The sequence below is a fragment of the Phenylobacterium sp. genome (assembly GCF_030693405.1).
Classification (GTDB): Bacteria; Pseudomonadota; Alphaproteobacteria; order Caulobacterales; family Caulobacteraceae; genus Phenylobacterium.
Map to the genome: position 1 here is coordinate 1 of NZ_JAUYAW010000066.1, position 56,795 is coordinate 56,795.

50 protein-coding genes (1 of these 50 running past the window's edge) are annotated in these 56,795 nt (G+C 67.5%); 25 read left to right on the plus strand and 25 right to left on the minus strand.

From position 1 onward, the window contains the following. On the minus strand, positions 1-531 hold a 531-nt coding region (locus Q8N19_RS14125), incomplete at its 3' end, for a von Willebrand factor type A domain-containing protein (RefSeq protein ID WP_305591718.1). Between the two features lie 280 nt (positions 532-811). On the opposite strand from Q8N19_RS14125, the gene Q8N19_RS14130 reads away from it, so the two are divergent. Next, positions 812-2,206 (plus strand): tetratricopeptide repeat protein, encoded by a 1,395-nt coding sequence (locus Q8N19_RS14130; protein WP_305591720.1) that lies wholly within the window; start codon positions 812-814, stop codon positions 2,204-2,206. A gap of 16 nt (positions 2,207-2,222) precedes the next feature. Continuing rightward, positions 2,223-3,653: a hypothetical protein gene (locus Q8N19_RS14135; protein WP_305591722.1), complete on the plus strand. Its 1,431-nt coding sequence runs from the start codon at positions 2,223-2,225 to the stop codon at positions 3,651-3,653. A gap of 13 nt (positions 3,654-3,666) precedes the next feature. Here the strand turns inward: Q8N19_RS14135 and Q8N19_RS14140 are convergent, their stop codons facing one another. Continuing rightward, positions 3,667-5,220, minus strand: coding sequence for an ABC-F family ATP-binding cassette domain-containing protein (locus Q8N19_RS14140; protein ID WP_305591724.1), 1,554 nt, complete (start codon positions 5,218-5,220; stop codon positions 3,667-3,669). Positions 5,221-5,336: 116 nt separating this feature from the next. Next, on the minus strand, positions 5,337-5,699 hold the full coding sequence (locus tag Q8N19_RS17000; protein WP_371133862.1) for a CsbD family protein: 363 nt from the start codon (positions 5,697-5,699) through the stop codon (positions 5,337-5,339). Between Q8N19_RS17000 and ettA the strand changes: the two genes are divergently transcribed. The 11 genes from ettA to Q8N19_RS14200 all read left to right on the plus strand — a co-directional run bounded on the left by ettA (position 5,698) and on the right by Q8N19_RS14200 (position 16,393). Next, the gene (ettA, locus tag Q8N19_RS14150) at positions 5,698-7,359 is read left to right on the plus strand and encodes an energy-dependent translational throttle protein EttA (RefSeq protein WP_305591726.1); all 1,662 of its coding nucleotides are present in this window, start codon (positions 5,698-5,700) and stop codon (positions 7,357-7,359) included. The genes Q8N19_RS17000 and ettA overlap by 2 nt on opposite strands. Positions 7,360-7,449: 90 nt before the next feature. Beyond that, a complete protein-coding gene (locus Q8N19_RS14155; protein ID WP_305591727.1) occupies positions 7,450-8,013 on the plus strand; it encodes a type 1 glutamine amidotransferase domain-containing protein in 564 nt (187 codons plus the stop codon). Positions 8,014-8,087: 74 nt separating this feature from the next. Continuing rightward, entirely contained in the window at positions 8,088-9,023 is a 936-nt protein-coding gene (locus tag Q8N19_RS14160) for a 2-hydroxyacid dehydrogenase (protein ID WP_305591729.1), read from the plus strand. 83 nt (positions 9,024-9,106) lie between these two features. Further along, positions 9,107-9,385: a hypothetical protein gene (locus Q8N19_RS14165; RefSeq protein WP_305591731.1), complete on the plus strand. Its 279-nt coding sequence runs from the start codon at positions 9,107-9,109 to the stop codon at positions 9,383-9,385. A 51-nt stretch (positions 9,386-9,436) separates the two neighbouring features. Continuing rightward, complete coding sequence (locus tag Q8N19_RS14170) at positions 9,437-10,408, plus strand: metalloregulator ArsR/SmtB family transcription factor (protein ID WP_305591848.1); 972 nt, start codon at positions 9,437-9,439, stop codon at positions 10,406-10,408. Then, on the plus strand, positions 10,405-11,340 hold the full coding sequence (metF, locus tag Q8N19_RS14175; protein ID WP_305591733.1) for a methylenetetrahydrofolate reductase [NAD(P)H]: 936 nt from the start codon (positions 10,405-10,407) through the stop codon (positions 11,338-11,340). The genes Q8N19_RS14170 and metF overlap by 4 nt, the downstream gene beginning before the upstream one ends. Then, positions 11,337-12,413, plus strand: a complete 1,077-nt coding sequence (locus Q8N19_RS14180; RefSeq protein WP_305591735.1) for a homocysteine S-methyltransferase family protein — start codon at positions 11,337-11,339, stop codon at positions 12,411-12,413. The genes metF and Q8N19_RS14180 overlap by 4 nt, the downstream gene beginning before the upstream one ends. Beyond that, positions 12,413-12,877: a DUF6882 domain-containing protein gene (locus Q8N19_RS14185; RefSeq protein ID WP_305591737.1), complete on the plus strand. Its 465-nt coding sequence runs from the start codon at positions 12,413-12,415 to the stop codon at positions 12,875-12,877. Before Q8N19_RS14180 ends, Q8N19_RS14185 begins: the two co-directional genes overlap by 1 nt. Continuing rightward, positions 12,877-15,522, plus strand: coding sequence for a methionine synthase (gene metH / locus Q8N19_RS14190; protein WP_371133863.1), 2,646 nt, complete (start codon positions 12,877-12,879; stop codon positions 15,520-15,522). The genes Q8N19_RS14185 and metH overlap by 1 nt, the downstream gene beginning before the upstream one ends. A 17-nt stretch (positions 15,523-15,539) precedes the next feature. After that, positions 15,540-15,845 (plus strand): DUF1244 domain-containing protein, encoded by a 306-nt coding sequence (locus Q8N19_RS14195; protein ID WP_305591739.1) that lies wholly within the window; start codon positions 15,540-15,542, stop codon positions 15,843-15,845. 104 nt (positions 15,846-15,949) lie between these two features. Further along, entirely contained in the window at positions 15,950-16,393 is a 444-nt protein-coding gene (locus tag Q8N19_RS14200; protein ID WP_305591741.1) for a hypothetical protein, read from the plus strand. Between the two features lie 60 nt (positions 16,394-16,453). Here the strand turns inward: Q8N19_RS14200 and Q8N19_RS14205 are convergent, their stop codons facing one another. The 4 genes from Q8N19_RS14205 to Q8N19_RS14220 form a co-directional block, all read right to left on the minus strand. Beyond that, positions 16,454-19,345, minus strand: a complete 2,892-nt coding sequence (locus tag Q8N19_RS14205) for a TonB-dependent receptor (protein ID WP_305591743.1) — start codon at positions 19,343-19,345, stop codon at positions 16,454-16,456. A 535-nt stretch (positions 19,346-19,880) separates the two neighbouring features. Then, on the minus strand, positions 19,881-22,883 hold the full coding sequence (locus Q8N19_RS14210; protein ID WP_305591745.1) for a TonB-dependent receptor domain-containing protein: 3,003 nt from the start codon (positions 22,881-22,883) through the stop codon (positions 19,881-19,883). A 464-nt stretch (positions 22,884-23,347) separates the two neighbouring features. Next, entirely contained in the window at positions 23,348-23,986 is a 639-nt protein-coding gene (locus tag Q8N19_RS14215; protein ID WP_305591747.1) for a hypothetical protein, read from the minus strand. 26 nt (positions 23,987-24,012) lie between these two features. Next, a complete protein-coding gene (locus tag Q8N19_RS14220) occupies positions 24,013-27,591 on the minus strand; it encodes a hydantoinase B/oxoprolinase family protein (protein WP_305591749.1) in 3,579 nt (1,192 codons plus the stop codon). A 74-nt stretch (positions 27,592-27,665) separates the two neighbouring features. Here Q8N19_RS14220 and Q8N19_RS14225 point away from each other — a divergent pair, with 74 nt between their 5' ends. The 5 genes from Q8N19_RS14225 (at position 27,666) to Q8N19_RS14245 (ending at position 32,273) form a co-directional block, all read left to right on the plus strand. Beyond that, positions 27,666-28,361, plus strand: a complete 696-nt coding sequence (locus Q8N19_RS14225; protein WP_305591751.1) for a DnaJ family molecular chaperone — start codon at positions 27,666-27,668, stop codon at positions 28,359-28,361. 100 nt (positions 28,362-28,461) lie between these two features. Continuing rightward, the gene (locus Q8N19_RS14230; RefSeq protein ID WP_305591753.1) at positions 28,462-28,761 is read left to right on the plus strand and encodes a hypothetical protein; all 300 of its coding nucleotides are present in this window, start codon (positions 28,462-28,464) and stop codon (positions 28,759-28,761) included. An 86-nt stretch (positions 28,762-28,847) separates the two neighbouring features. Next, positions 28,848-29,138 carry a putative quinol monooxygenase gene (locus Q8N19_RS14235; RefSeq protein ID WP_305591755.1) on the plus strand — a complete coding sequence of 97 codons (291 nt, stop codon included), beginning with the start codon at positions 28,848-28,850 and terminating at the stop codon, positions 29,136-29,138. Positions 29,139-29,306: 168 nt separating this feature from the next. Beyond that, a complete protein-coding gene (locus tag Q8N19_RS14240) occupies positions 29,307-30,410 on the plus strand; it encodes an NADH:flavin oxidoreductase (protein WP_305591757.1) in 1,104 nt (367 codons plus the stop codon). A gap of 162 nt (positions 30,411-30,572) precedes the next feature. Next, complete coding sequence (locus Q8N19_RS14245) at positions 30,573-32,273, plus strand: hypothetical protein (protein WP_305591759.1); 1,701 nt, start codon at positions 30,573-30,575, stop codon at positions 32,271-32,273. A gap of 3 nt (positions 32,274-32,276) precedes the next feature. Here the strand turns inward: Q8N19_RS14245 and Q8N19_RS14250 are convergent, their stop codons facing one another. From Q8N19_RS14250 to Q8N19_RS14260, 3 genes are all read right to left on the minus strand, one after another. Further along, positions 32,277-33,188, minus strand: a complete 912-nt coding sequence (locus tag Q8N19_RS14250; RefSeq protein ID WP_305591761.1) for an SMP-30/gluconolactonase/LRE family protein — start codon at positions 33,186-33,188, stop codon at positions 32,277-32,279. A 78-nt stretch (positions 33,189-33,266) separates the two neighbouring features. Beyond that, positions 33,267-33,791 carry a dihydrofolate reductase gene (locus tag Q8N19_RS14255; RefSeq protein WP_305591763.1) on the minus strand — a complete coding sequence of 175 codons (525 nt, stop codon included), beginning with the start codon at positions 33,789-33,791 and terminating at the stop codon, positions 33,267-33,269. Between the two features lie 50 nt (positions 33,792-33,841). Beyond that, positions 33,842-35,017 carry an acyl-CoA dehydrogenase family protein gene (locus tag Q8N19_RS14260; RefSeq protein ID WP_305591765.1) on the minus strand — a complete coding sequence of 392 codons (1,176 nt, stop codon included), beginning with the start codon at positions 35,015-35,017 and terminating at the stop codon, positions 33,842-33,844. 69 nt (positions 35,018-35,086) lie between these two features. Between Q8N19_RS14260 and Q8N19_RS14265 the strand changes: the two genes are divergently transcribed. Further along, complete coding sequence (locus tag Q8N19_RS14265) at positions 35,087-35,974, plus strand: hypothetical protein (protein ID WP_305591767.1); 888 nt, start codon at positions 35,087-35,089, stop codon at positions 35,972-35,974. A gap of 32 nt (positions 35,975-36,006) precedes the next feature. Then, positions 36,007-36,621 carry a TetR/AcrR family transcriptional regulator gene (locus Q8N19_RS14270; protein ID WP_305591769.1) on the plus strand — a complete coding sequence of 205 codons (615 nt, stop codon included), beginning with the start codon at positions 36,007-36,009 and terminating at the stop codon, positions 36,619-36,621. A 9-nt stretch (positions 36,622-36,630) separates the two neighbouring features. On the opposite strand, the gene Q8N19_RS14275 is transcribed toward Q8N19_RS14270, so the two are convergent. Both Q8N19_RS14275 and Q8N19_RS14280 read right to left on the minus strand, forming a co-directional pair. Next, a complete protein-coding gene (locus Q8N19_RS14275; protein ID WP_305591771.1) occupies positions 36,631-37,467 on the minus strand; it encodes a thymidylate synthase in 837 nt (278 codons plus the stop codon). Positions 37,468-37,578: 111 nt separating this feature from the next. Further along, the gene (locus Q8N19_RS14280) at positions 37,579-38,133 is read right to left on the minus strand and encodes a DUF924 family protein (protein ID WP_305591773.1); all 555 of its coding nucleotides are present in this window, start codon (positions 38,131-38,133) and stop codon (positions 37,579-37,581) included. Between the two features lie 173 nt (positions 38,134-38,306). Between Q8N19_RS14280 and ilvC the strand changes: the two genes are divergently transcribed. Next, positions 38,307-39,326 carry a ketol-acid reductoisomerase gene (gene ilvC / locus Q8N19_RS14285; protein ID WP_293318646.1) on the plus strand — a complete coding sequence of 340 codons (1,020 nt, stop codon included), beginning with the start codon at positions 38,307-38,309 and terminating at the stop codon, positions 39,324-39,326. A gap of 83 nt (positions 39,327-39,409) precedes the next feature. On the opposite strand, the gene Q8N19_RS14290 is transcribed toward ilvC, so the two are convergent. From Q8N19_RS14290 to Q8N19_RS14300, 3 genes are all read right to left on the minus strand, one after another. Beyond that, complete coding sequence (locus tag Q8N19_RS14290; protein WP_305591775.1) at positions 39,410-40,702, minus strand: cytochrome P450; 1,293 nt, start codon at positions 40,700-40,702, stop codon at positions 39,410-39,412. A gap of 144 nt (positions 40,703-40,846) precedes the next feature. After that, positions 40,847-41,545, minus strand: coding sequence for a M23 family metallopeptidase (locus Q8N19_RS14295; protein ID WP_305591777.1), 699 nt, complete (start codon positions 41,543-41,545; stop codon positions 40,847-40,849). A 187-nt stretch (positions 41,546-41,732) separates the two neighbouring features. Continuing rightward, a complete protein-coding gene (locus tag Q8N19_RS14300) occupies positions 41,733-42,500 on the minus strand; it encodes a methyltransferase (RefSeq protein WP_305591779.1) in 768 nt (255 codons plus the stop codon). Positions 42,501-42,608: 108 nt separating this feature from the next. Between Q8N19_RS14300 and Q8N19_RS14305 the strand changes: the two genes are divergently transcribed. Then, on the plus strand, positions 42,609-43,619 hold the full coding sequence (locus Q8N19_RS14305) for a polyprenyl synthetase family protein (protein WP_305591852.1): 1,011 nt from the start codon (positions 42,609-42,611) through the stop codon (positions 43,617-43,619). Between the two features lie 27 nt (positions 43,620-43,646). On the opposite strand, the gene Q8N19_RS14310 is transcribed toward Q8N19_RS14305, so the two are convergent. After that, a complete protein-coding gene (locus tag Q8N19_RS14310; RefSeq protein ID WP_305591782.1) occupies positions 43,647-44,246 on the minus strand; it encodes a DUF3617 family protein in 600 nt (199 codons plus the stop codon). A gap of 108 nt (positions 44,247-44,354) precedes the next feature. Here Q8N19_RS14310 and Q8N19_RS14315 point away from each other — a divergent pair, with 108 nt between their 5' ends. Then, positions 44,355-44,627: a GNAT family N-acetyltransferase gene (locus Q8N19_RS14315; protein ID WP_305591784.1), complete on the plus strand. Its 273-nt coding sequence runs from the start codon at positions 44,355-44,357 to the stop codon at positions 44,625-44,627. Between the two features lie 184 nt (positions 44,628-44,811). Here the strand turns inward: Q8N19_RS14315 and Q8N19_RS14320 are convergent, their stop codons facing one another. The 5 genes from Q8N19_RS14320 to Q8N19_RS14340 form a co-directional block, all read right to left on the minus strand. Further along, entirely contained in the window at positions 44,812-45,108 is a 297-nt protein-coding gene (locus Q8N19_RS14320; protein ID WP_305591786.1) for a hypothetical protein, read from the minus strand. A 203-nt stretch (positions 45,109-45,311) separates the two neighbouring features. Continuing rightward, the gene (locus tag Q8N19_RS14325) at positions 45,312-46,862 is read right to left on the minus strand and encodes a hypothetical protein (RefSeq protein ID WP_305591788.1); all 1,551 of its coding nucleotides are present in this window, start codon (positions 46,860-46,862) and stop codon (positions 45,312-45,314) included. Then, positions 46,852-47,895, minus strand: coding sequence for a protein kinase (locus tag Q8N19_RS14330; protein WP_305591790.1), 1,044 nt, complete (start codon positions 47,893-47,895; stop codon positions 46,852-46,854). The genes Q8N19_RS14325 and Q8N19_RS14330 overlap by 11 nt, the downstream gene beginning before the upstream one ends. Before the next feature lie 157 nt (positions 47,896-48,052). Beyond that, entirely contained in the window at positions 48,053-50,302 is a 2,250-nt protein-coding gene (gene uvrB, locus Q8N19_RS14335) for an excinuclease ABC subunit UvrB (RefSeq protein ID WP_371133864.1), read from the minus strand. Positions 50,303-50,546: 244 nt separating this feature from the next. Further along, complete coding sequence (locus Q8N19_RS14340) at positions 50,547-50,726, minus strand: hypothetical protein (RefSeq protein WP_305591794.1); 180 nt, start codon at positions 50,724-50,726, stop codon at positions 50,547-50,549. Positions 50,727-51,023: 297 nt separating this feature from the next. Here Q8N19_RS14340 and Q8N19_RS14345 point away from each other — a divergent pair, with 297 nt between their 5' ends. Beyond that, positions 51,024-52,178, plus strand: a complete 1,155-nt coding sequence (locus tag Q8N19_RS14345; protein ID WP_305591796.1) for a cell wall hydrolase — start codon at positions 51,024-51,026, stop codon at positions 52,176-52,178. A gap of 10 nt (positions 52,179-52,188) precedes the next feature. Here the strand turns inward: Q8N19_RS14345 and Q8N19_RS14350 are convergent, their stop codons facing one another. Further along, the gene (locus tag Q8N19_RS14350) at positions 52,189-53,136 is read right to left on the minus strand and encodes a GlxA family transcriptional regulator (RefSeq protein ID WP_305591798.1); all 948 of its coding nucleotides are present in this window, start codon (positions 53,134-53,136) and stop codon (positions 52,189-52,191) included. A gap of 80 nt (positions 53,137-53,216) precedes the next feature. On the opposite strand from Q8N19_RS14350, the gene Q8N19_RS14355 reads away from it, so the two are divergent. Beyond that, on the plus strand, positions 53,217-53,912 hold the full coding sequence (locus tag Q8N19_RS14355) for a DJ-1/PfpI family protein (protein ID WP_305591800.1): 696 nt from the start codon (positions 53,217-53,219) through the stop codon (positions 53,910-53,912). Positions 53,913-53,916: 4 nt separating this feature from the next. On the opposite strand, the gene Q8N19_RS14360 is transcribed toward Q8N19_RS14355, so the two are convergent. The 3 genes in view from Q8N19_RS14360 to Q8N19_RS14370 are tightly spaced (at most 37 nt apart) and all read right to left on the minus strand, a layout consistent with a single transcriptional unit that may run on beyond the window. Continuing rightward, positions 53,917-55,581, minus strand: a complete 1,665-nt coding sequence (locus tag Q8N19_RS14360; RefSeq protein ID WP_305591802.1) for a glycosyltransferase family 4 protein — start codon at positions 55,579-55,581, stop codon at positions 53,917-53,919. A gap of 37 nt (positions 55,582-55,618) precedes the next feature. Next, positions 55,619-56,464 (minus strand): carboxylating nicotinate-nucleotide diphosphorylase, encoded by an 846-nt coding sequence (nadC, locus tag Q8N19_RS14365; protein WP_305591804.1) that lies wholly within the window; start codon positions 56,462-56,464, stop codon positions 55,619-55,621. Continuing rightward, on the minus strand, positions 56,461-56,795 hold the end of the coding sequence (locus Q8N19_RS14370; RefSeq protein ID WP_371133867.1) for an L-aspartate oxidase. The gene runs 1,195 nt beyond the window's last position; 335 of the gene's 1,530 nt are visible here — the last part of the coding sequence; its start codon lies beyond the right edge, outside the window; the stop codon is at positions 56,461-56,463. Before Q8N19_RS14370 ends, nadC begins: the two co-directional genes overlap by 4 nt.

Here is a 56,795-nt window from a genome sequence, read left to right on the forward strand (position 1 = left end):
CTGATCGGACCAGGGGGAGGGGACGACGGAGATGCTGGTGTCGAAAGGGGTGTCGCGGCTGGTGGGCGCTCGGTAGCCGTAGTCGAAATAGTTGACCAGCTCCTCCACGCGAACCGCATCGGTGGGCGGTCGCTCGCCGTCGTTCAGAAACCGCCGGACATTGGCGTAGCTGGCGGTGTCCACATCGATGGAGAAGGTGGAGACGGGCTCCTCCGCCGTCCGCTTCACCGGATTGGCGGTCGCCTCTGGATAGCGCTCTGTGTCGATGGCGGGAGGCGGCGAAAGGGCGGGCGAGGCGGCCAGGCGCTCCTGCAACATCATGGCTGGCCGTGGAGGAAGAGGCGACGGCGGAGGCGGAGGCGGAGGCGGCGCAGCCATGGCCATCGGCGCGGCCATGCCAGGCGGCGGCGGACGACTCCAGGCCCGCTGTGGCTCAGGCTGCTGGAAGCCCAGGCGCGCGCAGGCTGCGGCGGTCGGCGTCCCGTCCTGAACCCTGGCCGGGGCGGCGCTGGCCAGGGGTGGAGCGGCCATCAGGGCCGCCAGGCTGAGGGTGAGAAGATTGCGAATCGCCATCGGCGCCATGCGCGCGGTCCCTGTTTTTCTGAGCGTCCCTCGCCGGCAGCTTGGCTTTGCGACTAAGGCGAAAGGTGGACAAACCCCGTTCTGTGAACAGAAAAGTCGGTGGGGCGAGCGGCGGATGGGAATCTCTCCCTCAGCCGTGGGGCAAGCTTGACAGAGGCGCTCCGCCCAAGGCTACTGCCCAGGTCCAAATTATGGTTAACGCGCTCTGAATGTGGGGGAGCAACGGGCCATGGTCCCACCATCGGACCGACTGCTGCACGGACGCCTGCGCCAGGGCATGACCGTGGCTGTGCTGCTGGCCCTGGTCCCCATGCTCGGTTGCGAGCCGGGCCCCAAGGGACCCGGCGCAGCGGCGGGACTGGCCTGTCCGCGTCCCCAGACCTTCCTCACCACCCAGGCCTTCAACGTCCAGGAACAGGAGATCCGCGCCCTGCGGCGCCAGGCCTTCGCCGGGGATTTCTTCGCCCAGATCGATCTGGCCCGACGCTATGGCGGCGCCGAGGCCGAGCAGCGCAAGATTCACGATCCGGTCGAGGCGGCCACCTGGTACCAGCTGGCGCTCTCGAACCCGGACGGCTTCGCCCCCATCGTCACCGGCGCCCAGGGCCAGCGCCGCAACGGCCGCCTGCAGGACTGCCGCGAGGCCGAGCGCCTGGGCGCCTATTCGGCCCTGGAGCGCCTGCTCGAACGGATGAGCTCCGAAGAGCGTCAGGATGTCCGCGACCGGGTGATCTATGTCCTCTCCACCCAGGGCGCACCCGGGTTCCGGACCCTGGCGCGTCTGCATGATGTGGGCTTTGGTCCCTTCGGCGATCCGGTCGAGAGCTCGCCCATCGACCCGCGGGAGCTGAAGGGCCGCCGGCCGCCGGCGGCGGCGACGCTGTTCACGCGCAATGACGTGGACGTCTATCTGTTCAACTATCTCGCCGCTCAGAGCGGCGATGTGGCCGGCTTTGTGATGCTCAAGGATTTTGAGCGCTCCTCCACCGGCCGGGCGTCCCTGGGGGCTGACGCCCAGGCCAAGGCCAAGCGCTGGACGCCGCCCTTCGAATTCTATCCGCCCCAGGCGCCGGAATCTGGCGTGCCCCTCTCTGATGAAAGCCTCCGGGCCGGCGAGGCCGAGGCCGCGGCCCTGGCGCGGGTGGACGAGCTGCCCTTTGTCCATGTGGGCCACGCCCTGGCCTTCCTGCGGGTGACCGATAAACCGGCCGTCACCAAGGCCAGCCTCTCGGCGACCGAGATCCAGGCCTTCCAGGCCATGCTGGGCCGCCCCGCCACGGGGCGCCTGTCCAGCCTGGAAGAGGTCCGCGCCATCCAGTACGCAGCCGTCAACGGCCAGGCCCGCTCTCAGCTCACCCTGGCGGTGATGTACGCCGAAGGCGTGGGGGTGCCGCGGGACTACGCCCGGGCCTTCCACTGGTTCTCCCAGGCCGACCGGCAGGGCAACGCCGAGGCCAAGTACGCCATGTCGACCTTCTTCTCCCTCGGGATGGAGGGGGTGGCCGACCAGGATAAGGCGAGCGCCGTGGTCTATCAGATCGATGCGGCGCTGGCCGGCTTCAAACCCTCCGCTCAAAGGCTGCGCGAGCTCCTGGCTCAGGTCTCCCGCGCGCCGCGAACCTGACAAAGGCGCAAAGACGGTGACTGCTCAACCTCTGCGGCCCGGCCGCCTGCTCCCCCTGATTGGCGCCGCCTGCGCGGTCCTGGTCTTGTCCCTGGGCGGGCCGGCCCAGGCCTATCCCGACGCCCGGGTGGACGCGCAGATCCGGCCGAACTTCGGCGGGCTGATCACCCCGCCCCTGCGCTCCCCCTACCGGCCCAACCAGTGGCGCAAGCCCGACCACAAGCCCAAGCGGCCTTATCCGCACCCCAGCCGGCCGCATCCGCCGCTGCAGGGGGGCTATCTCAACAGCCTCAGCATCGACTGCGCCGACCCCAATCTCGGCCCCTATCCAGTGTCCGACGCCCTCTGGGCCCTGGCCGATGGCGGCGTGCTGTTCATCCGCGCCCGGGGCGGCGTGTGCCGCGAGACCCTCTATATCGACCGCCCGGTGACCATCATCGGCGAGGGGAGCCCGGCCTTCGCCACGGGGCCTGAGTCCCAGCCGGCCCGCCTAACGCCGCCGGCCGGCGCGCCCTGCATCCGCGTGGCGCCGGGGACCCGCGGCGTCGAGATCCGCGACATGGTCATCGAAGCCGACCAGGGCGGGCGCAGCGCCTGCATCGAGGCCGTCGACGCCGAGATCGCCCTGGTGAACACCTATGTCCGCTATGCCGGCGAGGCCGCAGCCATCTTCGTCTCAGGCGGTCGCCTGGTGGGCCGCCAGAGCACCATCGAGGCGCGCACCAATGACGCGGCTGTCCTGGTGGACACCGCGACCCTGGACTTCACCCAGGTGCGCATCGCCGCCGACGTACGCGGCCTCGACATCACCCCGGCGGCCGGCGAGAGCCGCCTGCTGCAGGTGGGCGTGGTCGCCGAGGGCGGGACCCTTCCGGGCTCCACCGGCGTCACGGTCCGCGGCCTGCGCAGCGGCGGCGGCAAGCTGGTGGTGCGCAACTCCTATGTCGGCGGCTGGATCACCGGGCTCTATGTGGATCGCGGCGCCAAGCTCGAGCTGATCCGCAGCCGGGTGCGCGCCCGGCGCGGTGTCATCTCCGACTGGGGGGAGGTCGTGGTGCGAGAGTCGGCCATCTGGGGCGACGAATACGGCGGCTATTTCGCCGGCGGGGCGCCGGTGATCGAACACAACCGATTTGGCGGCCCAAGGGGCGGTCTGATGTTCGACAGCCAGACGCGCCCGGCCTTCGCGCCTAACTACCTCTACGCCAGCGACCAGTGCGACCCCTACGCCCAGCCGCAAGGACTGTACTGCCAGTCCTTCGGCGCGGGGCCGTTGCAGGCCTTTGCGGCGCCTGACGCTTTCGGGCCGCCGGCCTATGGACCCCCGTCCTACGGCTGGACCCAGGATGGCTATGATCGGGGCTACCAGCTCGACGGGGCGCCGGTCGCCTTGCCGCCGCCGCCCCCGCCGGGCCGCCGGGGGGTGTTCGGACGCCCGGCCTACTGAGCGCTGCGATCGCCTACTGGGAGTCGAAGAAGGCCTCCGGCCCCTCGACCTCCACCAGCCGGCCCTCGCGGATCTCCAGGAACCGGGTGGCGGCCGTGCGAGTGAAGTGGCGATCGTGGGAGACGAACAGACAGGTGGTCTCGGCCTCTTCCAGCTGGCTCTCCAGGGCCTCCTGGCCCTCGATGTCCAGGTGGTTGGTGGGTTCGTCCAGCAGATAGAGATTGGGTCGGGCGAGTTTGAGCCGCAGGAAGATCAGCCGCGCCCGCTCTCCATGGCTGAGGTCGCCGATCGGGCCGCTGACCCGGGCGTGTGAGAAGCCGGCCTTGGCCAGCAGGGCGTTGGTCTGGGTCGTGGTCGCCGCCTCGGCGCTGGCCACATAGTCGAACAGGCTCACCTTCAAGGGCAGATCGCGCATGGCCTGATCGAAATAGACCATGCGAATGGCCGGGTTGAAGCGGATAGGGGCGGCCCCATCATAGTGGACCTGGGCCGGGTCCCAGGCGCGGGCGAGCGCGTTGAGCAACATGGACTTGCCGGCCCCGTTGACCCCCAGGACCGCGATCCTGTCGCCCACCGCCACGTTCAGTCGATCAATGCGGTAGAGTTCGCGCCCGTCCGGTGCGGCGACGGTGACGCCGGATAGGCGCAGGGCGACCTTGGCGTCCATCTCGCCCTCGCCCAGTTCCAGCCGCCGTTCCCGACTGACGTGGGTTTCGGTCTGGCTGGCCTCGATCCGCGCGATCCGCTTTTCCGTTGCCTTGGCGCGCTTGTGGAACTTGTCGTTCAACACTCCCCACTGGCGGTAGCGGGCGGCCACAGCCTCCAGCCTTGCGATCTCCTTGGCTTCCAGCTTGCGGCGCGAGGCCTCGGCGGCGTCGCGGGCCATCAGCTCGGTGCGGGCGGCGACGAAGGGCAGGGCGAAGCTGTGCGCGCCGTCCGAGCGCAGGAATACGGTCCGGCTGGTGGTCCGCTCGAGAAAGGCCCGGTCGTGGCTGACGATCAGCATGGGCAGGCGTCGCTCGGCCGCCAGCCACCGCTCCAGCCGGTTGATGTTGGTCAGGTCCAGGTGGTTGGTGGGCTCATCCAGGATCAGCAGATCCGGCTCGGCCAGCCGAACCGCTGAGGCGATCAGGAACAGCCGGCGCCAGCCGCCACTGAGCGCCGAGAACCGGGTCTGCGCCAATTCGGCCGGAATTTCGAACTCGTCCAGCAGGACATCGATGCGCCAGTCCTCGGACCCGTCTTCGGGCAGGGCGGTGGCCAGCACCTCCCGGGCGGTGAGCTCCAGAAGGTGGTCGGGCGCCTCCTGCGGCACATAGCCGACCTTCAATCCCCGCGAGCGGATGATCTTGCCGCTGTTGAGCTCCAGCTCGCCGGTCAGGCACTTGAGCAGGGTCGACTTGCCCGCCCCGTTTTCGCCCACCAGGGCGGTCCGCGCGGCGTCCAGGGCGAAGGTGACGCCCTGGAAGATTTTCGTCGCGCCATAATAGAAGCTGGCCGCTTCGACGCCCAGTACGGCTGCGGCCCCCGCCATTTCGCGCTCCGGCTGGTTTTGTTTCAGGCGCATCTAACGTTCTGCGGCCAGCCCTGCCCAGAGGTAAGCGGAGCCTGCAGGGGCGGCGCAAACGAAAGACGCCGCCCGGGGAGGGGCGGCGTCTCGCAAGTTCAGCAGGTTTGGAGACCCTACTTCTTCAGCGCATCACGGGCGCCTTCCTTCAGGTCGCCCACGCCCTTCTGAACCTTGCCCTTGGCCTGGTCCATGTGGCCTTCGGCCTCGAGGCGATCGTTGCCGGTCAGCTTGCCTGCCGCTTCCTTCACCTTGCCGCCCATATCCTTGGCGGCGCCTTCGGCTTGATCCTTATGCATCGGAAACTCCTTCGGTTTCGGGAGGTGCGGGGGCGCCTCGTCTGTTGCAGAAGGAATGCGGAAGAGCGCCCGGGAGTTCCGCATGATCGTGCGCCTGCGGTTGCGCCGCAGGCGGGGGGCGTCTATTTCCTGCACCAATTCCGAAATCGCAGTTTCAAAGGCGGGCGCGGCACCATCCATGGCGCAGCAACATATCTTTCAGATGCAGGGCCTGACCAAGGCCTATCCCGGCAGCAAGAAGGTGTTCGAGAACATCTGGCTGTCCTTCTATCCGGACGCCAAGATCGGGGTGGTGGGGGTCAACGGCTCGGGTAAGTCCACCCTGCTGAAGATCATGGCCGGCATCGACAAGGAGTACACCGGCGAGGCCCGCGCCGCCGACGGCGTGAAGATGGGCTATCTCGAACAGGAGCCCCACCTGGACGAGAAGCTCGACGTCTGGGGCAATGTCATCTCCTGGTGCGAAGAGAAGAAGACCTTCGACGCCTACAACGCCGTCGCCGCCAAGATGGGCGAGGAATACACCGATGAGCTGATGGAGGAGATGACCGCCCTCCAGGAGAAGCTGGACGCCGGCGACCTCTGGGACATCGACTCCCGCATCGAAATGGCCATGGACGCCCTGCGCTGCCCGCCTAATGACTGGCCGGTGGACAAGCTCTCGGGGGGTGAAAAGCGCCGGGTGGCGCTCGCCCGCCTGCTGCTCTCCAAGCCCGACATGCTGCTGCTGGACGAACCCACCAACCACCTGGACGCCGAAAGCGTCGCCTGGCTGCAGCACCACCTGGAGGCCTTCCCGGGCTGCGTCATCCTGGTGACCCACGACCGCTACTTCCTGGACCAGGTGACCAAGTGGACCCTGGAGCTCGACCGCGGCAAGGGCGTGCCCTACGAAGGCAACTATTCCTCCTGGCTGGAACAGAAGGCCAAGCGCTCGGCCATCGAAGATCGCGAGAGCGAGAGCCGAAAGCGCACCCTGGAACGCGAGCTGGAATGGGTCCGCTCCTCCCCCAGCGCCCGCCGCACCAAGTCCAAGGCCCGTCTGGCGGCCTTTGACGAACTGGTCAACGCCTCGGAGCGTGAGAAGCAGTCCTTCGCCCAGATCCAGATCCCGCCTGGGCCCCGCCTGGGCCAGGTGGTCATTGAGGCTGACAACCTTGAGAAGGCCTATGGGGACAAGCTGCTCTTCAAGGACCTGACCTTCCGCCTGCCGCCCGGCGGCATCGTGGGCGTCATCGGCCCCAACGGCGCGGGCAAGTCGACCCTCTTCAAGCTGCTCACCAAGCAGGAAGTCCCGGACGCCGGCGAGATCCGCCTCGGCGAGACCGTCCAGCTCTCCTATGTGGACCAGAGCCGCGACGCGCTCGATCCCAACAAGAACGTCTGGGAGGAAATCTCCGGCGGTCTCGACGTGATGAAGGTCGGGGCCCGCGAGATCATCAGCCGCGCCTATGTGGGCTCGTTCAACTTCAAGGGCGGCGACCAGCAGAAGAAGGTCGGCCTGCTGTCCGGCGGTGAGCGCAACCGCGTCCACCTGGCCAAGACGCTGGCCTCCGGCGGCAATGTCATCCTGCTCGACGAGCCGACCAACGACCTGGACGTGGAAACCCTGCAGGCCCTGGAAAGCGCCCTTGAGGACTTCCCCGGCTGCGCCGTGGTCATCAGCCACGATCGCTGGTTCCTCGACCGCCTGTGCACCCACATTCTCGCCTTCGAAGGCGACAGCCATGTGGAATGGTTCGAAGGCAATTTCGACGCCTACGAGGAAGACAAGAAGCGCCGCCTCGGCACCGACAGCATCATCCCCCACCGGCTCAAGTTCCAGAAGTTCAGCCGCTAAAAAGAAAGGCCGGGGGCGAAGCGCGACAGCGGAACCTCCGGCCATCCAACCTGTTCTCCGCGGGACATCAAAACCCGAAAGGAGACCGCCATGGCGAGCCCTCGTATCGAAGGCGCCAAGGTGGCCGTGCTGGCCACCCACGGCTTTGAACAGTCCGAACTGGAACAGCCCGTCGCGGCCCTGACCGCGGCCGGCGCCACAGTCCACGTCATCGCCCCCAAGGGTCCTGAGATCCAGGGCTGGGAGCACCACGACAAGGGGCGGTCCACCGCCGTCGACCTGGAACTGGCCAAGGCCAAGGCCGGCGACTACGACGCGCTGGTCCTGCCGGGCGGGGTGATCAATCCCGACGCCCTGCGCCTGGAGAAGAAGGCCATCGCCTTCATCGGCGAGTTCGTGAAGGCCGGTAAGCCCATCGGCGCCATCTGCCACGGCCCCTGGACCCTGATCGACGCCGGCGGTGTCGAGGGCAAGACCATGACCTCCTGGCCCTCCCTAGAGACCGACCTCAAGAACGCCGGCGCCAAGTGGGTCGACAAGGAGGTCGTCGTCGATCACGGCCTCGTCACCTCGCGCAAGCCCGACGACATCCCGGCCTTCTGCAAGAAGCTGATCGAGGAGATCGCCGAGGGCCGCCAAGCCGCGGCGGCCTAGGCCTGCGGCGGTCGCCCTGGTCACAGGGTCGCCGCACCGGCTATAGGGCGGGGAGCAAGCTGGAGCAGCGCCCCATGTCCGACTCCCCGCCCGTCGTCCTTCTGTCCCACGTCATGCTGGCGCCCATGCAGGCCGGCCTCGAGGCCAAGGGCTATCGCGTGGTGCGGCGGTGGGACCTGGCCGAGGCCGACCGCCCCGAGGTGGTCGCCATCGCGCACGCCGGTGAGGTGGTTCTGGAGCCGGAGTTCCTCACCACCCTGCCGAAGCTCGCCCTGATCGCCAATATCAGCGTCGGCTATGACGGGGTGGACGTGCCCTGGTGCCGCGCCCGGGGGATCGATGTCACCCATGCCGACGGCCTCAACGCCGAGGATGTGGCCGACCATGCGGTGGGCCTGCTGATCGCGTCGTGGCGCAACATTGTCGAAGGCGACCGCCATGTGCGCGAGGGCCGCTGGGCCCCCGACGACCGCATGGGCCCTCGCCCGGCCTTGAAGGGCCGCAAGGTCGGTGTGGTGGGCATGGGCCATATTGGTCAGGCCTGCGCCGTGCGCGTCCAGGCCTTTGGCATGGACGTGGCGTGGTGGGGTCCCAACCCTAAGCCGGATCTGGCCTGGCCCGGCAGCGAGAGCCTGCTCGCCCTGGCTGAGGCGAGCGACATCCTCATCGTGGCCTGCCGCGCCGATGAGTCCAATCGCAACCTGATCTCGCGCGAGGTCATCGAGGCCCTCGGGCCGCGAGGCCTGCTGGTCAATGTGGCCCGCGGCTCGGTGGTCGACGAGGACGCCCTGATCGCCGCGCTGAAGGACAAGCGCCTGGGCCGCGCGGCTCTGGACGTCTTCTGGCAGGAGCCGACGCCCGCCGCCCGCTGGGCGGGCGTGCCCAACGTCGTGCTCTCGCCCCATTCGGCCGGCGGCACCCTGGAGTCGATCCCCAAGATGATCGGCCAGGCCCTGGAAAATCTGCGCCGCCACTTCGCCGGTGAGACCCTGCTCAGCCCCGTCCCCTGACATCTCCGTGACATGGCTCTGTGGGATGAACCCCTGGTCGCCTTGAGCATTTGCACTGGCCACCCCGTCACCAGGTCAGTTCCATGTCAGTCCATGCGTCCCCGGTCAGCGACTCCTCCAACCGGGCTTTTCTTGATCTCTGCGCCGTCTATGACGGGCTTCTGGCGGGGGAGGGGCTTGTGCTGAGCGCTGCGGCCCAGACCGACCTGCGCGCCTTCGCCCGCCTGTATGATCTGCCCCTCGAAGAGGCCGGCGAGGCCGAGGTCTGGCGTGAGGTGCGCGTTCGCCTGCGGGAGGACCTTGCGTCGCCCCTACAGGCGCGGCCCGAATGGGGTTATGAGGATCAACAAGTGGCGGCCTGAGCAGGCCTCCAAGGCTTGACATAACCACATAAAGATATCTTTATGTGGACCATGCCGATCTCCACGGTCCAGGTTGTTGATGTGCTGCGCGCGGCCGGCGAGCCGACGCGACTGCGCATCCTCGCCCTGCTGGCCCATGAGGAGCTGGCGGTGCTCGAAATCTGCCGCGTGCTGGATCAGAGCCAGCCGCGAGTGTCCCGCCACCTGAAGCTGCTGGCCGAGGCGGGGCTGGTGGAGCGGTTTCCAGACGGCGCCTGGGTCTTCTATCGACTGGTCACCGGCGGCGAAGTCCGTCGACTGGTGGACGAGGTCCTCGACCTGATCGAACCTGGCGACAGTGTGCTCGCCCGCGACGCCGAGCGTCTGCGCAGCGTCCAGGCCGAGCGCGAGACCGAGGCCGGGGCCTATTTCGCCCGCAACGCCGCCCGCTGGGACGAGATCCGCGCCCTCTATGTGGCCGACGAGGCCGTCGAGGCGGCGATCCGCGAAGCCGCCGGGCCTGGCCCCTTCCGCCGCTTGGTGGACCTGGGCTCGGGCACCGGCCGCATGCTGACCCTTCTGGGGCCGCAGGCCGAGCAGGCGCTTGGCCTCGATCTGTCGCAACAGATGCTCAACATCGCCCGCAGTCATGTGGGCAAGGCTGGCCTCGAGCATTGCGAACTTCGCCATGGGGACATCTTCGGCACCCGCCTGCCCGGCGAGAGCGCAGACCTCGTCGTGGTTCACCAGGTCCTCCACTATCTCAGCGAGCCCGCCGCCGCCGTCCGCGAGGCTGCGCGCCTGGTCGAGCCCGGCGGCCGCCTGCTGATCATCGACTTCGCCCCCCATGGCCTGGAGCATCTTCGGGACGAACACCAGCATCGCCGTCTGGGCTTCTCCGACACCGAGATGGAGCGCTGGCTGGACGACGCCGGCCTTGGCCAGGTGAAGGCCAGCGCCCTGCCGCCGACCCAGGCCGCCGGCCTGACCATCAAGATCTGGAGCGCCGAGCGCGCGCCGCTCCGCAAGAGGACCGCCGCATGACCTTCATTCCCCCCAACGCCCTGGGACCCGTCGCCCGGGCCGGCGCCGGCGTCGGCCCGCGTCCCTCGGTCTCCTTCGAGTTCTCGCCGCCCAAGGGCCCCAAGAGCGAGGCCGCCCTTTGGGAGGCGATCCGCCGGCTTGAGCCGCTGAACCCCACCTTCGTGTCGGTGACCTATGGCGCCGGCGGCTCCACCCGTGACCGCACCCACCGCACGGTGGTGCGGATGCTCAAGGAGACGACGCTCAAGCCCGCCGCCCACCTGACCTGTGTCGAGGCCAGCCGCGAGGAGGTGGACGAGGTCATCCGCGACTATTGGGAGGCCGGCATCCGCCACATCGTCGCCCTGCGCGGCGATCCGCCCGGTTCCCTGGGCGGCGCCTATACGCCGCGCGTGGACGGTTATCAGAACGCCACGGAGCTGACGGCCGGCATCCGCGCCATCGCGCCCTTCGATGTCAGCGTCGGCCTCTATCCGCAGATCCACCCGGAAAGCCCGTCGGTGGACCACGATATCGACGTGCTGAAGGCCAAGATCGACGCCGGCGCCACCCGAGCGATCACCAACTTCTTCTTCGATATCGACGGCTATCTGCGCTTCATCGACAAGATCCGGAAGGCCGGCGTCACCATCCCGATCCTGCCCGGCATCATGCCCGTTTCGAGCTTCGAGGGCCTGTCGACCATGTCCCAGCGGATCGGGGTGACCATCCCCGACTGGCTGTCCAATCTGTTCGAGGGCCTCGATCAGGACCCGGAGACCCGCAAGCTGGTCGCAGCCTCGGTGGCCACCGAAATGTGCGCAAGGCTGTCGGAGGAGGGGTTCTCCGACTTCCATTTCTACACTCTCAACCGCGCCGACCTCGTCTACGCCATCTGCCGGGTGCTCGGCGTGCGCGAGGCCAGTCCTCAACCCACTACGGAGGCCGCATGACAAAGGTCCATCCCGGCCGCGCCGCGCGCATCGCTGCGCTCAAGGCCGCCGCCAAAGAGCGCATCCTGATCCTGGACGGCGCCTGGGGCGTCATGATCCAGAAGCGCAAGCTGGAAGAGGCTGACTATCGCGGCGACCGGTTCAAGAACCACCCCGTCGACATGAAGGGCAATAACGACATCCTCTGCCTGACCCGGCCCGACATCATCGCCGACCTGCACGACCAGTATTTTGCGGCCGGCGCCGACATCTCTGAAACCAACACCTTTTCCGCCACGACGATCGCCCAGGCCGACTACGAGGCGGGCGAGGCGGTCTATGACATCAACTTCCAGGGCGCGCAGATCGCCCGCGAGGTGGCCGACCGCTGGACGGCGAAGGAGCCGGACAAGCCGCGCTTCGTGGCCGGCTCAGTGGGACCGCTCAACCGCATGCTGTCCATGTCCTCGGACGTGAACGATCCCGGCGCGCGCACCGTTACCTTCGACCAGGTCTATGACGCCTATCGCCAGCAGATGATCGCCCTGCACGACGGGGGCGTGGACCTGTTCCTGATCGAGACCATCACCGATACGCTGAACTGCAAGGCGGCCATCAAGGCGATCCTCGATCTTGAGGACGAGGGCTATGAGCCCCTGCCGATCTGGATTTCGGGCACCATCACCGACCGCTCGGGCCGCACCCTGTCGGGCCAGACGGTGGAGGCCTTCTGGAACTCTGTGCGCCACGCCAAGCCCTTCGCCATCGGCCTGAACTGCGCGCTGGGCGCCGACCTCATGCGGCCGCATATCGCCGAGCTGGCGCGGATCGCCGACACGCTCGTCTCGGCCTATCCCAATGCCGGCCTGCCCAACGCCATGGGCGAGTATGACGAGAGCCCCGACCAGACCGGCCACCAGCTGCATGAATGGGCCAAGAGCGGTCTGGTCAACATCCTCGGCGGCTGTTGCGGGACGACGCCGGACCACATCCGCCACGTGGCCGACGAGGTCCGCGGCATGACCCCGCGCCAGCCCCCGGAGCGCGCCACGGCCCTGCGCCTGGCCGGGCTGGAGCCGTTCGAGCTGGCCTGATGAAGGCGCCCAACTGGTATCCGGCGTGGCGGGAGTCGGCGCTCAGCGACCTCGTCGCGCAAACGGAGCATTTGAAAGAAGCCTATCGCTGGGGGTCCTGGGAGCGGTTCGACTGCGATCTCAGCGCCGGGTCCCTCATCATGTCCGATGGCGGCGCGACCAGGGTCGTGGCCGACGTCCAGGTGGTCGGCTCTGTCGGCCCAGAGGACTGGCTCTGGTCGTGGGCCAATTCCAGCCTGGACGAAAATGGATGGCGTGATCTGCTTCAGGTCCGCGCCTTTGGCCTCGAACACGGCATCGAAGACCTGACCACGGAAAGTCTCGTGGATGAGGACCTCAACGGTTTCGGCTGGTACATGACCGCCGTCGCCGCCCGGGTTCTCGGCTGTGTGGGGTCGTACCGGCCCCCCACCGACCACGGCGGGCTCTTCCTGATCTGTCGTTCTATTGGATACGTAAGCTGATGCGTCCCACCTTCATCAATATCGGCGAGCGGACCAATGTCACCGGATCGGCCAAGTTCAAGAAGCTGATCATCGAGGGCGACTTCAACGAAGCCCTGTCGGTGGCCCGCCAGCAGGTCGACGCCGGCGCCTCGGTCATCGATGTGAACATGGACGAGGGCCTGCTGGATTCGCAGCAGGCCATGGTCACCTTCCTGAACCTGATGGCGGCTGAGCCCGACATCGCCCGGGTGCCGGTGATGATCGATAGCTCCAAGTGGGAGGTGATCGAGGCGGGTCTGCGCTGCGTGCAGGGCAAGTCAATCGTCAACTCCATCAGCCTCAAGGAAGGCGAGGCCAAGTTCGTGGAGCAGGCCAAGGCCTGCCTGCGCTATGGGGCGGCCGTCGTGGTCATGGCATTTGACGAGCAGGGCCAGGCCGACACCGCAGAGCGCAAGGTCGAGATCTGCACCCGAGCCTATCGCAAGCTGGTGGACGATGTGGGCTTCCCGCCCGAGGACATCATCTTCGACCCCAACATCTTCGCCGTGGCGACGGGGATCGAGGAGCACGACAACTACGCCGTCGACTTCATCGAGGCGACCAAGGCGATCAAGCAAAGCCTTCCCTATGCGCGGGTCTCAGGCGGGGTCTCCAACGTCTCCTTCTCGTTCCGCGGCAACGAGCCGGTGCGCCGGGCGATCCATTCGGTCTTCCTCTATCACGCCATCCAGGCCGGCATGGACATGGGCATCGTCAACGCCGGCGACCTGCCGGTCTATGACGAGATCCCGGCCGAGCTGCGCGAGGCGGTGGAGGATGTCATCCTCAACCGGCCGCAGCGGACCAACATCTCCAACACCGAGCGGCTGGTGGAGCTGGCCCCCAAGTACAAGGGCGGCAAGAGCGAGTCCAAGGGCCCCGACCTCGCCTGGCGCGAGGGCGATGTGGCCGAGCGGCTCAAGCACGCCCTGGTCAAGGGCATCACCGAGTTCATCGAAGCCGACACCGAAGAGGCCCGCCAGCAGGCCGAACGACCCCTGCATGTCATCGAAGGCCCGCTGATGGCCGGGATGGACGTGGTCGGCGACCTGTTCGGCTCAGGCAAGATGTTCCTGCCCCAGGTGGTGAAGTCCGCCCGGGTGATGAAGCAGGCCGTGGCCTATCTGATGCCCTTCATGGAGGCGGAGAAGGAAGGCAAACCCCGCGAGGCCGCCGGCAAGATCCTGATGGCCACGGTGAAGGGCGACGTCCACGACATCGGCAAGAACATCGTTGGCGTGGTCCTGCAGTGTAACAACTACGAGGTCATCGACCTCGGCGTCATGGTCCCGGCCGACCGGATTCTGGACGAGGCCAAGGCGCACGGCGTCGACATCATCGGCCTGTCGGGCCTGATCACCCCGTCCCTGGATGAGATGGTCTTCGTCGCTTCCGAGATGGAGCGGCGCGGCTTCGATATCCCGCTGCTGATCGGCGGGGCGACCACGTCCAAGACCCATACGGCGGTGAAGATCGCGCCGTCCTACAAGGCCGGCTCGACGACCTATGTGCTGGACGCCAGCCGGGCGGTCGGCGTGGTCTCAGGCCTGCTGTCGCCCAGCGAGCGCGACCGCATCCAGGCCGAGACGGCGGCGGAGTACGTCAAGGTGCGCGAGCAATACGCCCGCGGCCTGACCAATCGAGCGCGCGCCAGCCTGGCTGAAGCCCGCGCCAAGGCCTTCTCCATCGACTGGGCCGACTATGATCCGCCCAAGCCGAGCTTCACGGGCCTGCGCAGCTTCGAGGCCTGGGACCTGGAGGACCTGGCCGCCCATATCGACTGGACGCCCTTCTTCGCCTCCTGGCAGCTGGTGGGCCGCTTCCCGCAGATCCTGGAGGACGAGGTGGTGGGCGAGGCGGCGACCAATCTCTATGCCGACGCCCAGGCCATGCTGAAGACCATCGTCGAAGAGAAGTGGTTCACCGCCAAGGGCGTGGTGGGCTTCTGGCCGGCCAATGCCGATGGCGACGATGTGGTGGTCTATGCCGACGAGACCCGGGTCACCGAGCTCGGCCGTTTCCACACCCTGCGCCAGCAGATCGCCAAGACCGGCGACAAGGCCAATGTGGCGCTGGCCGACTTCATCGCCCCCATTGGGACCAAGCCGGACTGGATCGGCGGCTTCGCCGTCACCGCCGGTCACGGGGAGGCGGCCATCGCCGCCCGCTTCAAGGCGGCGGAAGACGACTACAACGCCATCCTGGCCGCCGCGCTCGCCGACCGTCTGGCCGAGGCCTTCGCCGAGGCCATGCATCGCAAGGTCCGCACCGAGCTGTGGGGCTTTGCGCCGGACGAGCCCTTCGACATCGACGCCTTGATCTCGGAGAAGTACCAGGGCATCCGCCCGGCCGCCGGCTACCCGGCCCAGCCCGACCACACGGAAAAGGAAACCCTGTTCCGCCTGCTGAACGCCACGGAAAAGACGGGCATCGAGCTCACCGAGAGCTTCGCCATGACCCCGCCGTCCTCGGTGTCCGGCCTCTATTTCGCCCATCCCCAGTCGCACTATTTCGGCGTCGGACGGATCGAGAAGGACCAGGTCGAAGACTATGCCCGCCGCAAGGGCTGGGACCTGAAGAAGGCCGAGCGCTGGCTCAGCCCCATCCTCAACTACGAGCCCTGAACAGCTGGGAGGCCCTGATGGCTGACATTGACGACAAGACGGCTGCCGAGGCCTTCCGCCGACTGGTCAGCCATCTGCAGATGCGCGACGACGCCCAGAATGTCGACCTGATGGGTCTGGCGGGGTTCTGCCGCAACTGCCTGGCCGACTGGGTCAGCGAAGCCTCTGACGGCGCCCTCGATCGCCAGGCCGCCCGCCACGCCGTCTACGGCATGCCCTATGAAGACTGGAAGGCCCGCCAGCCTGAGGCCACGGCGGAGCAACTGGCGCGGATGGACGCCAGCCTGGCGCTCAACGAGAAGCTCCGGTCCCAGGCCGGTTGAAACCCGGGCGAGCCGTCCATCTCGCCACCACCTTGGCCTTGACGCGTTGAACCCCTCGGAATGCCCGGTCGTAGAGGCGGCGGGCGCTGTGACGGAGGTTCGACTTGCCACCCTTGACCCACACTGCGGCCTTGGCCGCCGCCCTTGTCGGGCTTGCCGCCTGCTCGACCGAGCGGGCGGCTGAGGCCGATCCCTATGCGGGGCTCAGCGAAGCCGTGCGCGGCTGGCGTCTGGACCTTGTGGCCTCGCCGGGCTGCCCGGCCCCGGCGCCTGAGGCGGGCGTGGAAGGCCCTGGCGCCCGGGAAGGCTGCCGCAGCTTCGCCGAGACCTGCAAGGTTGAGGCGCCGCTGACCGATGCCGAGCGGGCGACCGGCGTCCGGGCCAAGGCCCTGGTCGGCCTGCGGTGGGAGGCCTGGAACCCCGAGACCTCGGAGTTCCGAAACGCCTCGGCCGCCGCCTACTTCACCCGTAGCGGGGATACCTGGGCCCGCACCGAGGCGCCGCCGGTCAATCTCAGCACCTGCCAGCCCTTCGCTGCGGCGGACTGAACAGAAAAGGGGCGGCGCCTTGCGGCGCCGCCCCCGATCCGTCGTCCGTGACGCCTGCGCCTAGAAGCGCTTGGTCACGTTCACCTTGAAGTGACGGCCGTAGGGATTGGCCGTGAAGGGGTCGTAGGACAGGTCCAGCCGGGCGAACGGCGGGTCCTGGTCGAACATGTTGATCACCGAGGCGCTGACCGTGGTGTCCCAGGGCAGGAAGACCCGGTAGGCCAGATCGGTGGTCACGAACGCGTCGATCTTCTGGCCCGACTGGTTGGTGGCGAAGGTCGCCGAACCGGCCCGGGTGTCGATCATGTTGTCCACATAGCGGAGGGTCGCCCGCACATTGTGGATGTCGCGGTTGTACTCGGCGAAGAAGGTGCCCTTCCACTGCGGCTGCGAGCCGTAGCCGAGGTAATCCATCGTGCCGACATAGTCAGTGGCTTCCGCCACGGCCACGCCTTCGATGGTGTTGGCGTCGACTTGGTACTCGATCACATAGGTCAGGTCCGCGCCGAAGTTCATGTCGCCGCCCAGAACGTCCCGAGCCCGATAGGAGGCCGAGAAGTCCAGACCGCTGGTCTTCACGTCCGGACCGTTCACGAAGTTGATGCGGACGCGGTTGATCGCGGTCGCGCCGCAGGCCCCGGTGAAGGTGACCCGCGAGAGCAGCGGGGCGAAGGCCGGGTTGGCGCAGTTGTTCGCGCCGGTGGCGCCGGTCGGGAACAGGGCGTTGACGATGTCGGAGCCGGACTCGTTGTCGATCGGACCTTCGAAGTCGAAGCTCCAGTAATCGACCGAGGCGCGGAAGTCGCCGAAGTCGAACAGGGCGCCCAGGTTCAGCGTGATCGCCTCTTCCGGCGCTAGGTTCGGGTTGCCGAAGGTGTCATAGGCCCGATAGCCGCCAGCCGCGGTGGTGTAGGCGAGGTTGGTGGTCGAGGCCGGGCTGATCTGGGTGGTCGGCGGCGCGCGGAAGGTGGAGCCCGCCGAGGCGCGGAAGGCCAGCCAGTCGGTCGCCTGATAGCGCAGGGCGATCTTCGGGTTGGTGGTCGAGCCGACATTGCCGCCGTAGTCCTCGTAACGCACGGCGAGCGTGGCGTTCAGGCTGTCGGTGATCGGCACGGCCATTTCGCCGAAGAACGAGATGACCGACTGGTCGAGGTCATAGTCGGGCAGGGCGCCGAAGAAGGTGAAGGGCCCATTCTGCGCCACGCAGGTGGCCGCCGGGTTGACCGAGGAGTCCGCGCAGGGGTTCACCGCGATGTTGGTGAAGTCGCTGTTCTGACGCTCCAGGCCCGACCAGCGGTACTGCGTACCGGCGGCCCAGCCGATCTGACCGGCGCCGAAATCGATCGGCAGGCGGCCGTTGAACACCAGGTCGGCGGTGTAGAGCTGCGAGCGGATGTCGTAGGCGTATTCCTCGAAGATGTAGTCGAGGACTTCACGGCTGTTGGCGGTGCCGGCGACGAAGTTCGGGTTGGTGCGGCCGTCGACCGCATTGCCCGAGGTGCCCGACGAGAAGGGGTTGAACCAGAGGCAGCCATTGGCGCCGGGCGTGGAGCCCGTGCAGTTGGCGCCGCCCAGACCGCGCAGCGCCTGCTGCAGGCGACCGACCAGGATGTCCGGCGTGGCGATGGAGCTCCAGTTGTCCATGTAGGTCATGGACGCATCCCAGCCGATGCCGCCGCCGAACTCGAACTCGCCCTTCAGGCCAGCCGAGACGCGATAGGCGTCGAAGCGACGCTTGTCTTCCTTGCCGCCGCCGCCGAACAGGTCGTTGCCGTCCGCGCCGATCGGACGCCAGGCCACCGAGGTGAACAGGCCCGCGGTCGCCGCCGAGGCGGGGATCTGGCCGGGGTTGGTGGCCAGCAGGGCCTGCAGACCCGGGTTGTTGCCGGGGATGAAGTAGCCGTTGCCCTGGATCTTGGTCGACAGCGCCGAGGAGGGGAAGTTGTTCGGCGGATAGGAGGGCGAGGAGTTCTCAGCCGACACGTCATGGCCGGCATAGAGGACTTCGGCGTGGAAGGTGGTCGTGTCGGTGACGTCGAAGTTGAATTCGCCGTACAGCTGCCAGTAGTCCTCTTCCTCAACCAGGTTGTTGAAGCCGATATATTGGAACTGGCAGAGCGTGCCGACCTGCGGACCCGAGATCACGTTACAGGCCGGGTCAACGACGGGGTTGGTGTAGGTGAAGCCGCCGTTGGCGCTCGAGAGGTACAGGCCCGGGTTGCCGAAGGAGGACCAGCCGCCCTGCGGGTTCTCGGCGAAGGAGCGGACCGCGAAGTCCCGCTCGACCGTGGGCAGTTCCGAACGGTGGCGATAACCGCCGCTCAGCAGCAGGCTCGAGCGGTCATTGGTGAAGCCGTAGGTCAGGCTGGCGTTGTAGTCGCCGTCCGAGCCGTCGACATAGGTGTAGCCGCCCTGCAGCTCGAGGCCGCTGAAGTTCTTGCGGGTGATGAAGTTGATCACGCCGCCGATGGCGTCGGAGCCGTAGGTGGCGGCCGCGCCGTCCTTCAGCACTTCGACCCGGCCGATGGCTGACTGGGGCAGGAGGTTGGTGTCGACGAAGATCGAGCCGGGCGAGGTCGCCATGCGGCGGCCGTTGAACAGCACCAGGGTCCGCTCGGCGCCCAGGCCGCGGAGGTTGGCGCTGCCGACGCCCGTGGTCTGACCGGCGCCGAACTGGTTGGATTCACCCACCGCGCCCTGCACGGCCGGGATCGACTTGATCAGGTCCACCGTCGAGGGCGACCCCTGCTTCTGGAGTTCGTCGGCGCCGATGACGTTCACCGGCAGGGCGGCGTCCTCGGGCGTACCGGCGATGAAGGAGCCGGTGACGACCACTTCTTCCACCATGGCGGGCGCGTCGGCGCCCGAAGTCTGGGCCGCAGCGGAACCGGCCGAGAGGGCCGTGGCGACGGCGAGGACCGAAGCGGTCACCAGATAATGCGAGCTTCTCATGCGTTTCCCCGTTTTGCTTAATTAATAGGCATTGCGATCAAATCTGACCGCGAGGGGGCTTAGTGGCGGACTTGAGCGGCAGAAATCAAGGTTCTTCGTCAGCGGGGAAAGAAACGGCGCGGCGAGAAAAAGTCTAAAGTGACAAAAAGCCGGCTGGAACCCTGTATATAAAACGACGGTAGGTCAAATATGGCGTCGGCCTTCGCCGGGGCGGCAAAAATTCCGCAAAAAAAACAGCAGCCGACATTCTTACAAGCCGTCAAAATAAGGCCCGACGCTAAACTGTCGCAAAGAGGCCACACCCCGGCAAAATTTCGTCGGCGGCCTGGGTCGGGGCCCTCACGGGGCGGCAGGCGGCCCGCCTGACGACATACTGAGCCGTATAGGACTGATTGATTCCGATATTTGAAAAGGGGCCGTGGCACGGCGAAGCCCAGAACCAGGCTGGGAACGGCGTCCGCCTGGCAGACCGTCGGCGACAAAAAAGGGGCGGCCCCGAGAGGCCGCCCCTTCAGTCGTTCTGATGTATCTGAGATCAGAATTTCTTGCGCAGGCCGATCTTGAAGTTACGGCCGTACACATTCCCGATCGCCGGGTCGTACGAATACTCGATCCGCGAGGCGGACGGATCTTCGTCGGTCACGTTGAGGATCGAGGCGGTCAGGGTGGTGTCCCAGGGCAGGAACACGCGGTAGGTGAGGTCCAGGGTCGTGAACGCATCCACTTCCTGGCCGAAGGTCACCAGCTGGCAGCCCGTGGTGGAGGCCGCATTGGCCACCGTGCAGGGAACGGCCGAGAAGCCGGTGTTGACCACGGTGGGGCCGCGGTTGTCGGTGACGCCGTCGATATGGTTGATCGTGGCGCGGACATTGTGCGGACCGTTGTCGTACTCGGCATAGAAGGCGCCGCGCCATTCCGGGATGGTGCCCGGCAGGCGGTCGTAGTTTGCGAAGCCGACGGCCTCATAGGAGGGCGTGATGGTCACGCCGTTCACGATGAAGGCGTCCTGTTCGTATTCCAGGACATAGCTGACGGTGCCGTGCAGGCTCAGACGGCCGCCGAACACGTCGCCCGGATAGGAATAGTCCAGGGTGGCGTCGATTCCGGAGGTCTTGAGCTCGGGTCCGTTGACCAGGTCCGACCGCACCCGCGAGATGTCCGACCCCATGGTCACGCCCTGAACGCAGGCGTTGTTGTTGGAGAAGGTCACGAGGTAGCGCAGCGGGTCGGCGCAGTTGACCAGCTGGGCGCCGTTGCCGGGGCCGTTGGCGACACGGTTGGCGACCACATTGGCCGGCACCCGGACGATCTGATCCTCGAGCTTGATGCTCCAGTAGTCGACCATGGCCCGCACATCGCCGAAGTCGAACAGGGCGCCGATGCTGTAGGTCAGCGCCTGTTCCGGACCGATGGCCGAGTTGCCGAAGGCGTCCACAGACTTGAAGGCGTTGCCCGCGGCCTGGATGCCCGACAGGCCCGTCGCGCCGCCGGGAGCCCGGTCGGTGGGAGTCGGGCCGCGGAAGGTGGTGCCCACCGAACCGCGCATGGAGAACCAGTCGGTGGCGTCCCACTTCATCGACAGCTTCGGGTTGGTCGTCGAGCCGGTCTCGCCGCCGTAGTCCTCGAAGCGCAGCGCCAGGGCGGCGTTGAGGTTGTCGAGGATCGGCAGGTTCATCTCGCCGAACACCGCGTAGATCGACTCATCCACATAGTAGGGCTGGGACTGGCCCAGGAACATGTAGGGGCCGGTCTGGATCGCGCAGCTCGTGTCCCCAGGGACCGGGCAGGGCGTGATGTTGCGGTCGTAGAAGTTGCTGCCGAGGCGGCGGGTCTGTTCGGACGAGCGCCACTGGGCGCCGGCCGCCCAGTTCACGACGCCGCCGGGCAGTTCGAAGCCCGTCGTGCCGTTGAACACCAGGTCGACCACGTAGAGCTCGTTGGTGGTCTCGCCGATCTGGTCGTCATAGAGCCAGCGCGCGAGCGCCGGGCTGTTGGCCTGGGCCGGGTTGTAGGTCGGGTTGGTCCCGCCCAGCATCGGGTTGCCGGGATAGGCGGTGGAGAAGGGGTTCAGCCACTCGCAGCCGTTGGCGCCCGGCGTGGCGCCGGTGCAGTTCGGGCCGCCCAGGCCACGCAGGGCGAGGTCCAGACGGTTGATCAGGATGTCGCGCGTCACGCCATAGGCCTGGTTGCGCGAATAGGTGAAGGCCAGATCCCAGCCGATGCCGCCGGCGACATCGAATTCGCCCTTCAGACCGGTGGCGATGCGGAACAGCTCGTAGGAGCGCTCGCCCTTCTGACCGTCATAGCCAAAGGCGGGGTTGCCGCCGCTGGCGAACGGACGCCACAGAGTCAACTGCAGGCCCGAAGTCGGCACCGCGGCATAGGCGCCGGCCGCCGCCGCCGAGGCGAAGATCTGCGGGTTGGCCGCCAGGAAGGCCTGGACGTAGGGGTTCGACTTGGGCGCGAAATACTGGGTGCTGCCCGGACCGAACGGTCCCTGCGTCGGGGGATAGGACGGCGAGTAGCCGATGTTGGGCACGTCAGTCTTGGAGTACATGCCCTCGAGGAAGAACTCGACGGTGTCGGTCAGGTCGAAGTTCAGCTCCCCGTACAGCTGATAGCGGTCGGTCTCTTCGATCAGGTTGGCGAAGGGGACATAGCTGTAATAGCAGGCCGGCAGCTGGCTGGCGCCAGACTGATAGACGCCCTGATAGCCGCCCACCGCGCCGCAGCTGGCTTCACGGATCGAACCCACGGCGTCGCCGTAGTTCGGGTCAGGCGTGCCCGGGATGGTGGGCAGGTCGACGCCGAGGCGCGCGACATAGAAGCCGGGGTTCGACAGGAAGGACCAGCCACTCGGATTGGTGGTGTAGTCCTGATAGGTCCAGTCGCGCTCCTGGGTGTCGAGCTCGGAGCGATGCTGATAGCCGGCCGCGATGAAGGCGCTGCCGCGTTCACCCTGCCAGCCCCAGGCGGCGCTCATATTGTACTCGCCGTCCGAGCCGTCGACGTACCGATATTCGCCCGACACTTCGAAGCCCGAGAAGGTCTTCTTGGTGATGAAGTTGATCACCCCGCCGATGGCGTCGGAGCCGTAGGTCGCGGCCGCGCCGTCCTTCAGCAGCTCCACCCGGCCAATGGCGGCCGTGGGGATCAGGTTGGTGTCGACGCCGGTCAGCGGGTCCGTCGACATGAAGCGACGGCCATTGAACAGCACCAGGGTCCGCTGCGGGCCCAGGCCGCGCATGTTGATCGAGCCCGCGCCGATGGCGCCCTGGGCCGAGGTCGCGAACTGGTTGGAGTCCCCCAGGACCGGACCGCTGATGGTCAGCGACTTGATCAGTTCCGTCGTCGACGGCGAGCCCTGCTTTTCCAGTTCCGCGGCGCTGATCACGTCCACCGGCAGGGCGGCGTTTTCGGGCGTGCCGGCGATGAACGAGCCGGTGACGACGATTTCCTCGACTTCAGTCTGGGCCGAAGCCTGACCCGCCGCGAGGCTGAGGGCGAGGGCGACAGCCGCGGTCGAGACCGTCGACAAGTATTTTGAACTCCTCACACGTTTCCCCTTTGAGTTTAAGAAGCATCTTGGATCAAAACCGATCCGATGCCGCGTAAAGACGTTCGGGAAGGCAATAAATCAACCCCAGGCTTTGACGAGTGTGCTCAAATAACCTAGGAATAGAATTCCGGTACGTCAGTTATAAATGCATCGTAAACAGAAAAACGCGGGATACGTCAAAAACTATACCTTGTCTTCGAGCGGGGGCGGAAAAATGCAAGTTAAATCAATGGGCTGGAATTGGCGCGAGGTTGAAAACCGGCCCTCGGCTTGACCTGTCACGTTCCGGCCACACCCGTGGCGAAAACGGCGAATTCCGGCGTTTTTCGGTCAAACAGAGCTGATCTGGGGCAAGGCGGGTCCTCGTCGCCAATAAAAAGCCCCGCCGGGGCGGCGAATCCGCTCCGACAGGGCTCTCAAGCTTGCCTTCTATGGCGGGCGCGTCAGCCGCCGATGACGGGCTCTTCCACCGACCCGGGCTCGCGGGTCGCCTCGGCGGGAACCTCCGGGGTCTCCGGGGCGGCCGGCTCGATCTCCGCCGACAGGTCGAAGGCCGGTCCCATCAGGCGCGCGCGCTCTTCCAGGGCCACGGCGGTCGTTTCGCAGCGCGCCGGCAGGGTCCAGCTCATCCATTCCTGCGCCAGACGCGCCTTGGGCAGGTCAGCAGCGCGGCTCCAGGTACCACGGCCCCGCCGCAGGGCGTCGGCGCCATGGGCGTTGATCGGCCGGGGGCTCGCCTTTTCGGCGGCCTCCATGGCGCGGCTGAACAGGGCCAGATTGCCCTCGCTCAACCGGTTGAGGTCCTCATAGGCCTGAAGGTCGTCCTCCAGGGACGTGCCAGGCCGGCGATAGGTGGTCTCGATGCGGACCACCTCCGGCATCACCTGATCGCGCAGGCCCTTGTGCGCCGACAGGGCGCCATAGCACCAGGCCACCAGCCCATAGGGGTCACGGGGCGCGCCGGGCGGGTAGGCGGCTTCGGCGACGGTCGCGTTGGGGGTGGCGGTCTCCATCGGCGCGGCCTCGGGGGTTGGCGCGTCTTGGGCCACCAGGGCCAGGGCGAACAGCAAGGGGGAAATCACGGATTGGCGCCTCGAAGGTCAGGGGGTCAGGTCGACGCGGCGGACCCATAGCCCCCGCCCCCCGGGGTCTGGATCTCAAGCGTGTCGCCGGGCGCCACTGCAACGGAGAAGCAGCCCGAAAGTTCCTTTACCTCGCCCGCGGCGGTCATCAAAGCCTGCCGGCCCGCCGCCCCCGCGCCGCCCCCGGCCAAACCCGCTGGCGGATGAGTTCTTCGGCTGGACAGAAGGGCGGCTTCCATCGGGGCCAGGAAACGCAGGCGCCGCACCACCCCATCGCCGCCCCGCTGTGCGCCGGCGCCGCCTGACCCGGCGCGCAGGCCAAAGTGTTCCAGACGCACGGGAAACCGCCGCTCCAGGATCTCGGGATCGGTCAGGCGGGAGTTCGTCATGTGGGTGTGGACCCCATCGGCGCCCGGGGTGGTCGCCGTGGCCCCGGCCCCGCCGCACAGGGTTTCGTAGTACTGGCGGGTCTCATCGCCGAAGGTGAAGTTGTTCATCGTGCCCTGCGCGCCGGCCATGACGCCCAGGGCGGCATAGAGCACGTCGACCACGTGCTGACTGGTCTCCACATTGCCGGCCACCACCGCCGCGCCCGGGGCGGGATCGAGCAGGGAGCCTTTCCTCACGCGGATTTCCAGGGGCGCCAGGCAGCCGGCGTTCAGGGGGATGTCGTCGTCCACCAGGGTGCGGAATACATAGAGGGCGGCCGCATCGACGATGGAGGCCGGCGCATTGAAGTTCGACGTCACCTGGTCGGAGCTGCCAGTGAAGTCGAGCACCGCGCGGCCGGCGGCCGGATCGACCTTGATCTCGACCGCGATGGTCGCCCCGCCATCCATCTGCGTCGTCGCCGCCCCGTCGCGCAACCGGCCGATGGCCCGGCGCACCGCCGCCGTCGCATTGGCCTGCACGTGGCCCATATGGGCCTCGACCGTGGCTGCGCCGAAGCTCTCGATCATGGCCGCCACCGCCTCGCCGCCCGCCCGGCAGGCGGCGATCTGGGCCTTCAGGTCGGCGATGTTGCGGTCCGGCGCCCGGGACGGCCAGGGTCCGGCGGCCAGCGCCGCCCGCACCGGCGCTTCCAGGAACTTGCCCCCGGCCATGATCGGCAGGGCGTCAAGCAGGACCCCTTCCTCTTCGATGGTCCTCGAGAAGGGCGGCATGGAGCCCGGCTGCACCCCGCCCACATCGGCATGGTGGCCGCGGGCCGCCACATAGAAGCTCGGGCGCTCAGCGCCGCCCACGAAGACCGGCATCACCACGGTGATGTCGGGCAGGTGGGTGCCGCCGGCGTAGGGGTTATTCAGCGCAAAGGCCTGGCCGGGAGCTAGGACCCGGTGGCGGTCGCGCACCGCGCGCACGCTGGCGCCCATCGAGCCCAGATGCACCGGCATGTGGGGGGCATTGGCCACCAGCCCGCCCTCGGGATCGAACAGGGCGCAGGAGAAGTCGAGCCGCTCCTTGATGTTCACCGACTGGGCGGTGCGCTCCAGGGCCGCGCCCATGGCCTCGGCCACCCCCATGAAGCGGCGGTTGAACAGCTCCAGCGTGATCGGGTCGGCGGTGGTCAGGTCCTGGACCGAGCCCGCCGACCGTTCGTCTGTCGCCAGGCGTTGCAGGACGATGAGGCCCTCGGCGCCGGCCTCCGCCCGCCAGCCCGGCGCCAGGGCGATCTGGGTGTCGGGACGGATGATCAGGGCCGGGCCCTCCAGGGCCGTCAGGTCGGCGGCCTCCACCACGGGGACCAGAACCCGCTCGCCCTGGACATAGACTTCGGCCCTCCCTGGCTCTGCGGCGCTGGGCGAGTCGGTCCCACCTGGCGACGCCGCAGCGTCCGCGCCGCGTCCGTCCCTGACCTCGGCCTCCACCGCAGCGATCAGGATCTGGCGGTCGGCCTCGATGAAGCCGAACAGTCGAGCGTGGGCGGCTTCAAAGGCCGACCGAACCTCGGAGAGAACACCCGGGACGACCGGGAGCTCGGCGTCGGCCCCGTCATAGCGCAGCTGGAGAGTGACTTGTTGAGCGCTGGCCGCCGCCCCCTGGTGGACCAGATCGTCGGCTGCGCTGGCCAGCAGGCCCTGCGCCAGCCGGTCGGCGACCGCCAGTCCTTCGGCGTCCAGCCGCCGCTCCAGGCCGGCCTGCCGCAGGGCGCGCACCTGGGCCTGGCCGATGCCATAGGCCGACAGCAGGCTCCCGTAGCGCGGACACAGGACCCGGGTGATCCCCAGGGCCTCGGCGGTCTGGCAGGCCACCTGACCGGCCGCCCCGCCAAAGGCGACCAGCCCGTGGTCCCGGGGGTCGAATCCCCGCTCGGTGGAGATCTTGCGGATGGCCAGCGCCATCTGCTCCACAGCGATGGCGAGAAAGCCCTCCGCCGCCGTCTCGGGGCTCTTGGCGCCCATGGCCTGGGCGAGTTCTGCGAGCCGATGGCGAGCCGCATCAGCGTCGAGAGGCGCGTCGCCATTTGGTCCGAAAATGGGGGGAAAACGTCGAATATCGAGCCGTCCGAGCACGATATTGGCGTCCGTCACCGTGGCCGGTCCGCCCCGTCCATAGGCCGCAGGCCCCGGATCGGCGCCAGCGCTGTGCGGGCCGACGCGCGCCCGAAGGCCATCGAACTCCAGGATCGATCCGCCGCCGGAGGCCACGGTCTCGATATCCAGCATCGGGCTGCGCAGGCGCACGCCAGCCACCACCGCCCGGTCCCGCCGCTCCAGGCGTCCGGCATAGCGGCAGACATCGGTGGACGTGCCACCCATGTCGAAGCCGAGCACCGCGGGCTCTTCGGCCTCCTGCGCGGTCCTGGCCACGCCGACGACGCCGCCGGCCGGACCAGAGACCACGGCGTCGCGGCCGCGGAAGGCGGCGGCCGAGACCAGGGCGCCGGCCGAGGTCATGAAGTAGAGGGGCGCCCCGTTCACCGCCCGGGCCACGCCCTGCACATATTTTTGCAGGACCGGCGTCAAATAGGCGTCCGCGACCGTAGTTTCTGCACGCGGCAGGAAACGGGGCAGGGGCGAGACCTCATGGGAAAGGGCGACGAACTCAAAGCCGGCTTCGACCGCCAGGCGCCCGGCGCGCCGCTCGTGGTCCGGATTCAGGTCGGCGTGCAGGAAGGCGATGGCCACCGAGGTGCGGCCCGCCGCCCGCGCCGCCTGCAGCGCCTCGGTCAGGGCCGCCTCCGCCAGAGGCGTGACCACGCCGCCCTGGGCGTCCAGTCGCTCCTCGGCCTCCACGACCTCGGCATAGAGCGGCTCTGGCCGCACGATATTCAGGGCGAAGAGGTCCGGCCGGGTCTGGTCGCCGATCCGCAGGGCGTCGGCGAAGCCCTTCGTCGTCACGAACAGGGTGCTTGCGCCCTTGCGCTCCAGCAGGGCGTTGGTGGCCACTGTGGCGCCCAGGCGGATGGCCCGCACGCGCTCGGCCGGGAAGGGCGCGCCAGGCGCGGCGTCCAGCACCCGCCGCATGGCCTCGATGGCGGCGTCAGGATAGGCCGGCGAGGCCGACAGAAGTTTCAGGGTCCGGACCTCGCCGTCGTCGCGGCGGGCGATCACGTCGGTGAAGGTGCCGCCTCGGTCGATCGAGAAACTCCAGAGCCTGTCCAAAACTTAACCTGCCTGATGTTCGATTGGCGTTGTCATCCCGACGCCATCTTCCTAAGGCTTGTGGCATTAGACCAATGAGCTTCTGGCGCAAAATTGCTGGCCTGGCTGTCCGTTCTCCTGACGGCGCCGATTGCCCCGACTGCCCGGCTGGCCTGCCGGGGGAGGATCCTGCGTTCTCGACGGCGGTGACAGCCCTGGGCGCCAAGCTCGCCCGCGCCGACGGCGAGGCGGGTCGCGCCGAGTTCGACGCCTTTTCCGAAGTCTTCCAGTCTGACGAGGCCTCGCGGCCCAATGTCCGGCGCCTCTACAACCTGGCGCGCCAGACCACTCGCGGCTTTGAGAGTTACGCCCGGCGGCTGGCCCGGCGCTATCGCAACTGCCCGCAGATCCTTGAGGACGTCCTGGACGGCCTGTTCCACATCGCCGCCTCCGACGGGGCGGTGAGCGATGACGAGATGGTCTATCTGGAGCGCGTGGCGGAGTTGTTCGGCTTTTCCGAGCTTGTCTTCCGTCGCCTGAAGGCCACCCACCTCGGCCTGGCAGCCGACGACCCCTATGCGGTGCTGGGCGCCCCCCACGACGCCAGCGACGATCAGCTGCGGGCGGCCTGGAAGATCGCCCTGATCGAGAGCCACCCCGACCGGGCCCGGTCGCGGGGCCTGCCCCAGGAGTTCATCGAAGTCGCCGAAGCCAAGGCCAAGGCGATCAACTCAGCTTTTGAATCCGCCATGCGCGAACGGCGGGAACTGGCCCTGGTCGGCGCCGCTTAATGCGCCATCCTGTGGCCAATATCACCGTCCAGGATTGACCTTCCCGGGCATAGGACAAAGACTTCGCTCAGCCCCCAGAGAGAGGCGACCAGAGGAGATAATGGACCAGCAACCCCCCCAGAGCGGCAAGCCCGCTCTCCGCAGCCTCACAGCTATCGGCGGCGCGATCGCAGCGGCCGTGGCGGTCGTGGTCGGCGTGGTCCTGGCCTTCGTGTTCGCCGCCACCGTCGTCGTGGTCGGCCTGATGCTCAGCCTGCTGGTCGGCCTGGCCGCCTTCGCGGTGCGCGCCAGCCGCATGGGCCGTCGCAAGGACAAGGGCGGCGCCGAGGACGGCGTGATCGAGGCCCAGCATCTGGGTGGCCATCACTGGGTCGCCTACGGCTGGAACGAGCGGGCCTGATCCGCACAAGCCCTGCCCAGCGCCCCTTGCCCCGCACCGGGTCGGCCTCTACCGTCGATTCAAACAATCGTTGGGAGAGCGAGCTTATGATCGGCGTGGTGGCGACCCTCAAGGTCCAGGACGGCAAGGGCGATGAATTCGAAGCGGTCTTCAAGGACCTCATGGCCCAGGTGAAGGCCAATGAGCCGGGTTGCCTCGTCTACCAGCTCACCAAGAGCCGGGCCGAGCCCGGGACCTATAAGGTCCTGGAAATCTACGCCAACGAAGAGGCCCTGAAGGCCCACGGCCAGACCGAATACTTCAAGGCCGCCGGCCCGAAGATGGGCCCCTGCCTCGCGGGCCGTCCCGAGATCGAGATGCTCGACGCCGTCCAGTAGGCGGTTTCGCACCCTAGCTGAGCCCGGGTCGCCTGCGCGGCCCGGGCTTTTGCATGTCTGAGGCGCCGTTCGTCGCCCGCATGGGGGCGCTGACAGAATTTCTCGCGTGACGCCGGCCCTGGATATTCCCTAGGGTCCCGGTCGAACGCCCGTTTGAATGGAGTCTCCATGGCCGCCCTCGACGCCCTCTTCCGTCCCTTCAGCTTCAAGGGTCTGCACCTCAAGAACCGGATCGTCATGGCGCCCATGACCCGGTCCTTCTCGCCAGACGGGGTGGCGACCGAGGAGGTGGCCCAGTATTACCGCCGCCGGGCCGAGGCCGATGTGGGCCTGATCATTTCCGAGGGCACCGGCGTCAACCGCCCGGCCTCGGTCAATGACAAGAACGTCCCACGCTTCCACGGCGAGAAGGAACTGGCCGCCTGGAAACGGGTGATCGACTCCGTCCACGAGGTGGGCGGCAAGATGGCCCCGCAGCTGTGGCACGTGGGCGCGGTGCGCACCCGCGATCCGGAGTGGACCCCGCCGGGCCCCTATGACAGCCCGTCTGGCCTGTCGCGTCCGGGCAAGGAATTCGGCAAGGGCATGACCGATGAGGAGGTGGCCGACGCCATCGCCGCCTTCGCCCAGGCCGCCGCCGACGCCAAGGCCTTGGGCTTCGACGCCGTCGAGCTGCACGGCGCCCACGGCTATCTGATCGACCAGTTCTTCTGGGACGGCACCAATGTCCGCGAGGACGCCTACGGGTCCAAGGACCTGCCCGGCCGGGCGCGCTTCGCCGCCGACATCCTGCGCGCCGTCCGCCAGGCGGTGGGCCCTGACTATCCGGTGATCATCCGCATCAGCCAGTGGAAGCAGCAGGACTATGAGGTCCGCATGGCCGCCAATCCCAAGGAGATGGAGGCCTGGCTCGGCGCCCTGACCGCGGCCGGCGCCGACATGCTGCACTGCTCGCAGCGGCGCTTCTGGGAGCCGGAGTTTGAGGGCTCGGACCTCAACTTCGCCGGCTGGGCCAAGAAGCTGACCGGCGTGCCGACCATCACTGTCGGCTCTGTGGGTCTGTCGGGTGAATTCATCGCCGCCTTCGCCGGCGAGGGCTCGCAGCCGGCTTCGCTCGACAAGCTGCTCGACCGCCTGGAGCGGGACGAGTTTGATCTGGTGGGCGTCGGCCGCGCCCTGCTGCAGGACCCCGAATGGGCGAAAAAGGTGAAGGAAGGCCGCAGCGACGAACTGGTCCCGTTCGAACGGGCCGCCATGGCCAAGCTCTACTAGAGGCCTGAGTGATGACGTCGGCAGGCCTGGCCCCCGCGCCGGGCCTGCCGGCCCATCCCCCCCCGTGCGGCAAGATTTATGCGGCGCCCGCAGACCTCGCGGCGCTTTCGCACAGAACTTGCGCCGCCCTGGAGCTAGGCTGACCTCCACAGGAGAGGTTCCATGTTCCACGGCGTTCGCACCATGCTCCGCGCAGGTCTGCTGGTCCTGGCCCTGGCCGGACCGGCCTGCGCCCAGGGCGGTCCGCCGCGCCTCGACCTGACCCTCACCCCCCGGGCCGACGCCCTGGACGTGCGCATGGTCCTGTCGGCCCCTGACCTGGCGGCCGGAGAAGGCCTGGTGCGTCTGCCGCTCAGCCTGGTGGGCATCCCCACCGCCCGCTATGACGGCCAGGCGCTGCAGGCCCGCGACGACCTGGGCGTGATCCCGCTGAGCCAGACCGAAGAGTCGCCGACCCCGCAGGGGACCTATCGCCGCTGGATCGTGGATCGCGCCACGCAAGGCGACGTGATCGTCAGCTACGCCGCCCCGCCCCGCGCCGTCACCGCGGCCACCAATAACGGCCCCCTGTTTGATCTGCGCCAGGAGGCCGGCGGCTTCATCGGCGCCGGGGTCGGTTTTCTCGCCGCCCCCGTCGCCCCGGGGCCTTGGTCGGTTCGCCTGGACTGGGACCTCTCGCAGGTTCCAGCGCCATCCCGCGGCGCCTGGACCTATGGCGATGGGGCCGTGGAGACGATCCTGCCGTCCCAGGCCCTGGCCTTCAGCTTCTATGCCGGCGGCCCCCTGGACGTCTTCCCACCGGATGGCGGCGAGGGCTTCCACATGTACTGGCTGACCGATCCGCCCTTCGATCCGGCCGTTCTCGCCGACAGGACCCGGCGGCTTTACGACCATATGTCGGCCTTCTTTGGCGATCCGCCCGGGACGCCCTATCGCGTCTTCATGCGCGCCAATCCCTATGACGGGGTGGGGGGCACGGCGCTGGGGCGCTCCTTCATGTTTGGCTACAATCCCGCCGATCAGCCCACCGTCGAGAGCCTGCTGGGTCTTGTGTCCCATGAGGTGGCCCATACCTGGCCGGCCATGGCCGGCGAGCATGGCGAGACGGCCTGGTACAGCGAGGGCATGGCCGAGTTCTATTCGCTGGTCCTGTCCTGGCGGGCCGGCGTGACCCCCCTCGACCAGGTGGTGGAGACCATGAACGGTCGCGCCGACGCCTATTACGCCAACCCCCACATCAGCCTCACCAACGCCCAGGCCGCCGAGATCTTCTGGACCGATCCCGTGGCCCAGACCGTGCCCTATGGCCGGGGCTGGATGTACCTGCTGCAGACCGATGCGGAGATCCGCCGGGCCTCAGGCGGGGCCAGCAGCCTCGATGACATCGTCAAGGCGATCCGAAAGGCCCAGCTGGCCGGCGAGCCCCACGGAATCCCCCTGTGGCTGGAGCTGGTGGGGGCGCAGATCGGCGCGGATGAGGCTCAGGCCCGTTACGAGGCCATGGCGAGCGGCCAGCGGCGGCTGCCGCCGGCTGACCTCTACGCCCCCTGCCTGAAGGTCGTTCCCCGCCAGGTCCGCACCTTCGAGTTGGGCTTCCCCCGGGCGGTGCTGAACGGCGAGCGGATCGTCGTGGGCCTCGCGCCCGGTTCGGCGGCGGCGCAGGCTGGACTGCGCGAAGGCGATCAGATCACCGACGTCCGCAATCTGAATGTCGCGCGCAAGGATCAGGATCAGACCATCACCCTGTCCATCACCCGCGACGGCGCCCCGCTCAGCCTGACCTACCTGCCAAGGGGCCAGGCCGTGGAAGCCTGGGGCTGGGTCCGCGATCCGGCGGCGCCCGAAAGCGCCTGCCGGTTCTGATCCTCAGGCGTTGTAGTTGAGCTTCAGCCCCGGCCTTGGCCAGCGGACCTTGTAGAGCCGGCCCGTCGAGGAGGCGGTGATCCAGGCGTCGCGCATGTCGGCGCCGCCGAAGCAGATGTTGGTGACGATCATGTCGGGGACGGGGAAATGCTCCGTCGATCCTGCGGGATCGAAGGCGGTGACGCCGCCATTGATGATCGTCGCCACGCAGACCTTGCCGCCCGCCTCCACCGCCAGGCTGTCCAGCAACTGATAGCCGGGCAGGTTGGCGATCACCCGGCCCGGCGCAAAGCCCGTCGGCGCCTTCAACTGGCCCGGCGCCTCGATGTCGAAGGCCCAGAGCCGGCCAAGCTGGGTGTCGGCCAGATAGACCACGTCTTCGTCCGGGGAGAGGCCGACCCCATTGGGGGCGATCAGATGGTCGCGCAGACGGGCCACATGGCTGCCGTCGGCCTTGGCGTAGTAGAGCGCCCCGAACTTGCGGCCCTCCGGCGTCGAACAGCCGTGATCGCTGAACCAGAAGCCGCCCTGGCGGTCAAAGATCAGGTCGTTGGGTCCGACGAACGGGCGGCCATCGCAGGCGTCATACAGAGTCGTCAGCTCGCCGGTTTTCAGGTCGTAGCGCTGGATCATGCCGCCGGCGTGGGTGGGCGGAGTCGGGCCCGGAATCGTCAGGCCATCCTGCTGCGGCCAGGTGAAGGAGCCGCCATTATTGGTGATGTAGATCGCCCCGTCCGGACCGATGGCCGCGCCATTGGGGCCGCCGCCGGTCTCCACTAGGGTCTCGCGCTGGCCATCGGGTGTGATGCGCGACAGGCGCTGGGCCTTGATCTCGGTGAGGATGACCGAGCCGTCGGCCATGGCGATGGGGCCTTCGGGAAATTCCAGACCTTCGCAGACCAGTTCGATGTCCATGGGGCGTCCTCCTCTTGTCTTGTTGAGGCGGAGTATGGCCGGCGCCGTCGCGTAAGGACCAGAGGGCTTTGAGGGGACTTAGCGCCGTTCCAGCACCCGCAGGGTGAAGGGATAGTCGTCATCCTCGCCGGCCGGGTGTCGCATGGCGCTGACCTCGGTCCAGGCGCTCTCGTCGAAGGGGGCGAGGACCACGTCGCCTTCCACCTCGGCCTCCACCTCGGTGAGGTAGATCCGCTGGGCCCGCGGCAGGGCCATCGCAAACAGGGAGGCGCCGCCGATGACGCAGACCTCTTCGGCGCCGTCGTCTTCGGCCATCTCGCGGCCGATCTGCACCGCCTCGGTGAAGTCTTCACACACCAGGGCGTCCCGCGGACCGAAAGACCCGTCGCGGCTGAGCACGATGTTGGTGCGGCCGGGCAGGGGTTTCTTGGGCAGGCTGTCCCAGGTCTTGCGGCCCATGATCACCGGCTTGCCGAGCGTCAGGGCGCGGAAATTCACCAGATCGCTCTTCAGCCGCCAGGGCAGGCCGCCGTCCCGGCCGATGACGCCGTTGCGGGCGCGGGCGATGGGACCGGCGGTAAGGAGGATGCGTGCCATGGTCATGGGGGTAGCCGACCCGGGGCGTGCAGGGAAGTGGCGCCCGCCGCCTGACCTCAGAGGCGCAGGACGTGCTTGGCGATGATGTTCCGCTGGATCTCGTCGGACCCGCCCGCGATGCTGGCGGCGCGGCCTTCCAGATAGCGCACCATTTCGGGCTGCGCCCAGTCCGGGCCAACGGTCTCGGGCGTTCCGAAAACCTCCGGGAACCAGGGGGCCGCATAGGGTCCGGCGCACTCGACGAAGAACTCCGTCATCCGCTGGACGATCTCGGTCCCCTTGAGTTTGAGCATGGAGGACTGCGCGCCCGGTGCCTCGCCCATGGCCACCTCCGACAGGGTGCGCAGCTCGGTCATGGCCAGGGCCTCGAGCTCGATGGCCGCCAGGCTGAGGCGGCCGGCGAAGCCCGGATCGTCCAGCAGACTCCGCCCGTTCGCCCCAGGCACGCTGGCGGCGGCCTCGCGCAATCTGGCCAGCAGACTGAGCGACAGGGACACATAGGCCTGGCCCGTCCGTTCGTGGGTCAGAAGGCCCTTGGCCACCGTCCAGCCCTCGCCTTCGCGGCCGACCCGGTTGGCGGCTGGTGTCCGGACGCCCTCAAAGGTCACGCGGTTGAACATGTGCCGCCCGTCGATGGAGACGATGGGATGGACCGTGACCCCGGGGGTTCGCATATCGATCAGCAGGAAGGTGATGCCCTCCTGCTTCTTCCCCTCCTGGCTGGTGCGGGTGAGGCAGAACATCCAGTCGGCCTGGTGGGCGCCGCTGGTCCAGATCTTCTCGCCATCGATGACGTAGTGGTCGCCCTCCAGCGCCGCCCGGGTCCGCAGCGCGGCGAGGTCGGACCCCGCCTCGGGCTCCGAATAGCCCTGGCACCAGCGGACACGGTTTGCGCGGATGTCCGGCAGGAAGCGGGCCTGCTGCTCCGGCGCGCCATAGGCGAAGAGAATGGGCGCCAGCATGCCCATGCCCATGCCGCCCACCTGGGCCGGCAGTCCGGCTGCGGTGGTCTCCCGTTCCCAGATGAAGTGCTGAGTCGCGCTCCAGCCCGGCCCTCCAAAGGCCACCGGCCACTTGTTGATCTCCCAGCCCAGCTGCGCCATCGCGGCGTGCCAGCGCTGCTCGTGGGCGCGGCCGCCGTCAAAGGGATCGCTCTCGGGAAAGGTGCGGCCGATCAGGTCCCGGGCCGCGGCCTGGAAATCGAGGTCTTCCGATGAGAGCCCCAACTGCATTTCCGCGTCCCCACTATTGAATAGATCGTCAATAGGCGCGAGGCTGGCGATCTCGTCAAGGAGGACGCCATGGCCGATCAGACCGCTTTCGCCACCCTCGACCTGCCCGATGGGGGGCTGGCTGGTCCGCTCCGTCGGCCGGTGAACGAGTCCCGCGGCGCCGTGGGCTCGATCCATGATGACGACACCGCCCAGGGCCTGGGGTTTCGGGGCGGCACCGTGGCCGGCAACATTCACATGGAGCAGTTTCCGCCGCTCTATGGCGCGCGCTTTGGCCGGCCCTGGACCGAGCGGGGCGGGCTCTCCCTGTACTTTCTCCAGCCCACCACGGATGGGGAGCCGGTCCAGGCCTGTCTCGGTCCTGTGGTCGAGCAGGGGGACGGGGTCCGCCGCGCGCCCGCCTGGATGCAGACGCCGGAGGGCCAGAGGGTCTGCGAGGGGGAGGCCTGGAGCGGCGGCGATCTGGCCGACACCCCGCTGAGGCACAAGGCCGCGCAGGTCCGTCCCGGGGCGGACCTGCGGATCCTGCGGGGGTCGAAGGTCGGCGACACCGTCACAGGGGTCCCGGCGATCATCCCCTCCGCCACGGCCCTGGTCCGGGGGCGGGGAATCACCGAGCCGCTGGCGGGCTACACCACCCCTGACGCGGACGGGCGCCGAGTCGCCGCGCCAGCGGTGGTCATCGACGCCCTGCGGACGGTGGAGACCCCGCTGTTCAGGAGCGAGGGCGAGTTCGTCGGCATGTTCGGGGCCATCGAGCTGCAGCATCTGGCCGGCCCGGTTCATCTGGACTGCGACTATGTGGCCGAGGGCGAGATCGTCGGGCTTGGCGAATCCCCCAAGACGGAGGTCGCCTGGTATGAGAGCCGCCTGCGGGCGGCGTCTGGCGGCCCGGTCATCGCCCGTCTTCTGATGATGACCCGGCTGCTGAAGGGGTCCTCCAGCCTTTGGGCTTGACGATGGCCGGGGCGCCGGGCGTTGAGGGGGCCATGAGCGCTGAGACCAAACGCACCCGCCTGACGCCCCAGGCCAGGCGCGACCAGATTCTCGACCGCGCCGCCGAACTCGTGCTGGCCGACGGCCTGGCGGCCATCAGCATGGACGGGGTGGCCCGGGCGGCCGGCGTCAGCAAGGGTCTCGTCTACAACTACTTCCCCGACCGGCAGGCCCTGTTCGCCGCCCTTCTGCAGCGCGAGCAGCGCGACCTGAACGACCGGGGCATGCGCGGCGCCCTGGAGGCGAGCGACTTCGCCGACCTGATCCGGCGGACCACGGGCCTCTATCTGCGTCAGACAGAGGCGCGCGGGGCGCTCATCGCCGCCTTGCTGGCCGATCCTGGGGTCGCCCGGCTGATGGAGGCGCAGGACCGGGAGGACCGTGAGCAGGCTTTCCGCTTTTTCGTCCGCGCCACCCGGCGGGCCTACGGCCTGCCCTTGCCGACGGCGATCGCCGCCGTCGACCTCCTGTGGGCGGTGACGGACCGGGCGGGCCAGCTGGTGGGGCAGGGGCTCATGGGGGCTGATGAGGCCACGGAGATGTGCGTCAGTCTGTTTGTCGGCGGGCTGGCGGAGCTGGCGCGAGCCGCGCCGCTGGGCGGGGCGTGAGCGACGCCCTCAGACCGCGATGGGGGCGGCGATCTTGTCGTGGGCCTTGTAGCCGCTGACCTTGAAGTCCTCGTAGTCGAAGGAAAACAGGTCGCGCTTGTCGGCCAGCGTCAGGGTCGGAAAGGGGTAGGGCTCTCGCGTCAGCTGCTCGCGGGCCTGGTCGACATGGTTCAGATAGAGGTGGGCGTCGCCGAGCGTGTGGACGAACTCGCCGGGCTCCAGCCCCGTCACCTTGGCCACCATCTGGGTCAGCAGGGCGTAGCTGGCGATATTGAACGGCACGCCCAGGAAGACGTCGGCCGAGCGCTGATAGAGCTGGCAGGACAGCTTGCCCTCGGCGACGAAGAACTGGAACAGGCAGTGGCAGGGCGGCAGTGCCATGTCGTCCACATCGACGGGGTTCCAGGCGCTGACAATGTGGCGGCGCGAGTGCGGCGTGGTCTTCAGGCTTTCGACCACATTGGCCATCTGGTCGATCACCCGGCCGTCCGGCGCCGTCCAGGACCGCCATTGCTTGCCGTAGACCGGGCCAAGCTCGCCGTCGGCGTCGGCCCATTCGTCCCAGATGCTGACGCCCCGCTCCTGCAGCCAGCCGACATTGGTGTCACCGCGCAGGAACCACAAAAGCTCCAGGATGATCGATTTGCGGTGCAGCTTCTTGGTGGTCAGCAGGGGGAAGCCCTTGGCCAGGTCGAAGCGCATCTGCCGGCCGAAGACGCCGAGTGTGCCCGTACCCGTGCGGTCGCCCCGCTGGACCCCGGTCTTCAGAATGTCGGACAGCAGGTCGAGATACTGCTGCTCGGGGTGATCAGGCCGCCGGGGGGCGGGCGGAACGTGGGCGTTCACGGAACGGCCTTTCGCGGGAAATGCAAGCGGGGAGCTTTCCATGATTCGCGCAGGGCTTGGCTGCGGTCGCAATCGCCCTGCGACCCTCTGTCCACAGGACGGACGCAGTGATCAACCGGCGAAGCCGCCCTCGTCGAGGAAGGCCTGCTCGCTCGGCGTGGTCCGGCGGCCCAGGGCGGCGTTGCGGTGGGGGAAGCGGCCGAACCGGACGATGATGTCCCGGTGGATCTCGGCCCATTTCAGGGTGTCGGCGTCGCCCTCGGCCGCCTTGAGGGCCGCGCACAGCCGCACGGCCTCATCCTGGTCGCCCATGTCCTCGGAATGCTCATAGGGCAGGTAGAAGAAGGGCCGCAGGATCGCCGCCGTCGCCTGGTCATGCCCCGCGGCGATGGCCTGCTTGGCGATGGCGCGGGCCTTGCCGTCGGTGGCGAAGGCGTGGCCGGAGTCGCGGAAGATGTTGCGCGGGATCTGGTCGAGCAGGATCAGAAGGGCCAGCGCGCCTTCCGCATCCTTGGCCCATTCGTCCAGTTCGCCCCGGGCCGCGGCGTGGTGAGCGGCTTCAAAGTCGCGCGCCAGCCCGCGGTCAAAAGCCTCGTCCTTGGCGAACCATTTGGCCGGTCCAGCCTCCCGCCAGGCCTTCACCACCTGCTTCGCGGTCACGTCCATGGCCTGTCTCCCTCGTATCGGGCGCACTCTCTGTGCGCAGCTCGGTGGGCGCAAGGGGCGGCGCGTGACGTTGCGCCCCTTGACCTTTGCGCAAAAAAACGGTCGATGGCGCGGCCTTTGCTGCGGCGCCATGGCATGGCGCCGTGGACGAACCTTGTTTCAGGAGAACAATCATGCGCGTCTACTATGATCGCGACGCCGACCTCGCCCGCATCCTGGACAAGAAAATCGCGGTGGTAGGCTATGGTTCCCAGGGGCGCGCGCATGCGCTGAACCTCGTGGACTCCGGCGTGAAGAACGTGGTGGTCGCCCTGCGCCCTGGTTCAGCCACCGCCAAGAAGGTCGAGGCCGACGGCCTTAAGGTGATGACCGTCGCCGAAGCCGCCGCCTGGGCCGACGCCATGATGGTGCTGGCGCCCGACGAGCTGCAGCGCGAGATCTACAACAACGAGATCGCCCCCAATATCCGTGACGGCGCGGCCCTGCTGTTCGCCCACGGCCTGAACGTGCATTTCAATCTGATCGAGCCCAAGGCCTCCATCGACGTGCTGATGGTGGCGCCCAAGGGTCCCGGCCACACCGTGCGCGGCGAGTACCAGAAGGGCGGCGGCGTCCCCTGCCTGATCGCCATCCACCAGAACCCGACCGGCAACGCCCTGGACTTCGGCCTGGCCTATGCCTCGGCCATCGGCGGCGGCCGCTCGGGCGTGATCGAGACCACCTTCCGCGAAGAGTGCGAGACCGACCTGTTCGGCGAACAGGCCGTGCTCTGCGGCGGCCTGGTGGAGCTGATCCGCGCGGGCTTCGAAACCCTGGTGGAAGCCGGCTACGCCCCGGAAATGGCCTATTTCGAGTGCCTGCACGAGGTGAAGCTGATCGTCGACCTCATCTATGAGGGCGGCATCGCCAACATGAACTACTCGATCTCCAACACCGCGGAGTACGGCGAGTACGTCACCGGCCCCCGCATCGTCACGCCGGAGACCAAGGCCGAGATGAAGCGCGTGCTGGACGACATCCAGTCGGGCAAGTTCGTTCGTGACTTCATGCTGGAAAACCAGTCGGGCCAGGCCTCCTTCAAGGCCACCCGCCGCCGCGGTTCAGAGCATCAGATCGAGGAAGTGGGTCAGCGCCTGCGCGCCATGATGCCCTGGATCACCAAGAACAAGCTGGTGGACCAAGCCCGCAACTAGGCCTCACAAGGCTCACCGCCGAACGACGAAGGCCCTCCGTTTCCGGAGGGCCTTTTTCTTTGTCCGCGACTTCCTGGCGCCCCTCAGTTCCGGGTCGGAATGATCACCGGCAGGGTCTCATAGCCGTGCACGAAGGCGGAATAGGTGCGCTGGGGCTCGGCCAGGACCTTGATCTCGGGGAAGCGCTTGAGGATCTCCTCCCAGATGATGGTCAGCTGCATCTCGGCCACCCGGTTGCCCACGCAGCGGTGGATGCCGAAGCCGAAGGACAGGTGCTCGCGGGGGCGTTCCCGGTCGATGATGTAGTCGTTGGGCCGCTCGATGCGGCTCTCATCCCGGTTGCCGGAGATGTACCACATGACCACCCGGTCGCCCTCGCGGATCATCTTGCCCCCCACCTCGATGTCCCGTGTCGCCACCCGGGCCATGTGGGCCAGCGGGGTCTGCCAGCGGATCGTCTCGGAGACCATCGACGAGATCAGCTCGGGATTGGCCCGCAGCTTGGCGTACTGGTCGGGGTTCTTGTTCAGGGCGTAGACGCTGCCGGAGATGGTGTTGCGGGTGGTGTCGTTGCCGCCGACGATCAGCAGGATGACATTGCCCTGGAACTCCTGCACCGGCATGTCCCGGGTTGCGGTGTTGTTGGCCATCATGGAGATCAGGTCGATCCCCGGCTCGGCCGCGTCCACCCGCTGGTCCCAGATCTGCTTGAACGTGCCGAAGCAGTCCATCATGTCCCGGGCCTTCTGCTCCCAGCTGGTCACCGGGCCGTGGCCCGGGGCGTTGGTGACCACGTCGGACCAGTAGGTCAGCTTGCGTCGGTCCTCGAAGGGGAAGTCGAAGAGCGTGGCCAGCGTCATCGCCGTCAGCTCCTTGGAGACCAGGTCCACCCAGTCGAACTCCTGGCCGATCGGTAGGGAGTCGAGGATTTCGCCCGCCCGCTGACGGACGATGGGGGACATCTTGGTGATGTTGCCCGGCGCCACCGTGGGGCTGACCGCCTTGCGCTGACGCCCGTGTTCGGGCTCGTCCATGGTGATGAAGCCGGCGCCGGCGCGCCGCGGGCGATCCTCGCCGAGCGCCTTGCGCTGGGCCTCCATGGCCTCAAGGTTGGGTAGGGTGATGCCGTCGGCCGAGGAGAAGGCCTCGTGATTGGTGTCGACGGCCAGGATGTCGTCCCACTTGGTCACCGACCAGTAGCGGCCGAACTCGCTCTCTTCGGTGAGATGGACGGGGTCCTCCCGGCGCAGGCGCTCAAACACCGGCCAGATGGTGTCGTCCTGGAATCGCGCCGCCCGGCCGGGATTGAGCTCCGCCAGCGGGGTCGCCTCGACGGCCTCGACGGAGTCCGCCTGCGGGTTCACTCTGATATTCATCGCATCCTCCCTGGGCGTTGACCGCCCTTGTCCGGCGCTTCGACCGGTGAGGGTCCGCGCTTCGTCCCGACCATTCCGACCTTCCGAACAGCATTCGGCAAGCGAAGAATGCGGGCGCGGCGGGAGCGTGCGCCGCGCAGGGGCTCAGTCGGCGGTCGTCTCGACGGCCACGTAGCGGGCGACGATGACCTCGGTAGCGTCAAAGCGGGCCTTGGACTTGGCCAGTTCGAGATGGACATGGTCGGTCATGCCGCCGGGATACTTGTCCTGCAGGCCCCGCGCGGTCCCGATGGGGGCGCCGAGGCGCACCGCCTGGCCCACCTTCACATCGGGCTCGACGTAGAAAACTCGGGCTTCGTAGCCGAGCGCTGGGTTGGAGATTTCCACGAACTGCAGGCTGGCGTCGCTGGAATAGGCGTGCCCGATCTTGGTCACATAGCCGGAGATGGGGGCGACCACGACCTGACCGGCGGTGGCGGCGTAGTCCACGCCCTCATGGGCCCGCACGCCTCCGTCGCGGGAGGCGCCATAGGCGCCGGAGCCATAGGCGTCATGGGTGCGCGGGGCCTGGCCGGTGGGATTGACGAAGTCGGGCTGGCCATCCCCGTCGATGTCCTGGCCTTCCCACTGAAGCTCGCGAACCACGGGTCCCGGGAGGGCCGGGGGCGCCTTGACGAGCGGGGCGAGGCTCACCTGGGAAAGGCGAGCCGCCAGACCCACACTGGCGTCTGCGACGGCGCTGGTGGCCATGGTGGCGGCCATGGCCGCGGCGGTGAGGGCGAACAGGCGAGGGGCCAGGAAACGCCCATCCATCCGGGGCGCCGACAGGTCAGACAAACTCAAAACGCAGGATCTCTTCGATACGGGCCGGGAACTCTCGGCGGGTTTCGTCGGTTTTCGTGTCAGAGCCGGGGCTGCGCAGAGCCGCCCCGCTGGCCAGCGCGTCTGGCCATTGGACCCTATAGGTCGGAAATGGGGCGCCCATGCGGCGCATTGTCCCGCAGAATCAACGGCTTCTGGTCAAGCTTTCTCAGAGCCACGCGAGATCCGCCTCGCCGCGCAGAATCGCCTCGGCCTCCGGCGTGTGCTTTTCGGTCCCCTCACGCCCATGCAGAATCAGCGGCGGCAGCAGCCGCAAGGGCGTCTTGCCGGTCTTGATCGCCCGCACCAGGACCCGCTTGGCGGGGGCATCCGCGAAGGGCTGAATCGCCCGTATCTGAAACGATCCCGCGCTGACTCCAAGCCCGCTGAGCAGATCGCCGAGCCGGTCGGCCCGGTGGATCAGGGTGATGCTGCCCCCCTCCCGAACGGCCTTCAGCAGGAAGCCGGTCCAGGCGGCCAGGCCCCCATCGGCCATCCAGGCGCCGGTCTTTTCCGGAGCCGGCGCGCGAAGGGCTCGGGGGTCATCGAAGAAGGGCGGATTGGCCAGGGCTGCGTCAAAGGGCGGCAGGTCCAGGGCGCGAAATCCCGCCGTCACGTCGCCGGAGAGGACGCTCACCTGCGCCGTCATCCCATTCAGCGCCACATTGCCCTGCGCCAGGGCCAGGGCGTCTGCATCCCGCTCAACCCCTGTGAAGACCGCGTCGCGTCGCCGCGCGGCGGCCGCCAGCAGGGCGCCGCCGGCCCCACAGCCAGCCTCGATCACCCGCTCCCCAGGACCTGAATCGCAGGCCGCCGCCAGCAGGGCCGCGTCCAGCCCGGCGCGGTAGCCCCGCGCCGGCTGGCGCAGGACAATGCGCCCCCCAAGAAGACGGTTCTCCGTCGGCGGCTCCACCGGGACGTGTGACGGCTCGGACATCAGCGGCTCCAGAAGCGCGGGCGCGCCTTGACCGCCCCCTATCGCGTGACCATTGTCCGGACGCAACGGCGGCCCCGCAAACGGCCGCCCCATCTGGAGTATTTCGTCGTGGACGCCGCCGCCGCAGACACCAGGGCCAAGCCGGTCAGCCTCGATCACCTGCTCAAGCTCGCCCGCTCGGACATGGCCGGCGTCGACAGCCTGATCCGCGACCGGATGCAGAGCCCGGTCTCGGTGATCCCGGCCCTGGCCGAACACCTGATCGGCGGCTCGGCCAAGCGCCTGCGCCCGCTGCTCACCGTCGCCGCCGCCCGCCTGGCCGGCGCCCAGGACGATGGCTGCCGCAAGCTGGCCGCAGCCGTGGAGTTCATCCACACCGCCACCCTGCTGCATGACGATGTGGTGGATTCCTCCGAGCTGCGCCGGGGCAAGGTGGCCGCCCATCTGATCTGGGGCGCGCCGTCCAGCGTGCTGGTGGGCGACTTCCTGTTCGCGCGGGCCTTCGAGCTGATGGTCGAGACCGGCTCCATGTCGGCTCTGGAGATCCTGGCCCGGGCCAGCCGGGTGATCGCCGAGGGCGAGGTGCTGCAACTCACCCGCGCCCACGACCTGGACCTGGACGAGGCGGTCTATCTGGAGATCATCAAGGCCAAGACCGCCGAGCTGTTCGCCGCCGCGGCCGAGGCGGGCGGCGTCGGCGCCGGCGCCAGCCCCGAGCAGTGCCGTGGCCTGCGCCGCTTCGGCCAGGACCTGGGCCTGGCCTTCCAGCTGGTGGACGACGCCCTGGACTATTCCGGGGCCAGCGAGACCCTCGGCAAGAATCCTGGCGATGACTTCCGCGAGGGCAAGGCGACCCTGCCGCTGATCCTGGCCATCAAGCACACGGGTGCGCAGGAGCGGGACTTCTGGATGCGCACCGTCGACGCCCGGGAGCAGACCGAGGCCGATTTCGAGCGGGCCCGCCAGCTGGTGGGCGACAGTGGCGCCCTGGACGCCACGCTCTCGGCGGCCGCCGGCTACGCCGCCAGCGCCAAGGCCGCTCTGGCCGTCTTCCCGGCCGGCGACTGGCGCGCCGCCCTGGAAGATCTGGCCGACTTCGCCGTCGCCCGTCTGGCTTAGACCCGTCGGGCCTGGAGTGATCTGGGCCTAGTTGGCCTCAGCCGCCCCGGCCATATCCAGCAGGTTCACCCGCATGCCCCCGGGCAGCTCCATGTCGCCTGGGCGGAAGCCCTCGGGGCAGGCGCCCTGCCACACGGCCTCGATATTGACGGCGCGGGTCCCGTTCATCTGCGGCGCCTCGGCGCCCTTGGTCGAGCTTTCGCCGGTGATCACATAGCGGGTGGCGAAGTCGCCGCTGGCCACGCCCGAGGTGGTGGTCTTGCCGCCGGTCCCCATGTCGCACACCGAGGAGAACTGCCAGCTCCCGTCCGTGCGGCGGGTGACCAGGTTCTTCTCGCAGGTTTCATCGGTGGCCTGCTGGCCCCACCAGCTCAGACGCTGGTCCAGAGTGTCGTCGATACAGATGCGGGTCACCTGCACGATGCCCTCGGTGGACAGCCGCTGCTCCCACAGGCCCGCCCGGCGGGTGGGGGCGGCGGGCGTGTCCGGCTGGCCGGGCAGGGGCGTCTGGACCCCGTCGGCCGCTGTCGCTGGCGCCTCGGCGCCGTCGCCGGCCTCATTGCGGTTACAGGCGCTCACGGCGAGCAGGCAGAGCCCGAGGGCGGCGGTCATGGAAAGCCTGCGCATCGTCGCGCTCCTTCATCCTAAGCCCTGGCCTGACGCCGCGGACGCGGCCATCATGTCCCAGCCTTGGCCGGGATCAAAACCCGCAATCCGTCCGCTGCGAAGGGCATGATGAGCGAACTTAGAAACAACAGCGCCGCGTCCCGCTATGAAATGGACGAACAGGGCCAGACCTCCTGGGCCGACTACCGGCTCCAGGGCGAGCGCCTCTATATCGATCATGTGGAGAGCCCCGTGGCCCTGCGCGGCACCGGCGCGGCCGGCCGGCTGATGAAGGCCCTGGCCCAGGACGCCAAGGACAGGGGCCTGAAGATCACCCCCATCTGCGGCTATGCCGCGGCTTGGCTGCGCCGCAGCCCCGACTACCGGGACCTGGTGACGTGACCGGCGAGCCGAAAGACAAGACGCCCGAACCGCCGCGGGAGCCGGGGGCCGATAGGGATCAGCGCCGCCGGGACATTGAGACCAATCCGGCGTTCAGCCCCGTGGGGCCGCAGGGCGGGGCGGCGATCGCCCCCCTGCGGCGCAAGGCGCCGCACGAGGACTGATCGGCTCTGCCCGCGCCGGCTCAGTTGCGGGCCATGATGGCTTCGAGGGCCTGGGCCTTGACCTCAGCGTCCTCGGTCAGCCGCCGGGCGATCTCCCGAATGCCGGGGGGATAGAGTTCGCCGCCGCCGGCGATCTCGGCGCTCAGCCGCTCCACCTCGCCCAGCGCCGCCTCGAGGGCGCGCACATGCTCGCCCACCAGACCGCGGGCCTCCGATTGCAGCCGGCGCACGCGCTCGGCCACGGCGGTTTCAGGTTTCGTTCGGTCCAGGGCGACGACCTTGCCATCGGCGCCCGCTACGCTGAAAGACGGTGTCATAATCACCCATCCTGATGTTGGCGGAGCTGCGGCAGGTCCGAATGAAACCTCGCCAAGACCAGCCCCTGATCTGACACATCTACGAATGGCGAAGCCGTAGGTTCCGCCCCCACCGTCACTGGACGGTCATGTGGGGCTTTTCGGCCACGGTTGGGGGGCGCGGGGCCGGGATGGTGACGACTGCTGCGACTGGGTGGCCGCAATCACCGAGTGGCCGCCAAGAGCCTCTGAGCCAGCTCTCTCGCCTCTTTGGCAAATACCTTTAGCTCAGCGGTAGCGATATGGGGCAGTACATACTTCCGGAATGACTCTTTAACATCAACTGTTGTTGACTTACTATTTAGTATCTGCTCGGCGAGTTCGCGCGCGGTTAAGGGGTCTAGGTGCCTGCCGATTCTTCCCTGTTCGTGAATCCAATGTATGTAGGCCCGCTGAGCCGTTTGGTGTTCTTTATTTTCAATTGCTATATCTATTGATTTCTTGTAGAATTTGTCCGCCTCATCAAATGAGCCTGATCGATATAGTATAAAACCTTCGGTGGCTAGCAGGCAGGGTTCTTCTGTCGAGCTGTCTTTTTGGTTTCGTGCTGCTTCTAGATCAGACATTGCCGCCAAGGTATCGCCTAGAGCCGCGTATGCATAGGCGCGATTATTTAGTAATATGACGTCGTTCGGGGCGGCTGTCAGGCCAATCGTGGCTAAATCAACGCTCTTGCGGTAGTCTTCGCGAAACTCAGCGTTTATGTAACACGCGCTTACCGCGGCTCTACTCGAAAAGGGTTCATCGGATAGCCATGATGAAGCGCTAAGGGCGGCTTCTTCCCATCTAGCCTCCCGTGAAAACTGTGCAGTTCTTGCCTCGAACGAGCGGCTAACATCGAGAAGTCGACTATCGAAAGGTGTACCCCCAGTTTCATTAGCCCATCTCAACTGGGCAACTGAATTCTCGGTCGGTTCCTCTGCGCTTTGGGAGAACAACTTTTTCGCCCTTTTGAAATTTCCGGCGCTAAGTTCAAGGGTGCCAATCGCTGCCGACAGCTCTGTAGACTGCGAAGGAGCCGTCCCTTCCAAAAGGTTGCTTAAAAAACGCCACGATGGAACGTCCGCACCAATAAGATCTGCGACTGCAACACGGGATGCCACCAGCCACGGATCAGTTCGATCCGTACCCTTGACAATGTTCCAAGCACTATCAAACTCACCTTCATGAACGAAAAATCTCGTCGCAGAGCGTATTACGTAGCGGTTGTTGGGAGCGAGCAGGTGGGCGCGCGCCAGCATTTCACGCGCCTTTGCTGTCTGACCTAGCGATGTATATGACCGAGCGGCCTCTACATAAGATATAGCACTCCTAGGATTTATAAATATCTGCCGCTTGGAACGCCTAACGCTCGATCTGTGGGACTCTACGCTCGGCGTGTCAACGTAGTCGCGAGTATCAGCAAAGTTTGAAGCAGAATAACGCCTTAGTATTAATTGAATTCCTGGCTGTAAATCGGCGGATAGTCGGTTCAAGAAATCCGCAGCGTCGTCGGTGTCGCGATTCCTGACCCCCATAGCGGTAATGGAAATTAGATCTGCCGCAGTCCAAGGGTTGGGGTTTTCTTTCCAAGACTGAACGATTTCGTCATGGTCGACGAGTGGCGGCTTGTCCCTGGTGCTTTTTGAGCTGCAAAGTTCATTTGTCGGCGTTTCGTATAGCTTTCGCCACCGAGGGATCATTTTTCTGTCTTTTGCTGCCGCATCACGCTGCATCAGTACGCTCCAGTCGCAACTCACAGGCATGGGCGATGCTAGCAAAAGTTGAGACAAACATACGCATATCGTAAGGATTGCTGTATTTCAGTCGCCTTTCATTCGGATGCCCTCTTAGTCTGGGGTCTGGATTAGTAAGATATCTGAATAAATTTATGAGTTTAGCGCCGACGTCAGGTATCTTAGCCTCCGAGAAAGCCTGTGAAGCTCGTGCCTCAAAATGGCGAGCGACTTCTTCATATGAAAACAACAGATATGGCAGCACGTCGTCATATGTGCCAGTCCAGCCACCGTCATTGACACTTAAGAAGCGGGGCTTATGGGCATCAGAAAGTCCGCTGGCGATCGATGGGGTCAACATAGTGCCCATAAAGAAGAAATAGATAATGCTTCCCATCAAGTACAAGTCTGAAGAAGATCTGGAATGTATATTGTCGGGCAGGGAGAATCCATAAAGCTGTTCGGGAGGCGCGTAACTTCTTGCGCCAGGGGCTATAAGGTGATCGTGCGGAGCGCCGATGCTAGAGCAGTGGGCGCGCCCGAGGTCGGCGAGCTTAGATATATCTCCATCGCCGAACACCAAAATATTAGAAGGCTTAAGGTCTTGATGGTATATTTCTTTGGAATGAAGTTGCATTACGCCAGTAGCTATGTGGTGCGTAGCTCTCATCGTCCATGTTAGATCAAATGCGTTGGACTCTACAGCTTTCTTTCTAACATCGCCATTTGCCAGCTCAAATATTAGATAGAACACCTTATCAAATGGAGCTCCATCCAGGTATATTTCGCCATCTGATATCGCGACAACGATCTTGCTGAGCCGAGTTTTCCGACAGAGCGCTAGGATATCTCGCTCAAAATTGTATGACTCAGTCATTACCTGAAGGGCGCGTATTGTGTCGCGTTGCTCAGCGGCACGGCTGAAGTCTAGTACCTTTGCAAATCCAAGGGCGCCACTATCATGTAATGCATGGTATCCAAGGGAAAAGGCGCCACCAGTCTGGAACGACTCCTTCTTTACCAGCTCAGTCAAGGTCCATCCGTCGTCAGTGCGAAGACCTGCAAGGTTTTCGAGAACCGATCTGAAATCAGCTGCAGCCATTTGGGAAAGCTCGAACGAATCCTACACCGCCGTGTGGGTGTCACGCGATTGAGGCGCGAATTCAATTGGGATTGCAACGTTCGGTGATCTATCGCCCCTTCCGGAACCGCTCCTGGGCTTCGGCTCTCGCCTCAGCCTTCACCCGCTTGACCGCTGAGCGGTCGACGGTTTCGCCTTCGCTGGTGAGGGCCTCGTTGGCGAATTCCAGGTCCATGAGCTTCAGGCGCTTGATCTCGTCGCGCAGGCGGGCGGCGGTCTCGAATTCCAGGTCGGCGGCGGCCTGGCGCATCCTGCCTTCCAGGTCGCGCAGGGTGGCCTTGAAGTTGTCGCCCATGAAGGGCTTGGCCTCCTCGGCCAGCTCGGTGCGGACCAGGGGGCGGTCCTTCTCATAGGCGCTGGCGAGGATTTCCTTGATCTGGCTCTTCACGCTCTCGGGCGTGATGCCGTGGGCGGTGTTGTATTCTTCCTGCCGCTCGCGCCGGCGCTGGGTCTCGGCCATGGCGCGTTCCATGGAGCCGGTGATGCGGTCGGCATAGAGGATCACCCGGCCGTCGATGTTCCGCGCCGCCCGGCCGATGGTCTGGATCAGGGAGGTCTCTGAGCGCAGGAAGCCTTCCTTGTCGGCGTCCAGGATGGCCACCAGCCCGACCTCGGGGATGTCCAGGCCCTCGCGCAGCAGGTTGATGCCCACCAGCACGTCGAAGACGCCTAAGCGCAGGTCACGGATGATCTCGATGCGCTCGATGGTGTCGATGTCGGAGTGCATGTAGCGGACCTTCAGGCCCTGCTCGTGCATGTACTCCGTCAGGTCCTCGGCCATCTTCTTGGTGAGCACCGTGATCAGGCCGCGATAGCCCTGGGCGATGGTCTGGCGGACCTCGTCGATGACGTCGTCCACCTGGGAGAAGCCGTCCTTGGAGACCGGGCGGACCTCCACCGGCGGATCGATCAGGCCAGTGGGGCGGATCACCTGCTCGACGAAGACGCCACCGGTCCGCTCCATCTCCCAGGAGCCGGGCGTGGCCGACACATGCACCGTGTCCGGGCGCATGGCGTCCCACTCCTCGAACTTCAGCGGTCGGTTATCCAGGCAGGAGGGCAGGCGGAAGCCGTATTCCGCCAGGGTGAACTTGCGCCGGTAGTCCCCGCGATACATGCCGCCGATCTGCGGCACGGCCTGGTGGCTCTCATCGACGAACAGCAGGGCGTTCTCGGGGATGTATTCGAAGAAGGTCGGCGGCGGCTCCCCCGGCCGGCGGCCCGACAGATAGCGGCTGTAATTCTCGATCCCGGCGCAGGAGCCGGTGGCCTGGATCATCTCGATGTCAAAGGTGGTGCGCTGCTCCAGCCGCTGGGCTTCCAGCAGCTTGCCATTGGCCACCATCCACTCCAGCCGCTCCTTGAGCTCGGCCTTGATCTGCAGGACCGCCTGGTTGAGCGTCGGGCGCGGCGTCACATGGTGGCTGTTGGCGTAGATCTTGATCCCCTCCAGGTCGGCGGTCTTCTTGCCGGTGAGGGGGTCGAACTCGACGATGGTCTCCACCTCGTCGCCGAACAGGCTGACCCGCCAGGCGCGATCCTCGTAGTGGGCGGGGAAGATCTCGATGGTGTCGCCTCGGCGGCGGAAGGTCCCGCGCTCGAAGGCCTGATCGTTGCGCTTGTACTGCAGGGCCACGAGGTCAGCCATCAGCTGCTTCTCATCGATCCGCTCACCCGGGGCTAGGGTGAAGGTCATGGCCGTATAGGTCTCCACCGACCCGATGCCATAGATGCAGGAGACCGAGGCCACGACGATGACGTCGTCCCGCTCCAGGATCGCCCGGGTCGCCGAATGCCGCATCCGGTCGATCTGCTCGTTAATCGAGGAGTCCTTCTCGATGTAGGTGTCCGTCCGCGGGACGTAGGCCTCCGGCTGGTAGTAGTCGTAGTAGGAGACGAAGAACTCGACCGCATTCTCCGGGAAGAACGCCTTGAACTCGGAATAGAGCTGGGCGGCGAGCGTCTTGTTGGGCGCCAGGATCAGGGCCGGGCGCTGGGTCTCGGCGATGACCTGGGCCATCGTATAGGTCTTGCCCGAGCCGGTGACGCCGAGCAGCACCTGGTCGTGCTCGCGGCCTTCCAGGCCGGCCACCAGTTCCTTGATCGCCTGCGGCTGGTCGCCGGCCGGCTGATAGTCCGACACGAGCTTGAAGCGCTTGCCCCCCTCCGACTTGGGCGGCCGGGCCGGGCGGTGGGGCTTCCACAGCATCGGCATGGTCGATTCGTCATAGTCGAAGGACGCCGACATGTCGGCGACGCCCTGCGGCGACGGGGGAGGGGCAGTCTTGGAACGCGGCATGGGACAGAAGGTAGGCGCGCCGAGGGCCGGGCGCCAGCGGCCCTGCTGACATCATGGTGTCAGCAGGGTGCGATGCGATCAGAACAGCCCTCCGGCGCTGTGAACGACGGCATAGACCATCGCCAGGACGCCGAGAGCCAGAATCAGGTGGCGCATGGTCCCATCTCCCCCGGTGATCGAGGGGGGATAGGCCCAGCTCAGGGGCGCGGCATGATCCAGACGGACTAGCCGCGCCTGGGACAGCCTATTTATCGACGCCCTTGCTCACCACCGTGCCCACGGCCGCGCCTGCGGCCGCACCCACGGGACCGCCGACCACGGCCCCGGCCACGGCGCCGGTCGCCGCCCTTTGCTCCACATTGTGGCCACAGGCGGCCAGTAGAAGCGCCGCCGAAATCGCACAGACGCCAAGGACCTTAGCCATGTTAGAATCTCCGAGAGTTGTTCGCTGCAAACGGCCGGCAACGGCCAAGGTTCCCAGAGTCGCCGTCGGTGGTCTCAAGGTGGAGCTACGGTGCGGCGCAATATCGCCTTGCGAATCCTTCATGGACCCGTCATAAGGCGGGCCACTTTGTCGTAAGACCCGTCCATTGAAGCAGTGCGGACGGGCTTCGTTTTCGAGATTTCACCCGCAGTGAGGCGGGACTTCTCTGAGCGATGATGTCGGGGGGCGATGCGCCCTCGCCGCACAGGACAGGACGTTTTGCAAAATGATAAATGGGTGCGCGCCGATTGGCGTGCCCTGACCGCTGCCGCCGTTCTCGGCTCCACGGTCGGACTGGCGCTGGGTGGCGCCTATATGGCCGGCGGCATGGCCGGCGCAGCTTCGGATCACGCAAGGGCCGCCCGTCTGGCGGCGGGCGCGGCCGATGGATATTCCGAACAGGCGCTGCAGGATGCTGCGGCGCGGATGGACCCTGGCGTGTTGCGCATCGCGCGCCGCCACGACCCCTTCACCGTGGCCGGCGCCGCCGAGCGTGACCGTCAGAGCGCGATCCTGGTCGCTCGCCTGGAGCGCGGGGCAGGGTCGTCCGGGCAGCCGCCGCTTCTGCGGGCCAGCCTCAATCCCACGCCCATTCCGGCCGCGCCGTTCCGCCTCGGCGGGGCGCTGGAGGCCTCCCGCGACATGGAGTGCCTGACCCAGGCCGTCTATTACGAGGCCCGCGGCGAGACGCCGTCTGGCCAGGCGGCCGTGGCTCAGGTGGTGCTCAACCGCGTGCGGCATCCGGCCTTCCCCAAGACGGTCTGCGGCGTCGTCTTCCAGGGCGCCAACAGCCGAGTCTGCCAGTTCAGCTTCGCCTGCAATGGCGCCATGCGCGCCCGGGTCGAGCCGGCCGCCTGGCGTCGCGCCGAGCGGGTCGCCCACAAGGCCCTGTCTGGCGAAGTGATGGCCGAGGTCGGCCGCGCGACCCACTTCCACACCACCGCCGTGGCGCCCGCCTGGGGCCCACGCCTCACCCGGGTCACCCAGGTGGGCGTGCATGTCTTCTATCGCTTCGGCCGCGATCCGGCGCCCAGCCGCATGCTGGCCAGCGCCCATGAGGTCACGCCGGAACAGACCCAGGCCCCGGTCTATGCCCGGGTCGGCGAGTCGTCTGACCCCCGTGACCGGATCGAGGGCGACAACGACATCCGCCTGACCTCGGCCACCCTGGTTCCCGTGCCGTCAGCCAGTCTCGCCATGGGCGGACCCGCCGAGCCCGGGCAGGAGCCGGCCTCAGCGCCGAAGACCCCCGAGCGTCCCGAGGGCGAGATCGTCAAGACGGGCGCCGCCAAACCGGCCGTCCGGCCTGCGGCGTCTTCGGCCAAGGCGCCGCCGCAGGACGAGAAGTCCGCCGAGGCCAAGTCGGCGACCGGCGAACGCAAGGCGACCTGAGCCAAGGCGCTCAGGCGCTCGCCCGGGCGTTGCGCCTGAGCGCCTGCGGTGTCTGGCCATAGGTCCGCAGCATGGCCCGTCGGAGCCGTTCAGGATCGCCGAAGCCCGAGTTCTGGGCGGCCTGGTCTACGCCGGCGCCCTGTTCAAGTTCGGCGCGGGCGGCCTCGACCCGCAGGTGCTCCACCGCCTTGGCCGGCGTCATGCCCACCTCGCGTACGAAGGCCCGGGCGAAGTTGCGCGGGCTCATGGCGCAGGCCTCCGCCAGATCCTCGACGCTCAGCCGGGCGGCCAGTCGCTGACGGGCCCAGCCCAGCAGGTCGGCGAACCGGCCGCTCGCCCCGCCCATCTCCACCAGGCCTGAGAACTGGGACTGCCCGCCGGCCCGCTGCCGCGGCGCCACCAGCTGCTGCGCGGTCGCCCGGGCGACCGCCTCGCCCAGATCCTCGGCGATCAGGGCCAGGGAGAGGTCGATCCCCGCGGTGATCCCCGCCGAGGTCCAGACCGGATCGTCCCGCACATAGATCCGGTCGGGCTCCAGCCGCGTCCTGGGAAACCGGCGGCGGAAGTCGGCAGTGCGGCTCCAGTGAGTCGTGGCGCGGCGCCCCTCCAGCAGCCCCGCCTCCGCCAGGATGAAGGCGCCGGAGCAGACGCTGACGATCCGCCGCGCCCGACCGGCGGCGGCCGCGACGGCGGTGATCACGGCGGGGTCCAGCCGCTCAGGCCGCGTCCCGTCCCCGCCGGACACCAGCAGGGTGTCGATGGGAGACTCATCAAGGGCCTTGGCCATCAGGCTCACGCCGGACGAGCTTCTCACCTCGCCAGGCGCCGCCGCGACGACCCGCAGATCATAGACGCCGGGCGCCAGGCGGCCGGCGATCTCGAAGGCGGCGACGGGGCCGGCGGCGTCCAGCAACTGAAAGTCCGGGAAGATCAGGACGTCGATGCGCCGGGGCGTCATGGCAGATTCCGTGGGAAAAATGTCATTTCAGCCAGGACAGGAACGGTCGATGCTGCCCCTGTCAACCCCGGAGCCTGTCCATGACCCAGACCTGCCGTATCGTCTTCCCGCTCTATCCCGGAGTAACCCAGCTGGACTTCACCGCGCCGCATCAGGTGTTCAACCGCCTGCCGGGCGCCCAGACCATCGTCGCCTCGGTGGGCGGCGCCGACATCGAAGGCGACGGCCTGGTCTTCGCCCGCCTGGAGGATCTGACCCAGATCGAGTCCTGCGACGTCCTCTGCGTGCCCGGCGGTTTCGGGACCACCGCGGCCATGCTGGATGAGGCCTATATGGAGGCCGTCCGCCGGCTTGGCGCCAGCGCCCGCTATGTCACCTCGGTCTGCACAGGCTCCCTGATCCTGGCGGCGGCGGGGCTGCTGAAGGGACGGCGCGCCGCCTGCCACTGGGCCTGGCGCGACCTCCTGCCCCTGTTCGATGTGGAGGTGGATGAGGGCCGGGTCTGCCGGGATGGAAACGTAATCACCGGCGGCGGGGTGACCGCCGGCCTCGACTTCGCCCTGGTGGCCGCCGCCGAGATTTTCGGCGAGGACGCCGCCCGCCGGGTGCAGCTGGGCCTGGAATATGCGCCGGAGCCGCCCTTCGAAGGCGGCCGGCCGGAGCTGGCGCCGCCGCACATCCGCGATCAGGTGCAGAAGATGATGGACGCCGCCCTGGCCGATCGCCGCGCCGGCGCCCTGGAGGCGGCTCGCCGGCTCAAGGCCCGCATCGGCTGACGCCTCACCGCCAGTCGAGCACGCCCATCTTGCACAGCCAGACGAGGCCATAGGTGGTGCGGGCCCGGGCGGGCGGCGGGATGGCGGCCAGCATGTCCCCTACCCGCCGCCAGCCGGCCCCCTGGAGTCCGTCCACCAGGGGCCGGAGGTCAGGTGCGCTCAACCGCCACGCCTCCCCATAGGTGTCGAGCATGATGCCCGAGGTCAGGGCCGGATCGGTGGCGGGATCGACCCCCGGTCGCAGGGCGATCTCGGTGTCGGCGGTCAGATGAACGGTGGCGAAGCTCCCGTGATCCCTGAACGGGTCGCCGTGGACCGGGTTCAGCCGCGGTCCGGCCGTGGCGGCCGGCGCCTGGCGGCGGTGTTCGGCGAGGCTGTCGAACAGGTCGCGATAGCCGGTCACTACCTGCTTCCAGTCGAAGGTCTCGCGCACTCGCGCCCGGCCGGCTGCGCCCATCCGCTGACGCAGCTCCGGGGACGCGGCCAGCTCGGCCAGGCCCCGGGCGGCCGCCCCGACATCCACCGCCGTATGCTGGGCCAGTTGTCCGGCATAGGCCTGATAGGTGTCGATGCGCTGCAGGTGCCGTTGCAGGAGCGCTATGCTGGGCGGGCCGGGTGAGGGGACCATCGTCGGAGCCAGGAACCCCTCCTGCCCATGTCGGATCGTGAACCGATAGCCGTCCCAGTCGCTGGCCACCACCGGCAGCCCCGCGGCCATGGCCTCCACCGGCGCCAGGCCGAAGGTCTCCTGGATGTTGTCCACCAGGGACAGGAAGATGTCGGCCGCGGCCCACATCTCGCTCAGCAGGACGGGATCATTGCCGTCGATCCAGTGCAGGGTCGAAGTCGGCGCATAGGCCCGCCCCGCCTCCTCGAAATAGCCCCGGTGGCTTTCCTGCGGAAACCAGCCGGCCAGGGCGAAATGCAGCGGCCGCCCGACGATCTGGCCGGCCTCCTCCACCGCCCGGAACATGGGCTGAGGCGAGGCCTTCTCGTAGAAGGACAGCCGCCCGACCCAGAGCGCCAGCACGTCGTCGTCCGCCAGGCCCAGCCGGGCCCGCGTCGCCTGGCGCACGTCGGGGCGATCGGCCTGGGCGGCGATCTCGTCCAGCTCAACCCCCAGCGGCAGGATGGGCAGTTGCGGCATCGGCCGCCTGGCCCCCCCGAACCGCTCGCCGAGATAGTCCGTCCAGCCCTCGAACATCGCGCTGATGGAGTCATGCACCGCCGGCGAGGTGCAGATGATCGCATCCCAGGGATGGGTCGGCGCAAGACTCGCCTGGGCGATCTCTTCCCGCGTGGTCGGCGGGGCGATGGTATGGATGAGCCCGACCAGGCTGTAGCTGTTGTCCAGGCCGGCGCCGCGTCTGGCCCAGGCCATCTCGGCCAAGTCGGCCTTGCCCCGAAACAGCGTGCCCGCCTGGCGCGCCCGACCGAGCTCCAGCAGGGAGGCGGTCTCGATCCGGGTGGTCAGGGGATCGGCGCCCTGAAGGGTGGCGGCGATATCGGCGGCGGAGGTTTCCAGGGCCGTCAGCATATGCAGACGATCAAAGCCGCCATAGCGGGCAAGCGCGCGATAGAGGGCGAGGTTGGCCACGTCGCGGCCGAAGGGGTTGGGACCTAGTCCCAGTCCGCCGCCCAGATGGTGGATCGCCAGTTCGCCCGACATGCCTGATTCCCGCCGCGCTCCGGGCGGCGGGTTGTTATCAGACGGCGTCGAGGCCGATGTCCAGAGCCGCGGCGGAGTGGGTCAGGGCGCCGACGCTGATGACATCCACGCCGGTGTCGGCGATGGCCCGGACGGTGTCCAGATTGACCCCGCCGGAGGCCTCCAGGGTCACTCGCCCCTTGGCGGCGGCGACCGCGGTCCGCAGGTCGGCCGGGCTGAAATTGTCCAGCATCACCACGTCCGGGCCGTGCCGCAGGGCGTCCTCCAGCTGGTCCAGCCCGTCGACCTCCACCTCCACCTTCATCAGATGGCCAGCGAAGGCCCGCGCTCGACGGACGGCCTCGGCCACCCCGCCGCAGGCGGCGATGTGGTTATCCTTGATCAGGATGGCGTCATCCAGGCCGAACCGGTGATTGACCCCGCCGCCGCAGCGCACGGCGTACTTTTCCAGATGGCGCAGGCCAGGCGTGGTCTTGCGGGTGTCGACAATGCGTACGCCCGTGCCCTCCACCGCGTCCACATAGGCCCGGGTCAGGGTGGCGACGCCGCACAGCCGGCCCAGCAGGTTCAGCCCCGTGCGCTCGGCCGACAGGATGGCGCGGGCGTTCCCCTGGGCGCGGGCCAGCACGGTGCCGGCCGCGAGCGGTTGGCCGTCGGCCACCAGGGTCTCGAACCGCGCCTCTGGGTCCAGGGCCGCCAGGGCAAGGCGTGCGCAGGCGACGCCTGCGGCCACGCCAGGCTTGCGGGCGGCGAAGGCCACCGAAAGCTGGGCGTCGGCCTCGATACAGGCCATGGCGGTGACATCGCCGGCCCGGCCCAGGTCCTCGGCCAGGGCGGCGCGCACCACGGGCTCGATCAGCAGATCGGGAAGGGGCGCGGTCATTCTGCGGCCATGCAGGCGGGCGCGCCCGAGGTCGCCCCCAGGGTCAGGAAGGTGCGCTTGGGCTCCGCCGGCGCCTCAGGGGCGTCGAGGCGGAAATGAGCGCCCAGGCTCTCCCGGCGGTTCAGGGCGCAGCAGGCGGTCAGACGCGCGGCGGTGAGGTCGGCGCAGAGGCCATAGGCGCCTTCCAGCTCCCCGATCAGGTCGATCAGCCGGGTCAGGCCCGGGGCGTCACGCACCACGCCGGCCTCGGCGCTCATGGCCATGCGCAGGCCCGACAGGGCGGCGTCGGGCAGAACCGGCGCGGCGACGCCCGGCTGGATGCGGGTGCGGA

Bases quoted from the DNA above. Each gene is read 5' to 3' on its own strand.
- Q8N19_RS14140 (WP_305591724.1), bottom strand. From the start codon at position 5,220: ATGCGCCTGAAACAAAACCAGCCGGAGCGCGAAATGGCGGGGGCCGCA.
- metF (WP_305591733.1), top strand. From the start codon at position 10,405: ATGACCTTCATTCCCCCCAACGCCCTGGGACCCGTCGCCCGGGCCGGC.
- ilvC (WP_293318646.1), top strand. From the start codon at position 38,307: ATGCGCGTCTACTATGATCGCGACGCCGACCTCGCCCGCATCCTGGAC.
- Q8N19_RS14355 (WP_305591800.1), top strand. From the start codon at position 53,217: ATGACCCAGACCTGCCGTATCGTCTTCCCGCTCTATCCCGGAGTAACC.
- Q8N19_RS14205 (WP_305591743.1), bottom strand. From the start codon at position 19,345: ATGAGAAGCTCGCATTATCTGGTGACCGCTTCGGTCCTCGCCGTCGCC.
- Q8N19_RS14155 (WP_305591727.1), top strand. From the start codon at position 7,450: ATGGCGAGCCCTCGTATCGAAGGCGCCAAGGTGGCCGTGCTGGCCACC.
- Q8N19_RS14170 (WP_305591848.1), top strand. From the start codon at position 9,437: ATGCCGATCTCCACGGTCCAGGTTGTTGATGTGCTGCGCGCGGCCGGC.
- Q8N19_RS14290 (WP_305591775.1), bottom strand. From the start codon at position 40,702: ATGAATATCAGAGTGAACCCGCAGGCGGACTCCGTCGAGGCCGTCGAG.
- Q8N19_RS14195 (WP_305591739.1), top strand. From the start codon at position 15,540: ATGGCTGACATTGACGACAAGACGGCTGCCGAGGCCTTCCGCCGACTG.
- Q8N19_RS14240 (WP_305591757.1), top strand. From the start codon at position 29,307: ATGGCCGCCCTCGACGCCCTCTTCCGTCCCTTCAGCTTCAAGGGTCTG.
- ettA (WP_305591726.1), top strand. From the start codon at position 5,698: ATGGCGCAGCAACATATCTTTCAGATGCAGGGCCTGACCAAGGCCTAT.
- Q8N19_RS17000 (WP_371133862.1), bottom strand. From the start codon at position 5,699: ATGGATGGTGCCGCGCCCGCCTTTGAAACTGCGATTTCGGAATTGGTG.
- nadC (WP_305591804.1), bottom strand. From the start codon at position 56,464: ATGACCGCGCCCCTTCCCGATCTGCTGATCGAGCCCGTGGTGCGCGCC.
- Q8N19_RS14325 (WP_305591788.1), bottom strand. From the start codon at position 46,862: ATGCAGCGTGATGCGGCAGCAAAAGACAGAAAAATGATCCCTCGGTGG.
- Q8N19_RS14300 (WP_305591779.1), bottom strand. From the start codon at position 42,500: ATGTCCGAGCCGTCACACGTCCCGGTGGAGCCGCCGACGGAGAACCGT.
- Q8N19_RS14270 (WP_305591769.1), top strand. From the start codon at position 36,007: ATGAGCGCTGAGACCAAACGCACCCGCCTGACGCCCCAGGCCAGGCGC.
- Q8N19_RS14315 (WP_305591784.1), top strand. From the start codon at position 44,355: ATGAGCGAACTTAGAAACAACAGCGCCGCGTCCCGCTATGAAATGGAC.
- Q8N19_RS14185 (WP_305591737.1), top strand. From the start codon at position 12,413: ATGAAGGCGCCCAACTGGTATCCGGCGTGGCGGGAGTCGGCGCTCAGC.
- Q8N19_RS14165 (WP_305591731.1), top strand. From the start codon at position 9,107: ATGTCAGTCCATGCGTCCCCGGTCAGCGACTCCTCCAACCGGGCTTTT.
- Q8N19_RS14245 (WP_305591759.1), top strand. From the start codon at position 30,573: ATGTTCCACGGCGTTCGCACCATGCTCCGCGCAGGTCTGCTGGTCCTG.
- Q8N19_RS14250 (WP_305591761.1), bottom strand. From the start codon at position 33,188: ATGGACATCGAACTGGTCTGCGAAGGTCTGGAATTTCCCGAAGGCCCC.
- uvrB (WP_371133864.1), bottom strand. From the start codon at position 50,302: ATGCCGCGTTCCAAGACTGCCCCTCCCCCGTCGCCGCAGGGCGTCGCC.
- metH (WP_371133863.1), top strand. From the start codon at position 12,877: ATGCGTCCCACCTTCATCAATATCGGCGAGCGGACCAATGTCACCGGA.
- Q8N19_RS14255 (WP_305591763.1), bottom strand. From the start codon at position 33,791: ATGACCATGGCACGCATCCTCCTTACCGCCGGTCCCATCGCCCGCGCC.
- Q8N19_RS14235 (WP_305591755.1), top strand. From the start codon at position 28,848: ATGATCGGCGTGGTGGCGACCCTCAAGGTCCAGGACGGCAAGGGCGAT.
- Q8N19_RS14160 (WP_305591729.1), top strand. From the start codon at position 8,088: ATGTCCGACTCCCCGCCCGTCGTCCTTCTGTCCCACGTCATGCTGGCG.
- Q8N19_RS14230 (WP_305591753.1), top strand. From the start codon at position 28,462: ATGGACCAGCAACCCCCCCAGAGCGGCAAGCCCGCTCTCCGCAGCCTC.
- Q8N19_RS14280 (WP_305591773.1), bottom strand. From the start codon at position 38,133: ATGGACGTGACCGCGAAGCAGGTGGTGAAGGCCTGGCGGGAGGCTGGA.
- Q8N19_RS14260 (WP_305591765.1), bottom strand. From the start codon at position 35,017: ATGCAGTTGGGGCTCTCATCGGAAGACCTCGATTTCCAGGCCGCGGCC.
- Q8N19_RS14310 (WP_305591782.1), bottom strand. From the start codon at position 44,246: ATGCGCAGGCTTTCCATGACCGCCGCCCTCGGGCTCTGCCTGCTCGCC.
- Q8N19_RS14350 (WP_305591798.1), bottom strand. From the start codon at position 53,136: ATGACGCCCCGGCGCATCGACGTCCTGATCTTCCCGGACTTTCAGTTG.
- Q8N19_RS14360 (WP_305591802.1), bottom strand. From the start codon at position 55,581: ATGTCGGGCGAACTGGCGATCCACCATCTGGGCGGCGGACTGGGACTA.
- Q8N19_RS14225 (WP_305591751.1), top strand. From the start codon at position 27,666: ATGAGCTTCTGGCGCAAAATTGCTGGCCTGGCTGTCCGTTCTCCTGAC.
- Q8N19_RS14130 (WP_305591720.1), top strand. From the start codon at position 812: ATGGTCCCACCATCGGACCGACTGCTGCACGGACGCCTGCGCCAGGGC.
- Q8N19_RS14320 (WP_305591786.1), bottom strand. From the start codon at position 45,108: ATGACACCGTCTTTCAGCGTAGCGGGCGCCGATGGCAAGGTCGTCGCC.
- Q8N19_RS14340 (WP_305591794.1), bottom strand. From the start codon at position 50,726: ATGGCTAAGGTCCTTGGCGTCTGTGCGATTTCGGCGGCGCTTCTACTG.
- Q8N19_RS14180 (WP_305591735.1), top strand. From the start codon at position 11,337: ATGACAAAGGTCCATCCCGGCCGCGCCGCGCGCATCGCTGCGCTCAAG.
- Q8N19_RS14265 (WP_305591767.1), top strand. From the start codon at position 35,087: ATGGCCGATCAGACCGCTTTCGCCACCCTCGACCTGCCCGATGGGGGG.